This window comes from Ignavibacteriota bacterium, assembly GCA_016713565.1.
Classification (GTDB): Bacteria; Bacteroidota; Ignavibacteria; order Ignavibacteriales; family Melioribacteraceae.
This window is the reverse complement of the sequence record JADJOX010000005.1, coordinates 288,356-346,026: the sequence shown is the minus strand read 5'-3', so window position 1 is coordinate 346,026 and position 57,671 is coordinate 288,356. Positions and strand designations below refer to the sequence as shown.

52 protein-coding genes and 1 pseudogene (1 of these 53 cut by a window edge) are annotated in these 57,671 nt (G+C 30.3%); 42 read left to right on the top strand and 11 right to left on the bottom strand.

The features are described 5' to 3' along the window. The first annotated feature begins 78 nt into the window (after positions 1–78). The 9 genes from IPK06_06155 to IPK06_06115 all read left to right on the top strand — a co-directional run bounded on the left by IPK06_06155 (position 79) and on the right by IPK06_06115 (position 7,964). Positions 79–1,392 (top strand): hypothetical protein, encoded by a 1,314-nt coding sequence (locus IPK06_06155; GenBank protein ID MBK7979576.1) that lies wholly within the window; start codon positions 79–81, stop codon positions 1,390–1,392. Between the two features lie 292 nt (positions 1,393–1,684). Next, on the top strand, positions 1,685–2,224 hold the full coding sequence (locus IPK06_06150) for a hypothetical protein (protein ID MBK7979575.1): 540 nt from the start codon (positions 1,685–1,687) through the stop codon (positions 2,222–2,224). Positions 2,225–2,566: 342 nt separating this feature from the next. Beyond that, entirely contained in the window at positions 2,567–3,046 is a 480-nt protein-coding gene (locus IPK06_06145) for a GNAT family N-acetyltransferase (protein MBK7979574.1), read from the top strand. A gap of 320 nt (positions 3,047–3,366) precedes the next feature. Continuing rightward, the gene (locus tag IPK06_06140) at positions 3,367–3,846 is read left to right on the top strand and encodes a hydrogenase (GenBank protein ID MBK7979573.1); all 480 of its coding nucleotides are present in this window, start codon (positions 3,367–3,369) and stop codon (positions 3,844–3,846) included. Between the two features lie 297 nt (positions 3,847–4,143). Then, positions 4,144–4,668, top strand: coding sequence for a DinB family protein (locus IPK06_06135; protein MBK7979572.1), 525 nt, complete (start codon positions 4,144–4,146; stop codon positions 4,666–4,668). Positions 4,669–4,927: 259 nt separating this feature from the next. Continuing rightward, the gene (locus IPK06_06130) at positions 4,928–5,413 is read left to right on the top strand and encodes a hypothetical protein (GenBank protein ID MBK7979571.1); all 486 of its coding nucleotides are present in this window, start codon (positions 4,928–4,930) and stop codon (positions 5,411–5,413) included. Between the two features lie 215 nt (positions 5,414–5,628). Continuing rightward, complete coding sequence (locus IPK06_06125; GenBank protein MBK7979570.1) at positions 5,629–6,546, top strand: hypothetical protein; 918 nt, start codon at positions 5,629–5,631, stop codon at positions 6,544–6,546. 200 nt (positions 6,547–6,746) lie between these two features. Continuing rightward, the gene (locus IPK06_06120; GenBank protein MBK7979569.1) at positions 6,747–7,814 is read left to right on the top strand and encodes a T9SS type A sorting domain-containing protein; all 1,068 of its coding nucleotides are present in this window, start codon (positions 6,747–6,749) and stop codon (positions 7,812–7,814) included. A gap of 6 nt (positions 7,815–7,820) precedes the next feature. Then, a complete protein-coding gene (locus tag IPK06_06115; GenBank protein MBK7979568.1) occupies positions 7,821–7,964 on the top strand; it encodes a hypothetical protein in 144 nt (47 codons plus the stop codon). A gap of 268 nt (positions 7,965–8,232) precedes the next feature. On the opposite strand, the gene IPK06_06110 is transcribed toward IPK06_06115, so the two are convergent. Next, positions 8,233–8,712 (bottom strand): hypothetical protein, encoded by a 480-nt coding sequence (locus IPK06_06110; protein ID MBK7979567.1) that lies wholly within the window; start codon positions 8,710–8,712, stop codon positions 8,233–8,235. Positions 8,713–8,909: 197 nt separating this feature from the next. Between IPK06_06110 and IPK06_06105 the strand changes: the two genes are divergently transcribed. Together IPK06_06105 and IPK06_06100 are read left to right on the top strand one after the other, a co-directional pair. Continuing rightward, positions 8,910–9,281 (top strand): tetratricopeptide repeat protein, encoded by a 372-nt coding sequence (locus IPK06_06105; GenBank protein ID MBK7979566.1) that lies wholly within the window; start codon positions 8,910–8,912, stop codon positions 9,279–9,281. A 179-nt stretch (positions 9,282–9,460) separates the two neighbouring features. Continuing rightward, positions 9,461–11,104 (top strand): hypothetical protein, encoded by a 1,644-nt coding sequence (locus IPK06_06100; protein ID MBK7979565.1) that lies wholly within the window; start codon positions 9,461–9,463, stop codon positions 11,102–11,104. On the opposite strand, the gene IPK06_06095 is transcribed toward IPK06_06100, so the two are convergent. Continuing rightward, on the bottom strand, positions 11,105–11,587 hold the full coding sequence (locus tag IPK06_06095; protein ID MBK7979564.1) for a hypothetical protein: 483 nt from the start codon (positions 11,585–11,587) through the stop codon (positions 11,105–11,107). Between the two features lie 302 nt (positions 11,588–11,889). Here IPK06_06095 and IPK06_06090 point away from each other — a divergent pair, with 302 nt between their 5' ends. The 14 genes and pseudogenes from IPK06_06090 (at position 11,890) to purD (ending at position 23,833) form a co-directional block, all read left to right on the top strand. Further along, positions 11,890–12,207 carry a hypothetical protein gene (locus tag IPK06_06090; GenBank protein ID MBK7979563.1) on the top strand — a complete coding sequence of 106 codons (318 nt, stop codon included), beginning with the start codon at positions 11,890–11,892 and terminating at the stop codon, positions 12,205–12,207. 127 nt (positions 12,208–12,334) lie between these two features. After that, positions 12,335–12,736, top strand: coding sequence for a hypothetical protein (locus tag IPK06_06085; protein ID MBK7979562.1), 402 nt, complete (start codon positions 12,335–12,337; stop codon positions 12,734–12,736). A gap of 154 nt (positions 12,737–12,890) precedes the next feature. Further along, positions 12,891–13,778 (top strand): phosphoribosylaminoimidazolesuccinocarboxamide synthase, encoded by an 888-nt coding sequence (locus tag IPK06_06080; GenBank protein MBK7979561.1) that lies wholly within the window; start codon positions 12,891–12,893, stop codon positions 13,776–13,778. Further along, entirely contained in the window at positions 13,778–14,083 is a 306-nt protein-coding gene (locus tag IPK06_06075; protein MBK7979560.1) for a DUF971 domain-containing protein, read from the top strand. Before IPK06_06080 ends, IPK06_06075 begins: the two co-directional genes overlap by 1 nt. A 4-nt stretch (positions 14,084–14,087) precedes the next feature. Then, positions 14,088–14,681: a CDP-diacylglycerol--glycerol-3-phosphate 3-phosphatidyltransferase gene (pgsA, locus tag IPK06_06070; GenBank protein MBK7979559.1), complete on the top strand. Its 594-nt coding sequence runs from the start codon at positions 14,088–14,090 to the stop codon at positions 14,679–14,681. Further along, positions 14,678–15,127 (top strand): phosphatidylglycerophosphatase A, encoded by a 450-nt coding sequence (locus IPK06_06065; protein ID MBK7979558.1) that lies wholly within the window; start codon positions 14,678–14,680, stop codon positions 15,125–15,127. Before pgsA ends, IPK06_06065 begins: the two co-directional genes overlap by 4 nt. A gap of 11 nt (positions 15,128–15,138) precedes the next feature. After that, positions 15,139–16,391 (top strand): annotated as a pseudogene (locus tag IPK06_06060) (competence/damage-inducible protein A). Then, on the top strand, positions 16,381–16,926 hold the full coding sequence (thpR, locus tag IPK06_06055) for an RNA 2',3'-cyclic phosphodiesterase (GenBank protein MBK7979557.1): 546 nt from the start codon (positions 16,381–16,383) through the stop codon (positions 16,924–16,926). The pseudogene IPK06_06060 and the gene thpR overlap by 11 nt, the downstream one beginning before the upstream one ends. Positions 16,927–16,936: 10 nt before the next feature. Beyond that, positions 16,937–17,980, top strand: a complete 1,044-nt coding sequence (recA, locus tag IPK06_06050) for a recombinase RecA (GenBank protein MBK7979556.1) — start codon at positions 16,937–16,939, stop codon at positions 17,978–17,980. Beyond that, positions 17,980–18,609, top strand: coding sequence for a regulatory protein RecX (locus tag IPK06_06045; GenBank protein ID MBK7979555.1), 630 nt, complete (start codon positions 17,980–17,982; stop codon positions 18,607–18,609). Before recA ends, IPK06_06045 begins: the two co-directional genes overlap by 1 nt. Next, the gene (locus IPK06_06040; GenBank protein ID MBK7979554.1) at positions 18,602–19,771 is read left to right on the top strand and encodes an acyl-CoA dehydrogenase family protein; all 1,170 of its coding nucleotides are present in this window, start codon (positions 18,602–18,604) and stop codon (positions 19,769–19,771) included. The genes IPK06_06045 and IPK06_06040 overlap by 8 nt, the downstream gene beginning before the upstream one ends. A gap of 31 nt (positions 19,772–19,802) precedes the next feature. After that, positions 19,803–21,269: an IMP dehydrogenase gene (gene guaB, locus IPK06_06035; protein ID MBK7979553.1), complete on the top strand. Its 1,467-nt coding sequence runs from the start codon at positions 19,803–19,805 to the stop codon at positions 21,267–21,269. A gap of 6 nt (positions 21,270–21,275) precedes the next feature. Continuing rightward, positions 21,276–22,556, top strand: a complete 1,281-nt coding sequence (locus tag IPK06_06030) for a glycosyltransferase (GenBank protein ID MBK7979552.1) — start codon at positions 21,276–21,278, stop codon at positions 22,554–22,556. After that, the gene (purD, locus tag IPK06_06025) at positions 22,556–23,833 is read left to right on the top strand and encodes a phosphoribosylamine--glycine ligase (protein ID MBK7979551.1); all 1,278 of its coding nucleotides are present in this window, start codon (positions 22,556–22,558) and stop codon (positions 23,831–23,833) included. The genes IPK06_06030 and purD overlap by 1 nt, the downstream gene beginning before the upstream one ends. 11 nt (positions 23,834–23,844) lie before the next feature. Here the strand turns inward: purD and IPK06_06020 are convergent, their stop codons facing one another. Genes IPK06_06020 through IPK06_06010 form a run of 3 tightly spaced genes read right to left on the bottom strand, consistent with a single transcriptional unit; the run spans position 23,845 to position 26,253 of the window. Next, on the bottom strand, positions 23,845–24,189 hold the full coding sequence (locus IPK06_06020) for a histidine triad nucleotide-binding protein (protein MBK7979550.1): 345 nt from the start codon (positions 24,187–24,189) through the stop codon (positions 23,845–23,847). 16 nt (positions 24,190–24,205) lie between these two features. Next, positions 24,206–25,558: a sigma-54-dependent Fis family transcriptional regulator gene (locus tag IPK06_06015; protein ID MBK7979549.1), complete on the bottom strand. Its 1,353-nt coding sequence runs from the start codon at positions 25,556–25,558 to the stop codon at positions 24,206–24,208. 29 nt (positions 25,559–25,587) lie between these two features. Further along, positions 25,588–26,253 carry a hypothetical protein gene (locus IPK06_06010; protein MBK7979548.1) on the bottom strand — a complete coding sequence of 222 codons (666 nt, stop codon included), beginning with the start codon at positions 26,251–26,253 and terminating at the stop codon, positions 25,588–25,590. 57 nt (positions 26,254–26,310) lie between these two features. On the opposite strand from IPK06_06010, the gene IPK06_06005 reads away from it, so the two are divergent. The 3 genes from IPK06_06005 to IPK06_05995 all read left to right on the top strand — a co-directional run bounded on the left by IPK06_06005 (position 26,311) and on the right by IPK06_05995 (position 30,147). Beyond that, positions 26,311–27,033 carry a class I SAM-dependent methyltransferase gene (locus IPK06_06005; protein ID MBK7979547.1) on the top strand — a complete coding sequence of 241 codons (723 nt, stop codon included), beginning with the start codon at positions 26,311–26,313 and terminating at the stop codon, positions 27,031–27,033. Positions 27,034–27,109: 76 nt separating this feature from the next. Further along, entirely contained in the window at positions 27,110–28,255 is a 1,146-nt protein-coding gene (locus IPK06_06000; GenBank protein MBK7979546.1) for an acyl-CoA dehydrogenase family protein, read from the top strand. 59 nt (positions 28,256–28,314) lie between these two features. Further along, entirely contained in the window at positions 28,315–30,147 is a 1,833-nt protein-coding gene (locus IPK06_05995) for a sensor histidine kinase (GenBank protein MBK7979545.1), read from the top strand. A gap of 1 nt (position 30,148) precedes the next feature. Here the strand turns inward: IPK06_05995 and IPK06_05990 are convergent, their stop codons facing one another. The 4 genes from IPK06_05990 to smpB all read right to left on the bottom strand — a co-directional run bounded on the left by IPK06_05990 (position 30,149) and on the right by smpB (position 35,666). After that, positions 30,149–31,897 (bottom strand): DUF342 domain-containing protein, encoded by a 1,749-nt coding sequence (locus IPK06_05990; protein ID MBK7979544.1) that lies wholly within the window; start codon positions 31,895–31,897, stop codon positions 30,149–30,151. 185 nt (positions 31,898–32,082) lie between these two features. Continuing rightward, positions 32,083–33,738, bottom strand: a complete 1,656-nt coding sequence (locus IPK06_05985; protein MBK7979543.1) for an acyl-CoA carboxylase subunit beta — start codon at positions 33,736–33,738, stop codon at positions 32,083–32,085. A gap of 131 nt (positions 33,739–33,869) precedes the next feature. Further along, positions 33,870–35,078, bottom strand: a complete 1,209-nt coding sequence (locus IPK06_05980) for a tyrosine--tRNA ligase (protein ID MBK7979542.1) — start codon at positions 35,076–35,078, stop codon at positions 33,870–33,872. A 132-nt stretch (positions 35,079–35,210) separates the two neighbouring features. Beyond that, positions 35,211–35,666, bottom strand: coding sequence for an SsrA-binding protein SmpB (gene smpB / locus IPK06_05975; protein ID MBK7979541.1), 456 nt, complete (start codon positions 35,664–35,666; stop codon positions 35,211–35,213). A gap of 94 nt (positions 35,667–35,760) precedes the next feature. Between smpB and IPK06_05970 the strand changes: the two genes are divergently transcribed. The 8 genes from IPK06_05970 (at position 35,761) to IPK06_05935 (ending at position 47,058) form a co-directional block, all read left to right on the top strand. Continuing rightward, positions 35,761–37,602, top strand: a complete 1,842-nt coding sequence (locus tag IPK06_05970) for a cyclomaltodextrinase N-terminal domain-containing protein (GenBank protein ID MBK7979540.1) — start codon at positions 35,761–35,763, stop codon at positions 37,600–37,602. 36 nt (positions 37,603–37,638) lie between these two features. Further along, complete coding sequence (locus IPK06_05965; protein MBK7979539.1) at positions 37,639–39,144, top strand: MFS transporter; 1,506 nt, start codon at positions 37,639–37,641, stop codon at positions 39,142–39,144. 123 nt (positions 39,145–39,267) lie between these two features. Beyond that, positions 39,268–40,314, top strand: coding sequence for a hypothetical protein (locus IPK06_05960; protein MBK7979538.1), 1,047 nt, complete (start codon positions 39,268–39,270; stop codon positions 40,312–40,314). Between the two features lie 118 nt (positions 40,315–40,432). Continuing rightward, a complete protein-coding gene (locus IPK06_05955; protein ID MBK7979537.1) occupies positions 40,433–41,068 on the top strand; it encodes a TetR/AcrR family transcriptional regulator in 636 nt (211 codons plus the stop codon). Positions 41,069–41,126: 58 nt separating this feature from the next. Beyond that, positions 41,127–42,491, top strand: coding sequence for a TolC family protein (locus IPK06_05950; protein ID MBK7979536.1), 1,365 nt, complete (start codon positions 41,127–41,129; stop codon positions 42,489–42,491). Positions 42,492–42,546: 55 nt separating this feature from the next. Next, positions 42,547–43,581, top strand: a complete 1,035-nt coding sequence (locus tag IPK06_05945) for an efflux RND transporter periplasmic adaptor subunit (protein ID MBK7979535.1) — start codon at positions 42,547–42,549, stop codon at positions 43,579–43,581. 15 nt (positions 43,582–43,596) lie between these two features. After that, complete coding sequence (locus tag IPK06_05940; protein ID MBK7979534.1) at positions 43,597–46,623, top strand: efflux RND transporter permease subunit; 3,027 nt, start codon at positions 43,597–43,599, stop codon at positions 46,621–46,623. Between the two features lie 15 nt (positions 46,624–46,638). Beyond that, a complete protein-coding gene (locus tag IPK06_05935; GenBank protein MBK7979533.1) occupies positions 46,639–47,058 on the top strand; it encodes a DUF2141 domain-containing protein in 420 nt (139 codons plus the stop codon). A gap of 241 nt (positions 47,059–47,299) precedes the next feature. Here the strand turns inward: IPK06_05935 and IPK06_05930 are convergent, their stop codons facing one another. Then, positions 47,300–47,770: a PaaI family thioesterase gene (locus IPK06_05930; protein MBK7979532.1), complete on the bottom strand. Its 471-nt coding sequence runs from the start codon at positions 47,768–47,770 to the stop codon at positions 47,300–47,302. Between the two features lie 465 nt (positions 47,771–48,235). Here IPK06_05930 and IPK06_05925 point away from each other — a divergent pair, with 465 nt between their 5' ends. The 3 genes from IPK06_05925 to IPK06_05915 all read left to right on the top strand — a co-directional run bounded on the left by IPK06_05925 (position 48,236) and on the right by IPK06_05915 (position 52,435). Beyond that, complete coding sequence (locus IPK06_05925; GenBank protein MBK7979531.1) at positions 48,236–48,694, top strand: hypothetical protein; 459 nt, start codon at positions 48,236–48,238, stop codon at positions 48,692–48,694. A 1-nt stretch (position 48,695) separates the two neighbouring features. Beyond that, complete coding sequence (locus IPK06_05920; protein ID MBK7979530.1) at positions 48,696–50,906, top strand: TonB-dependent receptor; 2,211 nt, start codon at positions 48,696–48,698, stop codon at positions 50,904–50,906. A 68-nt stretch (positions 50,907–50,974) separates the two neighbouring features. Then, a complete protein-coding gene (locus IPK06_05915) occupies positions 50,975–52,435 on the top strand; it encodes a hypothetical protein (GenBank protein ID MBK7979529.1) in 1,461 nt (486 codons plus the stop codon). Position 52,436: 1 nt separating this feature from the next. Here IPK06_05915 and IPK06_05910 read toward each other — a convergent pair whose 3' ends face one another. Next, positions 52,437–54,785, bottom strand: a complete 2,349-nt coding sequence (locus IPK06_05910) for a TonB-dependent receptor (GenBank protein ID MBK7979528.1) — start codon at positions 54,783–54,785, stop codon at positions 52,437–52,439. A 154-nt stretch (positions 54,786–54,939) separates the two neighbouring features. On the opposite strand from IPK06_05910, the gene IPK06_05905 reads away from it, so the two are divergent. The 3 genes in view from IPK06_05905 to IPK06_05895 are tightly spaced (at most 9 nt apart) and all read left to right on the top strand, a layout consistent with a single transcriptional unit that may run on beyond the window. Continuing rightward, positions 54,940–55,575, top strand: coding sequence for a TetR/AcrR family transcriptional regulator (locus IPK06_05905; protein MBK7979527.1), 636 nt, complete (start codon positions 54,940–54,942; stop codon positions 55,573–55,575). 8 nt (positions 55,576–55,583) lie between these two features. After that, entirely contained in the window at positions 55,584–56,618 is a 1,035-nt protein-coding gene (locus tag IPK06_05900) for an efflux RND transporter periplasmic adaptor subunit (GenBank protein ID MBK7979526.1), read from the top strand. Positions 56,619–56,627: 9 nt separating this feature from the next. After that, positions 56,628–57,671 carry the 5' portion of an efflux RND transporter permease subunit gene (locus IPK06_05895; protein MBK7979525.1) on the top strand. 2,058 nt of this gene lie beyond the right edge of the window, so 1,044 of the gene's 3,102 nt are visible here — the first part of the coding sequence; it begins with the start codon at positions 56,628–56,630; the stop codon falls past the right edge of the window.

Genomic DNA, 57,671 nt, shown 5'->3' with positions numbered 1-57,671 from the left:
GTCATGTAATTTGCGGTGCCGTTATAAGCTTAATTTTTTAATTAAGATTCTAATTCAAAAGAAAGGTAAACTATTAATTTGAACTTATTCAAAACAAAAATTCTGAAAAAAATTGTATTGGTTTTAACTATACTAACTTTATTATCAAAATATACTGAAGCTGGTTCAAAAAACAGTCACTTAGATGTTCGGAGCTACTACTTAACAATTGAACCAAGTATTACTGAAGGAATTATAAATGGTTCTGTTAAAATCAATTTTCTGGTAAATTGCGATGCAGATTCTGTAATCTTTAATTCCGGTGATCTGGAAATTACTAATGTAAGCGGTGAACACGTGGTAGGCTTTAAGAAAATTAATAATGACTTAATTGTTTACCTTTCGAAAAGAGATAGTTTGAAAAATGAAATAGCTATTGATTACAATGGACATCCTAAGAAAGGGCTTATTTTCGATCATGAACATAATCAAGCCTATACAATATTTTTTACTAGTCATTGGATGATTTGTAATGATTCCCCTGAAGACAAAGCGTTATTCCATCTCAATATAACGGTTCCATTTGATAAAACTTGTATTGCAAGTGGAGTTATGGTAAATAAGAATCAGCAGAATGATAAGATTACATATATTTTCCAACAAAATACTGAGGCTCCAAGCTACACTTATGGATTTGTGATTGGTAAATATAACAAGGCTGAAAAAAAGCATGGTAAGGTCTTACTAAAATACTATTCTCAAAATTACTCTTCTGATGAGCTTATGACTGTTTTTCAAGAAACCCAAAACATGATTTCTTTTTTTGAAGAAAAATCAGGAGTAGAATATTTTCAATCTACATATTCTCAAATACTCACGGGCAACAACTTTCAGGAAATGTCTGGGTATTCAATATTGAAAGATAATTATGGAAAAATGGTTTTGCAGGATAGTACCGAGACAAATCTAATTTCGCATGAACTGGCTCATCAATGGTGGGGTAATCAAATAACATGTAAAAGTTTTAATCATTTTTGGCTTAACGAAGGAATGGCAACCTTTATGTCAGCGGCATATAATGAATATCGTTTTGGGAAGAAAGTGTATCTATCCAATATAGAGTCATATTACAAAGTATATGAAGGGATAAAAGAACAAGGTAATGATAGATCTCTAGTTTTCGAGGATTGGTTAAATCCATCAAAAGATGACAGGAACTTAGTTTACTTTAAAGGAGCATATTTTCTACATTTGTTAAAAGAAAAATTAGGCGATGAAGCATTCTGGAAAGCAATTCGTTTTTACAGTAAAAAGTATTGTGGAAAATCTGTTGAAACAGCTGATTTCCAAAAAGCTTTTGAGGAATCATCAAGTATAAATTTAGAAGAGTTTTTCAATAAATGGATTTATTAAAAAATTATATCTGACTATAAAGAAAGACACAAAAAGTCGCTTATAACTAACAAATCTCCAAGGGAGTCCTTCGGACAACTTGACCGCTGAGGACGTTCGGGTGAAATTGTAAAAATAAATTAGGAAGTATTGTTAGTCATTTGACTAAAGGGAACTGAGTTAAGAAAGGGAAATCGCAAAGTTTACTAAAGAAAAGTTAAACATTGTTCAACAATTCGTTATTAAATAAATTACTTGTTTTGGGCGGCGGGCTATTGGAAACATCGTTATATGCTTAAAGGAGTACAATAAAATGAAATACATTTTGATTTTTATTTTCGCAACGATATTTATTTCTTGCCAGGAATCGGAAATAGTATATGATTATCCTGATGGTATTCATAAGCCTGATAACATTATTGAAAGTAATGGTTGTGGAAACATTTTTGTTTATCAATTCCTGGATAGTTTAAAAGCATTAACAGTCTCAATAAATTCAAATGAATATAGTTTAACAAAGAAACGACAAGACATTGATTTAGATATTTCAAACCCTAATGTATCCGTTGTTTTAGAAATATCACCAAATAATCCGGATAGTATTTACTTCAATTTCTGTAATGATATTGCGTATCCAAATCACGGAACAACAATAAAATATAAAGCTACTTCCGGTAAACTATCATTTTCTGTATCTGAAGATAATCCTATTAAAGAACCAGCATGGGAAACATTTTATTACATAACAGTTAGGATTATAGATTTGCATTTATTAAATCAAGCAACTAATGAAGAAATTATCATAGATGATGCTATATTTTGGAATGTTGAAGTTGGTTGGTTGGCTGGATAAAAATATTTACAAAGACATTTAAAAAATTAAAGTCGCATATAACAAGCGGTTCAAGCAGACTGCTTTTTTCGCATTCAACTTTTTACAAGTTTATATGCTTGTCGTTCGGTATCGGCTAAGTTGTTCAAAGTGTTCTAATAAAAAAAAAATTTGATAATTATCGGTTTTTCAGTGCTGCATTCTTGTTCGGGCAGCAGCTTAACCGCAACGCCGTTATATGCTAAGCAAATATTATAAATTTTGAAAGAATATTTGTAGTTTAGAGTAAATAAAATGATTGTAAAATAATTATAAAAAGATAAAATTTAAAAATTTTGTTATCGAAAATAGAATGAGAAAATTATGAATGTTAATGAAATAAATATTCGAAAAACAGAAGTTAATGATTTAGAGATTTTATTTGAATTTCAACTTGATAAAGAAGCAAATCAATTAGCTGCTTTTACATCGAAAGATCTGACTGACAAATCAGTATATTTAATGAAATATGCAAAATTACTGAGTGATCCAACTATAAATAACCAAACAATTATAGTAGACAATAATATAGTAGGAAGTATTGCAAAGTTTGTAATGGAAGGTGATGCTGAAGTAACATATTGGATAGATAAAAAATATTGGGGAAAGGGAATTGCAACAAAAGCACTAAAATATTTTCTAACGATTGAAAATACCAGACCAATTTATGGAAGAGTTGCTTTTGACAATTTTGGTTCACAAAAAGTATTGGAGAGATGTGGCTTTGAAAGAGTTGGTGAAGATAAAGGTTTTGCAAATGCAAGACAAAAGGAAATTGTAGAATTTATTTACATGTTAGATTAGAAATATAAATTTGAAAAAAAGAATTAGTTAAAAAAGAGCATAACTGGAAAATCAAATAACCGCAGAAACATTTCGGGTGAATTTGTAAATATTTGGATTGTAAGTTTTGTTTGGTATTAAGCTGAAGCGAACAATATTCAAAAAGGTAAGTCGCAAAGTTTGTTGAAGAAAAGTTAAACTTTGTTCCGGTAAATTTACCAAGCACAATGGGACAGATCGTTATTATGTAAAATATTTATTTGAGGTGTTAAGTTATTTGCAACGCAGTTATACGTAAAAAATATTTTGTTGAAAAACCCATAAGTATTCAGTAATATTAAATTGAAATCCACAAAAAAGGAATACTGAAATTGAATATTAATGCCGAAACTGAATTTAGTAGAAAATTAATCCAATATGGAGTAATATTATTTTTTCTAGGATTAATTACTGGATTTATAATCCCGATATTAGAAAATCCCAGAATGGCTTTATCAAGTCATCTTGAAGCCACAATGAACGGAATGTTATTAATTATTTTTGGATTAATTTGGCCAAAATTAAACCTAACAAATAAATTATTAAAAATATGTTTTAGACTTGCAATATTTGGAACATTTACAAATTGGATTACAACACTGTTTGCAAGCATATGGGGAGCTGGGTCTGAAATGATGCCAATTGCTGGCGGAAACTTACAAGGAACAACTTTGCAAGAAATTATTATTAAGATTGGATTAATATCATTATCAATCTCAATGTTAGCAGTTTGTTTAATACTTTTATGGGGGCTTAGAGATAAATATCAAAAGGCAAATTAAATTATTCTATCAAAGAATTTCAATAATATATTTGCGTATAACTAATAAATCAAAGTGACAGTAGTACTTGCTCAGCGAAAATTTGTAAAAAGAAAGTCTGAAAGTTTTATTTAAGTTTTTTGTTCAAGTGAAATGCAATTCATAAAATGAAGCCGCAGTATTTACCAAAATAAAAACTGTTCTTTATAAAAATCATTCGTTATTTAATAAAATTGGTTTTTTATGGCGGCAGCTTAGGTAATAAAATTATAAGATTTAATTTAATAATATATAAAACTTAATAATATTTAGAATAAAATGAAGAAAAATAAAATAAATCCAATGCCAGAATATTTTGATAGATATATCAATTTAGTTGACGATATTGAGTTGGACCAAGCTTTTGAAAAAAGCATAGAGCAGTTAAGAAAATTAGATATTAATCAACTATCTCAACTAAAAGGGAAAAGATATTTACCAGACAAATGGACAGTAAATGATATTTTTCAACACATAATTGATGTTGAGAGAATATTATGTGTAGGTGTATTAAGATTTGCTAGAAATGAAAGTAAATATGTAATATCTTTCGATGAGGATGAACTTTCAAAAAATGCAAAAGCAGAAAAAAAAATAATTATAGATTTGATTGACGAATTAATTATTGTTAGAAAATCAACAATATCACTATATAAAAGTTTTGATTATTCTGATTATTTCAAGACTGGCATCAATTGGAAACATGAAATAAGTATTTTGGCTATGGGGTTCAATATAATTGGACATCAAATTCATCATATTAATTTTATTGAAAATAAATACTATCCGTTAATCCAGTATTAATAATGTAAATAGAATATTATTAATGGCATATATCAAGCAAATCTAAACTACTCCCGATGAATTGGTGCAAGCTGCTCCGCTAGTATGGGTTTTGTGTAAAATTAAATTTAGAAAGTAAATCGTGGTTGCAAATGGAAAATTAAAAACTGTTTAGGTAATTTTACCATTCCCAAAGTGACATGTCGTTATTTAATATAATTGTTATTTTAGGCTACGGGTTAGTTGCATCGCTATTATGCAATTAAAAAGGGTTGAAATCATGAAAATAAAACATTTGGGATTAACTATAATACTATTTATGGTTATCACTTTAAGTTGTAACCAAAGTAATGAACTGAATTTAGATAACAATTTTAATTTTATTAAAATAAATTATATTAGCGCAATTGGCTTCTCTGATTTAATGCCTGCTATACCACCAGATCCGATTAATTTATCTGCTGAATTTGAATTTTATAATCAAAGCGAAAGTAAAACAATAGAAGGATTTAATGTTTTAGAATCTTATGTACTAAATGCAAAAGACGATAGTATTATTGGTAAAATTGAAACATATCCATATCCTGAAATAATATTAACATCTGGTGAAAAGAAAATTATTACTTTTTATAAGAAAAGGAGCAATGCAAAATTATTTGAAGTTCCGTGTAACGAATCTGTTTATTTAAAAATAATAGTTATGGATAAATATGGAAATTCTAAAGAGCTTTTAACAGATGATTTTGTTTACACATGTACATATTAAATATTGCATAGCCAATAAATCAACCAACTATTGTTTTACTTAGCCGAAAGTTGAAAAATAAAGTTGAATAATTTAATAAAATATTTTTAATAAACATTCGTAATATGTTCACAAAGAAATTAGTTTAATTAATATCTTAGATAGTAATAATTTATATTGCTGTTTGGGGCAGCAAGTTATTTGCCAATTCGTCATAAAACTAAATAAGTAAATAAATGATAATAAAAAATGGAATTGTCGCTAGGCTAATAATATTTTTCTTTTTTATTCTATCAAATATTCTCAGCCAACAAAAGGAAGATCATAATTCTAACTATTATAAAATAAGCAAGGTCAGGATTTATTATGAAGGTAATAATAATTTGATTTCATTAAATAACACTGGAATGTTGATTGATAGTTATATAATCAGAGACAATTATTTGGAAACATATTTAAATAGTAAACAATTAAATATCCTTAATAAAAGTAATTATAAATATGAAATATTAATTAATGATATGACTAAATATTTCTTAGAACAGAATTCGAAATATTTTCAAAAAAATTTGCTTAATAAAAAAAATAACAATTCTTCTTTTAAATATGGTAGTATGGGAGGGTATTATACTTATACAGAAACGGTAAGTCAATTAGATACAATGTTCCATCTTTTTTCTAATATAATTACTAAAAAATATTCAATTGGAAAATCTATTGAAGGACATGATATTTGGGCAGTTAAAATTTCAGATAATCCAAATATTGAAGAAAATGAACCTCAAGTTTTATATAATTCTTTGATTCATGCGCGTGAGCCAATGGGGATGATGAGTTTAGTTTATTTTATGTATTACTTATTGGAAAATTATAATAGTAATAATGAAGTAACTTATTTGGTAAATAATAGAGAATTATACTTTGTCTTGGTATTAAATCCGGATGGTTATGTGTTCAACGAACAGATGAGTCCCAATGGAGGTGGGTTTTGGAGAAAAAATAGAAGAAACAATAGTGAATATGAATATGGCGTTGATTTAAATCGAAATTATGGATTCCAATGGGGATATGACAATATTGGATCAAGTCCTGACTCCAGTTCTGAAATATACAGAGGAAAAATCCTTTCTCTGAACCAGAGACTCAAGCAATGAGAGATTTTTGTATTGAACATAACTTTTTAATAACAATTAACAATCACGCATATGGAAATTATGTTATTCCACCTTGGGGTTATGAAGATATAGCCACACAGGATTCCAGTGTTTTTGAAAATCTTATAAAAATTGCAAATACTCAAAATAACTATGTAAAAGGTCGACCATATACCACAAATGGAGATGCATTAGATTGGATGTATGGTGAACAACAGATTAAAAATAAAATTTTTGCTCTAACTCCGGAAATTGGACACTCTTTTTGGCCTACATTAAATGAAATTATTCCTATAGCAAAAGAGAATCTATATTCCAATTTAGTATATGCTTGGGGACCCGGAATTATTGAAGATTTACCTTTTCCACCTACAGTTAAAATTGATAAAAAATATCTAAATCCAATTAATGATTCACTCAATATTTTTGTAAACAATCTAAATATGGATAATCCAGCGTTCAATGCATATGCACAGATTGTAAATGATAATGACTCAGTAATAAATGAAATTGAATTAACAAAAATAGATTCATTCACTTATAGCTGGTTACTAAATCTTGAAAATGAAGAATTTTATAATTTAAGAATTAAGCAGCAAGGAACTGATATTCCATATAATCTATATTCTAAAAATTCCAAAATTACAACGGCTGGACCGCTTGTTATTGAAAATATTTCAATAACTACGGACGGATTAGGATGGGCAACTATAAAACCGATTATTAAAAATATGGGAAAAGTAAAAGAAGTAAAAAATGTTTCAATTAGTATTGTAACTAAAGATTCAATTATCATTGAAAGCTATCCTAAAAATTTACTTTTATATGATATTAAAGCTGGTGCTATAAGTAATTTAGATAAAGTATTTACCATCAATTACGACATAAATAAATTCAAAGATATATTTAATTTGAAATTTGAAATAAGTTCTAATGATATTGTATATTGGATTGACTCTAGTGAAACAATAATTACAGGAAATGTTAATAATGAAATTAATCAAATATCATTTAATTTAGAGCAAAATTATCCAAATCCTTTTAATCCAACAACAATTATAAATTATTCAATACCATTTAGTAACATGGTGAAGTTAAGTGTGTATGATTTATTAGGAAGAGAAGTTAAAATTTTAGTGAATAAATATCAAAGCAAAGGAAATTATGATGTAATATTTGATGCATCAAATTTTTCAAGTGGAATATATATTTATAAATTAGTAATGGGCAGGTTTATAATGACTAAAAAGATGATATTTATTAAGTGAAAAAAGTTGGATAACAAACTAACTTATCCGACTTCCGATAAATCGGAGCAAGATATTTCTCTCGGTTTGGTAAAAGTTGTAAAAATAAAATTAAAGCTTTCGTTTTGGCTTTTTGATGTGGGAAAACGAGTTCAGAAAATTAAGTCGTAGTTTTCTCAAAGGAAACTCTTCGGGGTTGCTAAAGGGAAATTAAAACTGCTCTATAAATAAATCAATTGTCATGAAGTTAAATTATTGTTTTGCACCGCTGGTAATTTGAGCCGCCGTTATACGCTAAAAATATTTGGTGAAAAACTCGGCATTTTAATTAAAAATTAAAATAATTTTCGATTTTTAACTTTTCTTACATAATGAAATATTTTCAATATGTATAATTGGTAAGTGTGCTAATATTTTCAGAAAACTTACAAAGATGAAATTAAATTTCAGATTTCATTGGATAAAAATGAAATCCCAAATAAGCAATCTTCCATTTACCATTAACCTTTTCTAAAATTCTTGTTGATAGTGCTTTACCAAGTAACTTTCGAGTATCCTTTTCGTATGAATACTCCTCAAAAGTATACCAAGCCATTTCATTTGAAATTCTAAAATTCTCATTAACTCTTTCTTCAATAGATCCTTGCCATAAAGTTTCATTGGATTCAAACTGTTTCTTTTTTTCAACAGCTAATGAATCAAATCCGTTATAACATACAACTTTTTCTGGGTAGCCCTCCCAATAACCAAATTTACGAAATGCCGGTGATTGTAAGTAAGTGCTTTTCCATGCATCAAAATCTTGCTTATAATATGATTCAGTTTCCTTTGCAATTACTTCTTGGATAGCAGCTTTTTCCTTTTCAAAATCAACTTCAAGTTTTTCTTTAGATTGTTCAGTACATTTTATTGTTAACATATATATTATAAATACAAAAATTACCCTACTAAAATGTTATGAGCACAAAGTTAAATATATTATCAATTTTTACAAAGAAAATTTTTATTAATTTTTATTATTTTTAATATGGATATTTATTAAGCTTTTAGATAATTTTTTATGTATTTTATAAAAAAAAATAAAGAGATATTATTAAAGCGTATTAATATTAATTAATGGATAATAAAATTAAACAGAATTGCCGATTTCTCTTATTTTTTACATTTTTCGTTTTCGTATTTCCCTTCTCTATTAGTTATAGTTCTGAAAAAAATAATGATTCAACTTACGTAAATTCCATTTATAATGAAGCATGGGAATTAGCGCCAACTGATTTTGAAAAATGTATAACTTTATCTAATTCCGCAATAAATATTTCAAGAAAAATTGGCTGGATTAAAGGTGAAGTAAATTCCCTTAATTTACTTGGAGAAGCTTATAGGTTCAAAGGACTCATTCAAGAATCGATTGAATTTCACCTTAAAGCGCTTGAATTAAGTAAAAAAATAATTATAGTTATGGCATTGCAGAATCTCACAGTAAATTAGGCGTTTCATATTTTCATATTTCAGATTTTCCTAATGCATATAAAAATTTTGATATTTCGTACAAGCAATTTGAAAAACTTAATGATAAAAGAGGAATTCGTAATTGTTTAAATTTTTTAGGAATTCTAAAAACAACTATTGGTAATTATGATGATGGCATAGCTTACTTTAATAAAGCGTTGGAAATATCCGAAAGCTTAAATGATAAATTGGGAATTGGAACACAACTTGGGAATATTGGTCGAGTAAATTTTGAAATAAAAAATTATAAAAAAGCTATAGAGTATTATAATAATGCAATTGATGTATTTTCCGAAATCAATGATGATTTTAATAAATCAATTTTTACTGCGAATTCCGGACTTGCATATTTAAAATTGAAAGACTACAATCATGCATATTTTAATTTTAAATCAGCATTAAATTATTCTGAAAAGTTATCAAATGCATTCAGAATTGCACATCAAAACAAAAACATAGGTGATTTGAAGTATGCTATGGCATTAGATGAAGATTTACAAAACACTAATTTAACAAAAAAGAACCTTTTAAAAGAATCCATTGATTTTACAACTAAAGCTTTAAACATATTTGATAATTTAGAGATTAAAGAGGAAATTCAAAATTGTAAGCTCTCCCTGTCTAAATCTTATGAAGAAATTTGTGATTACACTAACGCATTAGTATACTTTAAACAGGCTCGTTCCTTGCAAGATTCTATTTATTCTATTGAAAATAAAAAGGCAATTGCAATGCTAGAAATAGCGCAGCAATTGAAAATTAAAGACAAAGAAATTGAGATACTTAGTCAAGCAAAGGAGTATCAAAATTTTGTAAAATGGACTGTTATCAGTATTACTATCTTATTCTTTTTTATAAGTGTTTTATTTATTTATATGTTCATAAGAAAGAAAAGACAGAATTTTGAATTAGAAAAGAACATTAGAATTAGAAAAGAAACGGAATCTTTATTATTGAAAAATGAAAAAGAATTAAATAAACATAAGAATAAACTTGAAGAGCTTATTGCTATAAGAACTGAAAATCTTGAAAATGAAATAAAAGAAAGAAAAAGAACGGAAGAAGATCTTTTGATTGCAGTTGAAAGATCGGAAACTTCAAGCAAGGCAAAAAGTACTTTCCTGGCAAATATGAGCCATGAACTACGCACCCCATTATTTGGAATTTTAGGTTATTCTGAGATATTATCTAAAGAAATAAACGATCTTGAAAAAAGAAGTATGGCTGAAGGAATATATAGAACCGGATCCAGATTGTTAAATACGTTAAGCATGATATTGGATTTTGCCAGAGTTGAATCAGACAGGTATGAAGTTATATGCAGAGAAGTTGATGTAATGCCGGAAATTAATGCTATTTTTAATTCGTTTAAAGGCACTGCCGCAATAAAAGGATTAGAATATGAGTTAAGAGCTCAAAAAGATTCTGAAATATTGAATACGGATATAACGCTGATTAGAGTAATTGTCGAAAATTTAATAAATAACGCTATTAAATTCACGGAAAAGGGAAGTGTAATTGTTGAGACCGAAAGTTTGGATAATAATGAATTTATATTGCGGGTAAGAGATACCGGTATCGGAATCAATAAAAAAAATATTCCACTAATATTTAAAGAATTTAGGCAGATTAGCGAAGGTACAAACAAAGCCTATCCGGGGACAGGCTTAGGTTTGTCAATTACAAAAAGATACGTTAAAATCTTAAATGGTGAAATAAATGTTAAAACAGCTTTAGGTTTTGGTTCAACTTTTGAAATAAAATTTACAAAAAATCAAATTATTGTAAAACAAAGTGCTTAATTATCTGCCCCAACCCCATTCAGAAAAATGATTTAATCTTGCCTTTTTCACTTCTAATGTTCCATTTTCAAGATCGACAATATTTTCATCATAAACTACGACTTCATTACCATCCAAATATTTAAAATCAAGATCTTTATCTAATACATTTATATTCTTGTATTTTAAATTTAATATTATTGGCTTATCAAAAGTTGTAGGTGAAGGGAATAAATCAACTGAAAATTTACTTAAGTTAAAGATCATACTGAATTCTTTAATTCCACTAAAAGCATTTTTAGGAATTTTTAATTCAGCAATAACTTTAGATTTTTCACCATGAGCATTTTTCCAATTATATTCAACATTAATTTTTCCGCCGATACTGCCGTCAATTAAGTAGCTGTCTGAAGTATATGTTGATACGGATTTATCCAAAACTTGCTGATCATTATTTGGCTCAACAATTGAATTATTTTCCTTACATCCAATAATTAGTAACACGAAAAAGATAATAGAATTAATTTTGTTTTCATAATTTCTCCGATTAGTTTAAAGTTATAATATGTGGCATTATATAATCGGAAAATATTTTTATATGTTAAGTGAGCTGCATCATTGAATTTGAATAACTTTTTCAAAACATTTCATCTTTATCAATAAGCTAAATAAAATAATTCTTTTTATAATTTATTGTAACATAGTTTAAATTAGTTTGATTCCCTTCATAATTTCTTCTTATTAGCGCTTAAAAATCGGTAAAATATTTGCGATTATAATTTACACCAAAAAATTTTGGAGAAAACATGGAAGCTTTTTACGATGCCTCTTTAACTGCAAGTATACTTTTACGCGAAGTTATGAAAGAACTCCGAATCAAACTTACTCCGGGAAAATGCTGCAAAAATGGTTTGGATAAAAAAATTTTTAGCAGATGCAAAAGAATAATTGAAAAAGAATATTCTGACAAAAATTTTCAAGATTTGTTAAAACTTTATATTTCCAGCTATTTCATAGACGATTCAATTTTAGAAGACGGCGAAGAATTTGAAGATTTTGATGATTTTGATTATGAAAGAAATTATGACGGATTTGAAGAAACTACGCAATTATCAAACTATTGAAATTCTATAATTAGTTGCTTATTATCCTCGTTATTTTGACTTCTTAAGTCTCCACATTTTTGCGTCTTTTTACGTTTCAACTCAAAAAAAAATATCATATTTTTACATTAAATATTTTGGTGAATCTATGAAAAACGATTTTTTATGCCCATACTGTAAAGGTAAATTGAATGTAAAATCCAACTTAATTTTGGCTGTAAGAACAGAAAGCCAAAAAAGAGGATTGATTTTACTAAGTCCGAAATTAGGCAATTACCAAATTGCAACACATCCTACATTTCAGTTGAAAGAAGGAGAACATTTAGAGATATTTTGTCCAATGTGCCATGCAAATCTTAAAGCAATTGAAATTGATGAAAATTTAGCAAAAATTATTATGACTGATGAATCGCAAAAAGTTTATGAAATTGTTTTTTCGGAAATTGCTGGCGAACATTGCACTTATAAACTTGTTGATTCTATGCTGGAAAGCTATGGCGAACATCAAAGTAATTATGTTAATCATTTTGGCGCAAAAGCAAGGTTGTAATTATATATATCATTATTACCTTAATTCTTTAATCCGGCTACACTGAAATCGTCTGCTGAATTGTATCTAATATAAGAGTTTAAATTAAAATTGATTTTTTTGTGGAAATGTCTAACTATATTTTACATGTAAATAAATTAAGAAAGGTTTCAACATGATTGTTAATCAAACAAATTTTGAAGATGTTAAATTATTCAAAAGAGGGAAAGTTCGCGACGTTTATGATCTGGGAGATAAATATTTAATAGTTTCTACAGATAGATTATCTGCATTTGATGTTATAATGCAGGAAGGAATTCCTTCTAAAGGAAGAATTCTTACTCAAATTTCCGAATTCTGGTTTGATTACACAAAACAAATAGTGCCAAATCATTTAATTTCTACGGATCTATCTGATTTTCCTCCGATTCTAACTAAATATCGTGAAATTTTAAATGGAAGATCGATGCTTGTTAAAAAAGCCGAGTTGATTCCTTTGGAATGTATTGTAAGAGGTTATATTTCTGGTTCAGGGTGGAATGAATATAAAAAAAACGGAACAATTTGCGGAATTAAACTGCCTGAAAATTTAGTTGAATCTGAAAAATTACCCGAACCGATTTTTACTCCTTCGACAAAAGCCGATATTGGTGATCATGATGAAAATATTTCCGAAGAAAAAGCTAAGGAAATTGTTGGCGAAAATGTTTTTAATACTTTGAAAAATATAACATTGGAAATTTATAAAGCCGCGGCAGATTATGCATTTAAGAGAGGAATAATTTTGGCAGATACGAAAATGGAATTTGGGTTTTATAATAATGAAATTATCTTGATTGATGAATTATTAACTCCGGATTCGTCTAGATTTTGGCCTAAGGAATTATATCAAAAAGGCAAAGGTCAAGCTAGTTTTGATAAGCAATATGTACGAGATTATTTAATATCCGTAAATTTTAACAAAAAGCCGCCGGCGCCAAATTTACCTGAAAATGTAATTTTAAATACTTCAAAAAAATATCAAGAAGCATTTGAATTGCTAACCGGAGAAAGAAATTCATAATGAAACCGGTTAAAATAAAAGTAAGGGAAAGTCATTACTTGGATATTTTATGGGATACTGATGAAAATAAAAGTATTAAATTAAGTAATCTACGTAATGGGTGTCCATGTGCAATTTGCGGAGCTGAAAAGAATGAATGGAGCAAAACATACATTCCGCTTTATACTTTGGAACAATTAAAAATTACAAAAATAAACGTAGTTGGAACTTATGCAATTGGAATTGAGTGGGCTGATGGTCACAATACCGGATTATATGATTTTGAATACTTATACAATTTATACGCTCAATTTAGTTTAACTTAAAAGTATGGTACTGCCTAATCAATTAACGACATTACGAATAATTTTAACTCCGGTATTTCTTATATTGTTTTTGTCAAATGAACCGGTTTTAAAACAAGTTTCTTTGGCAGTTTATGTTGCTGCCGCAATAACCGATTGGTATGATGGTTGGCTTGCGAGAAAGTTCAATTATATTACCACTTGGGGAAAATTCATGGATCCGCTTGCGGATAAAATTTTAACTTCCGCCGCTTTTTTTGCCTTTGTGGCAATTGGAGTTTTACCTTTGTGGATGGTTTTGGTGGTTGTCATTAGAGATTTATTTGTAACAAGTCTGCGTTTGTTCGCAGAGTGGAAAAAGAAAACTTTTACCACAAATAATTTGGCCAAAATTAAAACTTTTATTCAAATGATATTTATTTTCTATTTACTAATTGTGTTTACATTAAAAGAAAATTACTATTTGAAGGTAAATTTTCCCCAAATAATTGAGTATCTTACAAATCCTACATTGATTTATTACGTAATGCTATCAATTACTGTTTATACTTTTCTTACCGGAGTTATTTACATTTATCAAAATAGAATTTTGATTAGCAGAATAATTTTAAGGAAATGATCGATATAAGAAAATTTGTTGGTTCCGGTTTTTTTACCGGATATTTTCCTAAAGCACCGGGAACTTTTGCAAGTTTAATTGCTCTTTTTATTTATTTAATTCCGGGTTTTGAAAATCTTTATTTTCAGCTGTTATTTATCGTAATTTCAATAATTGCCGGAATTCCGATTGGAAATTATTTTGAAAAAATATATGGTAAGGACCCTGGCTGTTTTACTTTAGATGAATTTATAGGAACTTGGATTTCTTTATTATTTATTCCGAAAAATTATTTAATGTTGATCCTTTCGTTCATTTTATGGCGAATTTTAGATATAACAAAGCCATTCCCCGCCAATAAAGCCGAAAATCTAAAAGGCGGCTTAGGCATAATTATGGACGATGTAATTTCTGGAATGTATTCCTTGATAATTATGCATATATTTATGAATATATTTTTTGAATAAATGAGCATTTTATGAAAATCCATATTTTAACTATAGGCGATGAAATTTTAATAGGCCAAACATTAAATACAAATGCTGCGTTTATTGGCGAGTTATTGAATAATAATAATTATTCAATTTCAAGTACTTCTGTTGTCGGAGATAATGTTAAACAAATTGCAGATGAAATTGATAAATCATTAAAACATAATGACATTGTTTTATGTACCGGTGGTTTAGGCCCTACAAACGATGACGTGACACTTCATGCAATTACCGAAGTTTTTAAAACAGAATTAGTTGAAAATGAAGAAATTCTTAATGATATTAAATTGTTTTTGAAAAAAGAAATAGAAAGTTAACGGAAATAAATAAACAGCAGGCATTAGTTCCTAAAATTGCCATTCCAATTAAAAATTTCCACGGCACGGCTCCCGGAGTATGGATTCAGAAAGATAAAAAAATATTCGCGGCAATGCCAGGTGTTCCGTTAGAAATGAAAGCAATGATGGAAGATTTTATTCTTCCTAAAATTATTGAAAATATGCCGAGCAAGTTTATCAAAAAACATACTACACTTTTAACAACCGGAATACCGGAATCATTTCTTTATGAAGAAATCAAAACAATAGATGGAATTGTAGAAAAAGGAAATCTTGCATTTTTACCGAGTCAGTTCGGCGTTAAAATTAGAATTACCGCAATTGATAAGGTTGAATCAATAGTTAATGAAAGAATATTTGAAGTTGAACAGCAAATTAGATCAAAAGTTGGCAGATATATTTACGGAAAAGATAATCAAACACTTGAAGAAGTAGTAGGCAAACTATTAAAAGAAAGAGGATTGACGCTTGCTGTTGCAGAATCATGTACAGGCGGTTTAATAAGCAGCAGAATTACAAATGTAAGTGGAAGCAGTAAATATTTTGAAAGATCAATAATAACCTATAGTAACGGTGCAAAAGTTGAACTTCTAGGCATTGATGAAGATTTGATAAATAAATACGGCTCTGTAAGTTTGGAAGTTGCCAGATTAATGGCTGAAGGCATTAAAGCTGTCAGCGGAACTGATATTGGACTTGCTGTTACGGGAATTATGGGACCCACAGGTGCGACTGAAAATAAGCCGGTCGGACTTGTTTATATTGGAATATGTGATGATAAGGTTTGTACCGCAAAGGAATTTAGATTTGGGGATAACAGGTTATTAAATAAAGATAGAACGTCACAAGCTGCGCTGGAGATGCTTAGAAGAAATTTGCTTGGAATATCTTATGACCAATAGGCTCTTTTTTGCGTATGATTTGCCTTTATCTGCAATAGATTTTATTGTAAACTTAAGAGATGAAATTTACGGAATACCCAATAATGTTAATTGGGAAAGTAGTGACAAACTTCATATTACTTCAAAATTTTTAGGCGATGTAGGGGATTATTTAACCGAGTTGATAATTGACAGATTTGAAAATTTCAACGCAGAATCAATCAATTGTGAATTTGGTGAATTTAATATTTTTAAAAAATATAATGAACCGAAAATTCTTTTTGCAGGAATCAGAAGTAGCGAATTGTTAACTAATATTCAAATTAAAATAGAAAACGAATTTGGTTTGTTGGGCTTTGACAGAGAGATAAGGAATTTCAAACCGCACATTACAATTTTAAGAATAAAAGGAATGGAAGATTTTAATATTTTAGACAAGTTTGTAAATAAAAAAATTGATCATTCTTTTAAGATCAATACAGTCTCATTGATAAAAAGTGAATTAAAACCGTCTGGTTCAGAATATACAATTCTAAAAAGTTTTAAATTGAATTAACGGAGGACAAATGGCAGCAGAAAAAGAGAAAGATCCAAGATTAAAAATACTGGAAGATACAATGTTCAGTATTGAAAAAACATACGGCAAAGGCGCCATTATGAAATTAGGTGATGGTGTTGTAAATAAAATAGAAGCAATTTCAACCGGCTCGGTAAGTTTAGATTATGCGTTGGGAATTGGCGGTGTTCCAAGGGGAAGAATTGTAGAAATTTATGGACCCGAATCATCTGGTAAAACTACCGTTTGTTTGCATACAATTGCGGAAGCGCAAAAAAATGGCGGAATTGCAGCTTTTATAGATGCGGAGCACGCATTGGACATTACTTATGCACAAAAATTGGGTGTTGATATAAAGAATCTGCTCCTATCGCAACCTGATTATGGGGAGCAAGCATTGGAAATAGTTGATACTCTTGTTAGGAGCAACGCTTTGGATATCATTGTAATTGATTCCGTAGCTGCGCTGGTTCCTCGTTCGGAAATTGAAGGAGAAATGGGTGATGCTCAAATGGGAGTTCAAGCAAGATTAATGTCCCAGGCGCTTCGTAAAATTACCGGTGCGGTAAGCAGATCTAAAACTTGCGTTATTTTTACTAACCAGCTAAGAAGCAAAATTGGAGTTATGTTCGGAAGTCCTGAAACTACTACGGGCGGTAATGCTCTAAAATTTTATGCTTCAGTTAGATTGGATATACGTAGAATTGCCGGACTAAAAAACGGTGAAGAAGTAACCGGAAGCAGAACAAAAGTGAAGGTAGTTAAAAGTAAAATTGCCCCTCCATTTAAGCAAGTTGAGTTTGATATAATGTACGATGAAGGTATAAGCAAAACCGGAGAATTAATTGATTTGGGTGTTGATCATGGAATTATTAAAAAAGGTGGAGCATGGTTTACATTTGGCGAAGAAAGATTCCAGGGAAGAGAGCAATTTAGATTACAGCTTAAAGAAAATTCCTCATTATTGGCAAGCTTGGAAAAAGAAGTTAAAATTAAATTAGGTATGATTCCTCAAGAACAAAAGGAAGTCGTTGAGGAAAAATCTAAAAAATAATGATTGTTAGTGAAATAGTTAGAACGAGAAATAAAGTAAACATTTTTTTTGATAATAATGAATGTTTGCAAGTTCCTTTTGATATTTATATTAAAAATGTTCTTTGCAAAGATGAGGAAATAACCGAGAAAGAAATTGATGAATTAAAATATCAGTCTGATATTTACTTAATCAAACAAAGCGCATTTAGATATTTAGCTTTGCGAAATCACAGTATTTATGAATTAAAGTTAAAACTTAATAAAAAAGGGTACAATAAAGAGAGAATAGATTTTGTGTTAAATGATCTCTCTAAGTATAACTATTTAAACGATTTAGTATTTGCAGAAAATTACTTCCAGTATCAGTTGACGAAAAAAAAGGGCAAACTCAAAATTATATCTGATTTATTTAAAAAGGGAATTAGCAGAGAAATTATTAATGAAATTACGAAAAAATTTGATAATGAGTTAGATAATCAAAACGCGGCCTTTGAAATTGGAATAAAAAAATTCAATAAATTGAAGGATAGAAATTTTCATAACATTCAGATTAAACAAAAACTTTATTTATTTCTAGCAAACAAAGGTTTTACAAAAGACACAATTTTTAGCGTTGTTTCTAAAATAATGAAAGATGATGATGAATAAATTTAATGGTGTTGATTACTATAATATTTCTGATCTGTTTTCTGAAGAAGAAAAATTGGTGCAGAATTCTGTTAGAGAATTTGTTGATGAAAATGTAATCCCTATAATTGAGGAACATTATCAAAATTCAACATTTCCTTTTGAACTTATTTTGAAACTTGGTGAGCTGGGTGTATTTGGCATAACGTTGCCTGAAGAATATGGTTGTGCGAATTTGAATAATGTCGCTTATGGATTGGTAATGCAGGAACTTGAAAGAGGCGACAGCGGATTAAGAAGTTTTGCATCAGTGCAGAGCAGTTTGGTTATGTATCCCATTTTTACATTTGGCTCTGAGCAGCAAAAGAAAAAACTTCTGCCGAAATTAGCTTCAGGTGAAATGATAGGTTGTTTTGGTTTAACTGAACCGGATTTTGGTTCGAATCCTGGCGGAATGATTACAAACGCAAAAAAAGTAGATGGCGGATATTTGTTAAACGGTGCAAAAATGTGGATTACAAATGGAACTATTGCGGATATTGCTGTTGTTTGGGCAAAGTTAGACGGAGTTGTAAAAGGATTTTTAGTTGAAAAAAATTCAAAAGGATTTTCTGCTCCCGAAATGAAAGGCAAACATTCGCTTCGCGCTTCAATTACATCCGAGTTAATTTTTCAAGATGTATTTGTTCCTGAAGAAAACATGCTCCCGAATTCGGGCGGATTAAAATCACCATTAATGTGCCTTAATCAAGCAAGATACGGTATTGCTTGGGGTGTTGTAGGCTCTATGATGGCGGTTTATGAATCAGCGCTGAATTATTCCAAATCGCGAATTCAATTTTCCAAACCAATTGCTGGCTATCAACTTACACAAAAAAAATTAACTGAGATTTTAACCGAAATTACAAAAGCTCAACTCTTAAATTACAGACTTGCAAAATTAAAAGATGAAGGCAAAGTAAAACATACACAAATTTCATTGGCAAAAAGAAATAATTGTGAAGTTGCATTAAACGCAGCCAGGACTGCAAGAGAAATTCTTGGAGCAAATGGAATTCTAAACGAGTATCCGGTTATGAGGCACTCGGCGAATTTAGAAAGTGTTAAAACTTATGAAGGAACTCATGAAATGCACACATTAATAATTGGGGAAGATATTACAGGGATTTCCGCTTTCGATTAATTATTTTTACGATATAAAATTTAGGATCTTTATGCAAAATGATAAAATCGCATTTGAAGGATTAACTTTTGATGATCTTCTTCTAATACCGGCAAAATCTCAAGTACTCCCGAGAGAAACAATTATTGAATCAAAGCTGACAAAAAAGATTAAATTAAATATTCCGTTTATTTCTGCGGCAATGGATACTGTTACTGAATCCAGAATGGCAATTGCAATGGCAGCGCAGGGAGGCATCGGAATTATACATAAAAACATGAGTATTGAACGACAAGCTGAAGAAGTTGACAAAGTAAAGAGATCGGAAAGCGGTATGATTACAAATCCAATAACTTTACATGCAGATAAAACAGTCGGTGATGCGACACAGCTGATGGAAAAATATCATATAAGCGGAATTCCAATTGTGGATGATCAAAATAAGCTTATCGGTATTTTAACAAATAGAGATCTTAGATTTGAGCCAAATTTAAATCTTAAAATTTCAGATATAATGACAAAGCATAATTTAAGAACTGCTCCTCTAGGCACAACTTTAGATCAAGCAGAAAAACTTCTGCAAAAATATAAAGTTGAAAAATTACCTGTTGTTAATGAAAACGGAGTTTTAAAAGGACTCATAACTTTTAAAGATATATCCAAAAAGAAAAAACACCCAAACGCATGCAAAGATGAACTTGGGCGATTAAGAGTTGGAGCGGCAGTAAGCGTCTCCAGTGATACTTTGAAAAGAGTTGAAGCGTTGGTTAATGCAAATGCCGACGTGATAGTCGTTGATACTGCCCATGGTCATTCAGAAGGTGTTCTTAAGACAATTAAAGAAGTTAAACTAAACTTTCCGGAAATTCAGCTGATTGCTGGAAATATTGTGACAAGAGAAGCCGCTTTGGATCTTGTAGAACTTGGCGTGGATGCTGTAAAAGTTGGTATTGGAGCCGGTTCTATTTGCACGACAAGAATAATTGCGGGAGTCGGTGTTCCTCAAGTTACTGCTGTACTTGAAGTCACCAAAGCACTAGAAGGTTCTGGTGTTCCAATTATTGCTGACGGCGGAATAAAACAAACCGGCGATGTTGCAAAAATAATTGCAGCCGGAGCAGATACAGTTATGATGGGAGGTATGTTTGCCGGAGTTGACGAAACGCCGGGTGAGAAAATTTTATACGAAGGAAGAAGCTTTAAAATGTATAGGGGAATGGGTTCAATCGGTGCGATGAAACACGGAAGCAAAGATAGATATTTCCAAGATATGGAAGACGATATTAAAAAATTAGTTCCTGAAGGAGTAGAAGGTAGAGTTCCGTTCAAAGGCTCTTTGGCAGATACAATTTATCAGTTTATCGGGGGATTACGCGCATCAATGGGATATTGCGGTGCAAAGAACATTGACGAATTTAAGAAAAATTCCAAATTTGTTAAAATTACGGCATCCGGACTAAGAGAAAGTCACCCGCATGATGTAATTATTACAAAAGAATCACCTAATTATCATTCGTAAAAATATATGTTCAAAGTTCTTGTTATTGCATTTTACTATCCGCCGTTGGGTTTAAGTGGAGTTCAACGGACATTAAAATTTACCAAATATTTTTCTAACTTCAATTGGCAGCCTACCGTAATAACTTCAGGAAGTGTTAACTATTTTGCATATGACGAATCATTACTTAAAGAAGTTGAAGATGCAAATGTTAGAATTATTAGAACCGAAGCATTAACTCCGGGAGCATTTTTATTAAAAAAAGGTAAAACTAAACCTAAATCGACTTTTATTCAAAGTATCTTATCAAAAATTAGCAAAACGATATTTATACCTGATAATAAAATTTTTTGGGCAAAAAAAGCTTCAAAGATTGCGTTAAATTTGGTGAAAAAAGAAAAGTTTGACGCGATTTTTGTAACAGTTCCGCCTTTTTCTTCATTAGTTGCAATTACAAAATTAAAAGCTAAATTGGAAATTCCAATATTTGCGGATTATAGAGATGCATGGGTTACAAATCAATATAGATTTTATCCAACTCCATATCACAGATACCTTCACAAAAAGCTGGAAGATAGATGTTTAAGAAAAATTGATCGCGTTATTGTTGTTAATAGAATTATAAAAGAAGATATTATTAAAAATTTTCCGTTTTTAAAGTTTAATGATATCCAAATAATACCGCATGGATACGACCCTGAAGATTTTAGTAATTTAATTAAATATCCCAAAGAAAATGATAAAATGGTAATTCTGTTTGCCGGCGCATTTTATGAAGGAATAACTCCCAATTTTTTACTAAAAGCATTTAAAAGATTAACAATCGAACAGCCTGATATAGCTGCTAATATTGAATTGCATTTTGTCGGCAATTTAAAAAGGGAAAATAGTAAGTTAATTCATAATCTAAAGTTAGAAAAATTTGTTAAAGAAATTGGATATCTTAATCATTTAGAAACAGTTAGGAGAATTATATCAAGTGATGTCTTATGGCTAATGCTTCCTGACAATGGGAAAATGTACAATGTTACTCCAGGAAAAATATATGAATATTTTGCGGCTAAAAAACCAATAATAGCGAATTTACCGGAAGGAATTGCAAAAAATTTATTGCTGGAATATAAAGCTTCATTTATTACTTCGACTGAAAATATAGAAGAAATAAAAACTGCTTTAATTACAACTCATAATTTGTTCGCGGAAAATAAGTTACCTAAACCGAGCGATGAATTTATTACAAAATTTGATAGAGTAAGTCAAACCGAACAATTGGTAAAACTTTTTCAATTTCATTTAAAGGCTGAATGATGAATATATTGATTTTAGGATCAGGTGGAAGAGAACATGCAATAGGATTAAAAATTAAAGAAGACGATCCTAAAACAGAAATTTTTTTTGCTCCCGGTAATGGCGGAACAATTGGTATTGGAAAAAATATTGAATTGGATATTAATGACGAGAAAAATATTATTGAATTTTGTATTCAAAGAAATATTGAATTGGTAATTGTTGGCCCTGAACAGCCTTTGGTTAACGGACTTTCGGATAAATTAAGAAAATCTAAAATTGTCGTTTTTGGTCCAAATAAGAATGCCGCAAGAATTGAAGGCGATAAAAGCTTTGCCAAAGATCTTATGCTGCAATATTCTGTTCCAACAGCAGAATATAAGACTTTCGGTAAAAATGATTTAAATAATGCTTTAGAATTTGTTAAGAATGGAAATTTCCCGGTTGTAATAAAAGCAGCAGGATTGGCTGCTGGAAAAGGTGTAATTATAGCAAAAGACTTTTCTGAGGCTGAAGAAGCTTTAACCGATATAATGATGAATTCCATATTTGGAAACGCAGGTGATAAAGTTGTAATTGAAGAATTTTTAGATGGCGAAGAATTATCTGTTTTTGTAATTACAGACGGATCAGATTATGTAATTTTACCTCCTGCACAAGACCATAAAAGAATAGGTGACGGTGATACGGGAAAAAATACCGGAGGCATGGGAGCATATACACCGGTACCTTTTGTTTCTGATGAGTTGATTTTCGAGATTGAAAAAAACGTAATTATTCCTACTTTAAAAGGATTACAAGATACAGACTCAAAATTTAACGGCTGTCTGTACTGTGGCCTTATAAAAACTATAAATGGAATTAAAGTTATAGAATTTAACTGCAGATTTGGCGATCCTGAAACACAAGCGGTTTTAGAGCTTATCGAGGGAAATTTTTTAGAACTTTTACATTCAACTGCAAAAGGAAAAGTAAATAAAAATAGTGTTAAAAATAATAATGGAAGTGCTGTTTGTATTGTTGCTGTTTCAGGCGGATATCCCGATAAATATGAAAAAGGTTTTGAAATTTCCGGACTAGATCAAAAATTTGAAAACAATGTTAAAATAATTCATGCCGGTACTAAATTTGAAAATGGTAAAATTTTAACCGCAGGCGGAAGAGTACTTAATATTGTGGCATCAATTAATAAAAATGATTTAAAGCAATGTAAAACAATAGCTTACGATGCATTACGTAAAGTGGATTTTGAAAAAATATTTTATAGAAAAGATATTGGCTTTAAAGCTATAAATTAAGTTAAAGCTTGTTAACCTGGAGGCCAATTCATTTTCCTTCCGCCGAGCAAATGCATGTGAATATGATAAACTTCCTGTCCACCGTTATTACCGCAATTAAAAACTAATCTAAATCCATCTTCAGAAATGCCTTCATTTTTTGCGATAGCATTTGCGGCATCATACATTTCACCTAATAAATTAGAATGCTCCATTCCTTTAATATCGGTGATTTTTGGAATTTCTATTTTTGGTATTATCAAAATATGAACAGGAGCTTGCGGGTTTATATCTCTAAAAGCCAGAATATTTTCTGTTTCATAAACAATATTAGCGGGAATTTCTCGGTTAATGATTTTTGTAAATATTGTGCCCATTTAAAACCCCAAAAATTTAATCTTTATTTATGCCGTACTTTTTCATTTTATTATAAAGATGGCTTCGCTGAATATCCAAGATCTCAGCGGTTTTACTTATATTCCAATTATTTAATTCCAACTGCTTTAAGATAAATATTTTTTCTGCCTTTTCTTTAAATTCTTGGAATGAATTACTAATGTCAATAAAATCCTCAGATTTTTTTTCAACATTCGGAAGCAGAGAAAGTACCTCATCTTTGGAAATTGTTGTCGATGATATCATAATAATTATTCGTTCAATTATGTTTCTTAGTTCTCTAACATTTCCGGACCAATCATAATTCTTAAGAGTTTCAATTGCGTTTTCGGAAAAATTCTTCAAAGGGAATTTATTTTGTTTGCAGATTTTTTCGGTAAAATATTTTACCAAAAGTGGAATATCTTCTTTTCTTTCACGAAGCGAAGGAACAATTATAGGAATTACGTTTAGACGATGAAACAGATCTTCTCTAAAATTTCCTTCTTTAATTTCGTTCTTTAAATCCTTATTTGTAGCTGAAATTATCCTTACATTAACATTTATTTTTGAATTTCCACCGACTCTCTCAATAACTCCATCTTCAATTGCCCGTAAAACTTTTGCTTGAGCCTGTAAACTCATATCGCCTATTTCATCTAAAAATAACGTGCCTCCGTCCGCTAATTCAAATTTACCTATTCTTTTTTGAACTGCTCCGGTAAATGAGCCTTTTTCATGTCCGAATAGTTCTGATTCAATTAATTCATTTGGAATCGCAGCACAATTTACTTCAACTAATTCATTTAACGATCTTTCACTTTTATTATGGATCGCTTTCGCAACTAATTCTTTTCCGGTTCCGTTTTCACCTGTAATTAAAACTCGTGATTCGGTTTTTGCTACTCTTTCAATTATTGAAATTACAGATTTAATTTGCTGACTTTCACCGATTATGATTTCTTCTTGAGATAAATTTTCTTTTAATTTTTTATTTTCCTTAATCAGATTTGTTTTACTTGCGGCATTTCGAATACTAATCAAGAGTTTTTCTCTTTCAATGGGTTTTTCTATAAAATCAAATGCTCCAAGTTTTGTTGCTTTAACCGCGTTTTCTAAATTTCCATGTGCGGAAATTATTATTGTACTGATATTAATTTCGTTTTCCTTTATCCAATTCAGGACTTCAAATCCAGTCATTTCAGGCATTTGAATATCAAGAAGCAATGCATCATAATTATTGTACTCTAATTTTTTTAATCCGGATTTTACGTCTGTGGTAAAATCAACTGAATAATTTTCATATTCAAGAATCATGCTAATGCTTTCGCAAATTTGCTTTTCATCGTCAATAATTAGTATGGATTTCATTTGATGTAAGTATTATTATTTAATATATGTTAATTATAAGAAAAGTAAAATAAAGAATACAGCTTAAAAAAATCAGATGGATACAAATCTTTTTGATTCCTTAAAGATTTGCCAAAAAATTCACCGCAATAATTTGTCTGCAAATCTCTAAAATCAATTTTTCCACTAACCTTAAATGTTTCTTCAAACATTTCAACAAAGATTCCTAAAAATTTGGACAAATTTAAGAATGTTACGTTATATGATAAAAAAGCATTTCCAAAAAAATGCGCTACTTTGTCTTTGTCTTGATTTCCGCTTTCATTTGAATCGAAGTAAACCAATCCCGGGAGATTTTTATTTTTCTGCTGAAATAATTTTTCATCAACCGACGGCAGTCGTAAATTTATTTTAAGTTTTACTAATGGGATTGTGACAGGCATTCTATTGAAAGGAAGTGTTGAAAAGGTTAAAGCTAACAGAGCTTCTGAAATGTTTCCGTCATAAAAATTAAGTGCTTTCAAATAAAGTGTGTCAACAAGATTAATATCTTCATCGGTTTTATTTTTAAATTCTTCAGACGCAATATATTCTGAAAGGAATATCACGCCTTCTTCAAATGACCTTGTTTGGCATTGTGCATTTTTAAAAATAAAAATGGTTGTTAAAAATATAACGGCAAAAATATATTTTGAATTATCTATCTTTGTTTTCAAGATTTTGAAAAAATTATTAATTAAAATATTTTATTAAATAAGATATCTAAAAAATATATGAGTCAAAAATTTGATTATATAACTCACTATAAAATTGACGCTAAAGAATTTGATTATTTTGAAGAGAGGACAGGAGCAACCGAGCATGATGAAAGAAGAGTGCATGAATTTATTACTAGCAAAATACCAAATAAAATTGAAAACATTTTGGATGTAGGATGCGGTTCTGCTTGGGTTGCCGCAAAGTTCTCAGATAAAATAAATGTAACTTCGCTTGATTTAAGTCTGGAAAATGTGACAAAAGCAAAGTTGAGTTATCCGAACCTAAAACATACGCAAATTATAGCCGATTCATTATTACTTCCATTTTCAGATAACAGTTTTGACGTTGTTGTTGCTTCGGAAATAATTGAACATATTTATTACCCCGAAGAATTTGTAAATGAACTTTTTAGAGTTGTAAAACAAAACGGAAAACTAATTATAACAACACCTTATAAAGAAAAATTGAGATATTATTTATGTATTCATTGTAATAAAAAAACTCCGGTTCACGCACATATTCACTCATTTGACGAAAAAATTTTACTAAATTTTTGTACATCTGCAAATCTAAAAGAAATAAAATGGACCACTTTTGGAAACAAATTTTTGATTTTTCTGCGGACTTATATCATTCTTAAATATTTACCGTTTCCGATGTGGAAATTTGTTGACGCACTTTTTAATAAATTAAAAAACTTGCCTGTTCACATTATTGTAGAATATAAAAAAAATTAATTGTAATCATTCCCATCTTGATATATCACTATTAAAGTATTATTTTATAACAAAATATTAGAATATAAAATAATATATGGATTTCAACCTAAGTGAAGAACAGAATCTAATAAGAAAGACCGTTCGGGAATTTGCCGAACAGGAAATAAAACCGCTTGCGCAAGAATTAGATGAAAATGAAAAGTTTTCTCTTAAGCTTACCGAAAGAATGGGTGAAATAGGATTATTCGGAATGTACCTTCCAGAAAAATACGGCGGAAGCGGAATGGATACAACTTCATATATAATTGCCGTTGAAGAATTAGCTCGCATCGACGGATCTCAAGCTGCAACTTTAGCAGCTCATAATTCATTAGGAATTGGACCTATTTATTATTATGGAACAGAAAATCAAAAGACAAAATATTTACCTAAATTGTGTGATGGAAAGGCTCTTTGGTCTTTTGGTTTAACAGAACCTGAAGCCGGATCAGATTCAAGAGGAACTAAAACAACAGCTAAATTGACTGATGGATTTTGGATAGTAAACGGCTCAAAAATTTTTATTACAAACGGCTCAACAGAAATTACTGCCGGTTCAACCGTTCAAACTGTAACCGGTGAAATAAATGGTAAAAAAATATTTTCAACAATTATAATTGAAAATGGAACGAAAGGTTTTACATCAAATGAAATGAAACGAAAAATGATGTGGAGAGCTTCTAACACTTCAGAATTATTTTTTGATGATTGCAGAGTTCCCGAAGAAAATCTTTTGGGCGAAATTGGAGAAGGTTCCCACATTATGCTCAGCACTTTAGATAACGGCAGATTATCTATTGCAGCAATGGGTTTAGGGCTTGCGCAAGGCGCGTATGAAATGGCTTTAAAATATTCTAATGAACGGAAACAGTTTGGACGATCAATTTCAAAGTTTCAAATTATTGCTTTTAAACTTGCGGATATGGCATTGAAAATTGAATTGGGAAGAAATTTGCTTTACAAAGCGTGTTGGTTAAAAGATTCAAAAAAATCTTTTGCAAAAGAAGCTGCCATGGCCAAACTTTATTGTTCTGAAATTGCAAAGGAAGTTGCGGATGAAGCCGTTCAGATTCATGGAGGTTACGGATTAATGAAAGAATATAACATAGAAAGATTTTATAGAGATCAGCGTTTGCTCCAAATTGGCGAAGGAACTTCAGAAATTCAAAGATTGATAATTTCTCGTTATATTGGCTGCTGATAAAAATAAAATATAATTTTATTATTCCTTAACTTAAATGTTTCTATTTGGGCGCGGATATGAAAAACTTATTTGTAATCTTATTAGTAATTACATCTATTGTTATTAGTTTATTTTTATCCTATTTACTTTATCAAGAGTTTGAAGAAAGAACTCTTTTGATTTATGATGAGCAACAGAAAATTTTTCTTACTCAATTATCCGTTTCAATAGAAAATAACTTCGGTGAAATTACCAAATCATTAGAATATTTTTCCAAAAAAGAAAATATCGTTGATTTAAACGATGGAATGAAAAGAGAATTTCAAAATTATTATGAATCTCATTATAATGAAATCTATGGAATTACTCGTGTTTCGGAATTTGGAAAAATAATATATACATTTCCTTTTATTGATTCAGTAATCAATGCGGATGTATCTGCGCAAGAGCATAACAAAAAAATTATGTCAAACTTCAAACCGGTAATCAGCGAACCTTTCACATCATTACAGGGTAACAAAACAATTGCAATTGCCTATCCTATTTTTAAAAACGGAAAATATAAAGGCTCAATTTCTCTGCTTATCAAATTTGATAATTTAATTGACAATTTTGTAAATCCAATAATTGGTTTGAAGGATTTTACAGGAGTTATTTTAAGTAAAAATGGTGAAGAAATTTATTTTACAAAAAGTAACAACTCAAAAAATATTGATGACAACTTAATTGAAATAGCAGATATAAAAAGAAAAATTAATGACTTGGTCAACGGCGATATTCAAAAATTTAATTTTTCAATCTTTACTTCAAAACTTAGTGGTATTGAAAAACAATATGCTTTTAATAAAATAAATTTAGGTAATACATTTTGGATTGTTGGATCATCATTCGATCTAATAAATGTTCTTCAAATTAACCGATCATTTGCTTTAAAATTAACATTGATTTTTTTTACAGTTGTTTTGTTTTTTTCAGTATTGGCTTACTTGTTTTTTAAATCCGAACGTAAAAATGCAAAACTACTTAAAAATAAAGATGAAAAATATAAGATTGAATTGGAAAATATTGTTGAAAAGAGAACAAACGATTTAAACAATTTAAATAAATCACTTGAAGAGGACTTGCAATTACGAAAGCAAATTGAAAAACAGCTGATCTCCGCAATTGATAAAGCTGAAAAATCCGAAAAAATTAAAACAGATTTTCTTGCTCAAATGTCACATGAAATAAGAACGCCTATTAACACAATTTTAAGTTTTTCTAATTTGATTAAAGACGAAATGATTGATAAAGTAAGTGATGAATTAAAATACGGTTTTGGCGGAATTAACAGAGCAAGTAAGAGATTAATACGAACAATAGATTTAATTTTGAATATGGCAGATGTTCAAGCGGGAACTCATGAATACATTCCGAACAAATTTGACATTGCAGTTTTACTTAGAAAAATTTTAGATGAATACAAAGATCAGATTTTGGAAAAAGAACTTATTATAAAATTCCACAATAATGTTAAAAGTTCTGAGTTAATATCGGATGTTTATTCTGTTGAACAAATATTTTCAAATATAATAGATAATGCCGTAAAATTTACGGCTAAAGGATCAATTGAAATTGTTATAGACAAAAGTGAAAATAATTTTTTATTTGTATCCATTACTGACACGGGGATAGGAATAACTGAAGAATATCTTCCAAAAATTTTCAATGAATTTTCGCAGGAAGATATGGGTTATACCAGAAAATATGAAGGAAACGGTTTGGGTTTGGCTTTAGTAAAAAAATATTGTGAATTAAACAATGCGGTTATAACAGTAATCAGCAAAAAAGATTTCGGCTCAGCTTTTACCGTTACTTTTTTAAAATCTGAATTGCAGAAAGATATGGGTAAAGAAAAAATATCGGTTTAATCTATACAGCTATTACCTCATTATCTGCCGAAAGTACAAATGTTTTTGATCTCATAGGTTCTTTTACTTCAAAGAATCTACCATTAATTCCAATTTTAACACCAGGATAAATCATTCCATTTACAGAAACTTTTGAAGAAGTAGGAACATAAATTTCATTAGTCAATTTTAAATTCTGCTGTTTTATATTTTCAATTTCAGCAAGATAAGTTTTGTGTTCAGCTACTAATATTTTAACCTTTTCTTTGCATTGGTCATTCAGTCTTTTCATTTGAGCAAATTCAAATAATACTTTGTCAACTTCTTCAAGCTTTTTTCTAAGCTCGGTTTGTTTATGTTTATTATCCATTATTGAATTTCTTTTTAAATAATCAAAACCAACTTCCACAATAGTTTCTGATTCACTAGAATTGCCAAGAGAATACACATCCAAAAAATCACCGGCAATTGAATGTCCTCCAACAATTACGGTTTTATTTCCTTTGCAAGTAATTTTTGATTTAACAAACAGCTGTGCATTTAATGCTTCTTTCAATATTGTTAAAGAACCTCTTGAGAAAATTTTTTGATTTTCTACAAATTTTACCTCGACATCGCCTACGGCATTTATAATTCCATTTCCTTTACCCAAAAATCCGCCGTGTACAATTACATTTTCTCCGGCTACAATATTTGCGTCTCCAACGTATCCGTCTATTTCAATATCTTTTGTTAGATTAAGTGTAAACTCGTTATTTACGTTTCCTTTTACTTTTAATGATCCTTTGCTTATAATGTTACCTGACTTAAAATCAATATCTCCATTTATGGTGAAAGTATCAGTTATGGAAATAGATGATTCTTTCAAGTCAAGAAATCCATCCAGTGAAGCCGTAATTTTTCTTTCATCATCTTCTGAAAATTTTATATTTGCACCTAATTTAATTTTTAATTCCTTACCTGCAATTGGCGGAACTTTTTTCCCAAAAATATTTATTCCATCCTCTCCATTTGTAGGTGGATGAATTATTGCTATTGTTTCACCATCTTTTACAGAAATCACGGGATTTATTTTATGAAATTCATCACAATTCAAGTTTTCCATTTTTTCTTTATTCTTAGTACAATTTTCTAACCAACCGTCCATTCCATTAACTGGATATTTGCCTTCTGCGACAAAAATATTGGAAATCTTTTTTTTGTTTACTTTAACACTTTCTAATTTTTCTAGGATTAAAGAATTGTTGATTTCTTCCGTTACTCCTAAACTTAGAATTTTATTAACAATATCACCAAGCGAGGGAATAGGATTATCGCCGACTGAAGGATAAATATCAACAAAGACTTTCATCGCATCATCGGATATTTTAACTTCAGCTGAACCATGAAGACTAATTGGGATAATTTTCGGTCTATGGTTTTCAATTACAAATAATCCATCTTCTAAAGCGATGTAATCTTTTCCTCTTTGCTCAATGTTGGAATTATCGTCATGAAAATCGGGGTTAATTTCAAATATAATTTTTGATCCGTTTGATTGTGCATTTTCATTTTCCGGTTTTTCCGGTTCTTCGACAAAGTATCTGAAAATGGGATCAGTTTTTTTTATAACTTTTAATTTTTCAATCGGGGCTTCAATTCTGGTTAAATATATTTTTGAACCTGGAATAAACGCTGGAATTTTTTGAGCTATTTCATCATCAATAGGTTTTACAAAAAGTTCAGCTTTTTGAAGATTTTGTTTTGTTGTTTTTTGATTAAATATAGACATATATTAATTTTAACGAATTAGAAAAAGATAATTTTATTAATAATCGAATTATTTTTATAATAATATAGAATGTACTTTAATAGTTTTTTGCGGTTTTAAGAATATTAGCGAGTTAAATCGAGTTATTATTTTAAAATACGGATTAACTTAAGTTGTTTGCAAAATTATTCAGCTGATTTTATAACTTATGTTTGTATTACACCGACGTTGAATTTATCTAAATTAGGATTATTATTTGCAATTTCAATTGATTTTGAAATGTACTCTCTCGTCTCTGCCGGATCAATTATTTCATCAACCCAAAGCCTGGCTGCCGCATAAAGCGCAGTACTTTTCTCATCATAAGACTTTTGAATTTCACTTAACAAATTTATTTTATCAGCTTCACTGAATTTTTTACCGTTTTTTTCCATTTGTTTTACTTTTATATCCAATAAAACATTGCTTGCTTGTGTTCCGCCCATAACAGAAATTTTTGCGTTTGGATACGCAAATATAAATCTTGGATCATAAGCTTTTCCGCACATGGCATAATTTCCGGCGCCGTAACTATTTCCAACAATAATTGTGATTTTAGGAACAACGGAATTTGCGACAGCGTTTACCATTTTTGCACCGTCTTTTATTATGCCTCCATGTTCGGCTTTACTACCGACCATAAATCCGGTTACATCTTGCAGAAAAATTAACGGAATCTTTCTTTGATTACAGTTCATGATAAACCGAGTTGCTTTGTCTGCAGAATCTGAATAAATTACTCCGCCAATCTGCATTTCACCTTTTTCGGTCTTTACAATTTTTCTTTGATTTGCTACTATTCCAACAGACCATCCGTCAATTCTTGCATAAGCTGTAATTATTGTTTTTCCAAAACCGGCCTTATATTCATCAATTTCGGAATTATCTACAATTCTTGAAATCAAATCATAAGTATCATACTGATCGAGTTGTGCTTCGGGCAATATTCCATATATTTCATTTTTATCAAAGTGTGGATTAAGCGGTTTTATTCTGTTAAAATTGGCCTTTGGAGTTTCGGCAAATTTATTCGTTATGGATCTAATTTGACTTAAACATTCTTCATCATTTTTTGAAATATAATCAGTCACTCCAGAAATATTTGTTTGAACCAAAGCACCGCCAAGGCTTTCATTATCAATAACTTCACCAATTGCGGCTTTAACCAAATGAGATCCGGCGAGGAATACTGATCCAGTTCCTTCAACTATAAAACTTTCATCGCTCATTATCGGCAAATAAGCTCCGCCTGCAACACACGGTCCCATTATTGCTGAAATTTGAGGTATTCCCATCGAAGATATTTTCGCATTATTTCTAAAAATTCTGCCAAAATGTTCTTTATCCGGAAAAATTTCATCCTGAAGAGGAAGGAAAACGCCGGCGCTATCTACTAAATAAATAATAGGTAAATGATTTTCAACCGCAATTTCTTGAGCTCTTAGGTTTTTCTTTGTTGTGATTGGAAACCATGCTCCTGCTTTAACGGTAGCGTCGTTTGCTACAATTAAAAAGTTTTTTTCATTTATTTTCCCAATTCCAAAAATTGTTCCGCTGCTTGGTGCTCCGCCAAATTCCTCGTATATTTCATGTGCGCAAAATGTATTCAGCTCAAAGAAATTTGAATTATCATCAATCAATAATTTTATTCTTTCGCGCGCCGTTAATTTACCTTTTTTGTGATGATTATCTATTGAAGATTTTCCGCCGCCTAATTCAGTTTTTTCTCGAATTAAGTTTAATTTATGTAGTATATTCTTGTTGTATTGTTCTCGTTTAAAAAAATCTTTAAGGTTTTCTTTTTGTTCACCAATCTTTATCATTCGAATTCCTTTATCTTATTGTAAATAAAGGTGTTGCATTTGTTAATTAAAGTTATTTCCCAATAATTATAATTTGAGATAAAAATAAATTTTTATATTTAAAGCCACATAATATTGGAAATGTAATTCTATTAAAATGATAATTTTACAAATTTACGTTTCCCGACTTTAAGAACACTTCCATCGGAAATATTAACCAATAATTTTGGATCATCAATTTTATTTCCGTCAATTGAAACCCCTCCCTGCATTACTAGTCTTCTCGCTTCGCCGCGTGAAGGAGCAAGTTCAGCTTTCATAATTAGATCAATAATATCAACATCTTTTTCAGAAATTTTCAATTCCGGAATATCATCCGGAACGCCTTTATTTATAAATATTTTATCAAACTCCGCTTCTGCGTTTTGAGCGGCTTCCAACGAATGATACATCTCAACAAATTTTCTTGCCAAAGCTCTTTTTGTATTTCTTGGATTATTATTAGAATCAGCAAGTGTGCTTTTTATTTCATTTAATTCTTGAGGAGAAATATCTGTTCCAAGTTCAAAATAAGTATAAATTAATTCATCCGGAATTGATAGAGTTTTCCCGTAAATATCTTGCGGCGTATCATCTATACCAATATAATTTCCGTATGATTTGCTCATTTTTTCTGTACCGTCTGTGCCAACTAAAAGCGGCATTGTTAAAATTGCTTGAGCCTCAACTCCGTATTCACGTTGTATATCACGACCCACTAACAAATTAAATTTCTGATCGGTTCCTCCAAGTTCTAGGTCGCTTTCAATCGCAACAGAATCCATTGCTTGAGCCAATGGATAAAGTAATTCATGCATGCTTATAGGTATTCCCCCGTGAAATCTTTTTGTAAAATCATCTCTTTCCAACATTCGTGCTACCGTATATTTTGAAGCTAATTTTATAACATCCTGAAAATTCATTTTTCCTAACCAGTCGGAATTATTTACAATTTTTGTTTTTTCAGGATCAAGAATTTTTTTTGCCTGATGCCAATAACTTTTGGCATTTTCCTGAGCTTCTTCAAATGTTAAGGGCGGTCTTGTTGCGTTTCTGCCAGATGGATCACCAATCATTGCGGTAAAATCACCAATTATCAAAATTGCGGTATGGCCAAGTTTTTGAAATTGAGCTAATTTTCTCAATACAACTGAATGTCCAATATGTAAATCGGGTCTGGTCGGATCACAGCCTAATTTAATTTTTAACGGTTTATTTTCTGCTCTTGATTTTTCTAATTTCTGAATTAATTCTTCTTCGGGGATAATTTCAGAAGCGCCTCTTTTAACAATTTCTAACTGTTCTTTAACGGGTAAAAACATATTCTCTGATCTCTCAATAATTTAAAATATATTAAAAACAATTTTAACAGGTCATTATTAATTTTATTTCTAAATATGCGAATGAAAATAATAAAATAATTCTCACATTCTTAAAATGACCATTACATTTATTTACAATTTAATTTTTCTTTCCGCTTCACGCTGCATGTCTTTTTTTGCAATTGCTTCTCGTTTATCGTAAGATTTCTTTCCCTTTGCAACCGCAAGTTCAACTTTAACTTTGCCCTTTGAAAAATACAGACTCAATGCAATTAAGGTGTTGCCTTTTTCTTTTACTTGTCTGTCCAATTTTCGTATTTCACTTTTTGAAAGAAGTAACTTTCTATCCCGTATTGGATCATGGTTAAATCTGTTTCCGTGCGTGTAAACATTAATATTTGAACCAATCAACCAAACTTCACCGTTGGAGTCAATTTTGGCATAACAATCGACCAAACTTGCCTTGTGCTCCCGGCAAGATTTAACTTCAGTACCAACTAATACAATTCCGGCTTCCAAAGTTTGGAGAATTGCATAATCATGCCGTGCTTTTCTGTTAACTGTAATATTCTTTGTTTCTTCTTTCATATCTTTTTTTTAAGAAAAATAAAGTTATTTTTAATGGCTATTAAATGCAAGATTTGAATTTTATAAATTTTTCTTATCAAATAAATTGACGATTATGAAATTTAAAAATGTTCTCACATATTTAATAATTTTCACAAATATTTTTTATGGACAATCACCTAAGATAAACAAAGTAGAACCTCCAAATTGGTGGAGCGGACATTTGTTTAATAAAATACAATTAATGATCTACGGTGAAAATTTAGCACACGCTAATTTAACCTCACTTAGCAATAAAATAAATGTAACTTCAATTCCAAATAAAAACGATAATTATTTATTTGCGGAAATTGAAATAACAAATTCAGCCGAACCCAATTATTATAATTTTCTGCTAACTAATAAATTTGGCGTCGATACAATAAAATATCAATTGTTAGAGCGTAATGAAACTGAAAATATTCATCAGGGATTTTCAACAAATGACGTTATATATTTAATCTTTCCGGATCGTTTTGTTAATGGCGATACTTCAAATGATTTTATTTTTAATAATAGTGAAGAGTTTAAGTTTAATGATCTAAATGGAAGACATGGCGGAGATATTCAAGGGATAATTAATAAGTTGGATTATTTGAAGGATTTAGGCATTTCCGCCATTTGGATTACTCCGCTCACTGAAAATAATATGTCAATGAGCTATCATGGCTATTCATGTACCGATCTGTATAAAATTGATCCTCGTTTTGGCACGAATGAGCTTTATAAAAAACTTGTATATGAAGCACATAAACGGGGAATTAAAATCATTCTTGACCACGTTGCAAATCATATTGGAAGCAACCATGAATGGATTAAAAATCCGCCAACTCCGACATGGATAAACGGAACAGTTGAAAATCATCTGCCAGCTGAACATGATAAAGTAATATATGTTGATATTCATGCCGATAAAAGTAAAATAGCAAATGCAAATAAGGGATGGTTCATTGATACAATGCCGGACTTAAACCAAACCGATTCCTTGCTTGCGGAATACATTATTCAAAATACAATTTGGTGGATTGAATACTCCGGATTAGATGGAATTCGCGAAGATACTTATCCTTACTCTGATCAGAATTTTATGTCAATTTGGGCAGAAACAATTTTACAAAATTATCCAAAGTTAAATATTGTCGGTGAAGTATGGAAAGGCGATCCGGCGGTTCTGGCAAAGTTTCAAACAAAAAATTATTTTCCCAAAGAATTTGATTCAAACCTTCCGGTTGTAACGGACTTTGCTATAAGAGATGTTCTTTATAATTATATGGAAGGAAAGACAGGACTTTTGAAAATTTATGAAACCTTTGGGCAGGATTTTGTTTATTCCAATCCGGATAACTTGTTGACTTTTTTTGATAATCATGATACTGACCGTGGAATGTATGCCGCAAAATGGAATATGGAAAAATTTAAAAAAGCTTTAACAATTGTTCTAACAACTCGAGGAGTTCCACAAATATTTTATGGAACAGAAATCGGATTGGACGGTGGGGGGCATCATGGAAAAATTAGAGAGGAATTTCCGGGCGGTTTTCCGAACGATTCGTTAAACGCGTTTTTCGAAGATGGTCGAAATTCAAATCAGAATGAAATTTATAATTTTACAAAGAAACTGTTAAATCTTAGAAAACAAAACAAGGCTTTAAGGGAGGGTAAGTTTGTACAATACTGCCCTAAAGATGACATTTATGTTTATAAAAAAGTTTTAGAAAATGTGGAAATTGTTATATTTTTGAATGATAAAACTAAGGATAATTTTATTGATCTTGGAAATTATACTAATGATGATGATCTGAATAATATGGATATTAAAAATCTACTTGATGAAAATTTGCAAAAATTAGTTGTCAAAAATAATATTATACTAACGGGCAATTCCATTTCAATTTGGGAAATTAAACACATTAAATAAATTTTTTTAATCTCTCAAAATAATATTGAGGATAAAATGTTAGACATCCAGAAAAAATTGACAAACACATTTTATGCAATGCTTGCACTTCCCGCAACCGCAGTTGGATTTGCTCTTTCCACACAAATTGCCGCGTTAAGTTGGATACTGAATAAAAAGTACGGTTTGAACATTCATGAAGTTGCGTTTGTTTGGTTGGCCGGACCATTGGCTGGAATATTCGGGCAGGTTATTGTAGGAATGATAAGTGATAATGTTTGGTTTTTAAATGGAAGAAGACGACCTTTTATTATGATTGGCGGAATAATCGGCTCGCTTATGTTTTTGGCACTGCCGCAAATTGGAGTAATTTCAAAAGCGAGTGGGATTACTAGTATAATTTTAATTGCATCGATAATTGCGCTTTTACTGGATCTTTCTATAAATGTAACTTTTAATCCCGCAAGGTCAATTATAGCGGATCTTACTCCTGAAGGAAAAAAACGAACATCCGGTTATGTTTGGATGCAGGTTATTTCTGGCACTTTTGGAGTTTTGGCTTATTTTCTTTCTATGGTTTACGGCAATGAAACTTTACTGCTTATAGCGGCAATATTTGTTTTGGCTTGTTCAGTCTTCCCAATTCTGTTAATTGAGGAACCAAAAGAATTACCGGGTTTTATTGAATCTAAAAAAGATTCTCATTCAATATTAGGTATCATTAAATCAATATTTCCATTATATGGGTTTTTGGTTTTCGGTATTTTCAGTTTAATATTTCACTTTTATCAAAATGAACTTCGTTCTGTTCACAACACATTGTTAGTTTTAAGTTTGGTATATACCGTTGTTGTTGGAATTTATATTATTTTAAAAAGTAGAAAAAATGAATCGGATAACATTGAATTTCAAAAAATAATGCTGGCTCATACATTTACATGGATAGCCTTTCAAAGCATGTTTGTAATGACTGGTTTTTTTATTGATAAGCAAATAATACCTAACATTGATCTTACAGATGTATTTGCAAATAAATTTGCGGAATTTTTAACTGGTGTTGCTCAAACAAAAGATACTACAACCGGAAATATTGTTTCTTTAGGATTTCTGATTTTAAATGCCGTCGGCGCGGTATTTCCAATGGTATTATCTTCGCTTGCAAAAAAAATCGGAAGAGTAAAAACTTATACTTTTGCTTTAGCATTTAGCGCAATAGGATATTTTTATATCGCGTTTCTCGGAAAGTTCGAAGGAAATTTTTATTTCGGAATGTTTTTAACGGGAATTGGCTGGTCCGCTGTTATATCAATTGTGTTCTCAATTGTTACCGAAAGAGTTAACCAAAATAAAATGGGATTGTTTATGGGAATTTTCAACCTTGCGGTTGTTCTTCCACAAATGATGAGTCAAGGCGTGGCAAACATTATTTCCGAAACTCAGAATTACCAATTATTATATATTCTTTGCGGTATTTTCATTTGTCTATCCGTTGTTTTTTGGCTATTTATAAAGGAACCACGATCAACAGTGAATATTCGTTCAAATGTTAAAGGAGGACATTAATAATTAAATATCAACGATTTATTTAATTATTAACAAAAATTTCACTTCTTATTTAAGGTAAGTTGACACTTCTAAATTTTACTATTTATTCGATAGTAGATCATAATTTATTTTATTTATTAGATGCTCAAATACATTTTTCTTCTTTTATTATCATCAATTTCGTTTTCGCAAAATTCAAATTATGATTTTAGCGGTATGCATAAATTTTGGGAAATAGTCGATATTTTAAAAACTAATAAAGAACCTGCAAATTCCGAATGGAACGAATTGTTTAACACACCGGGTTATAAAGTTTTAACAAGCGGCGAATTTACGAGACAGTTTTTTATTGAAAATTTTAAACTCGTTTTTATGCCTTCAAAGCAAAATGAATTAAATGAAGCGTTAAAAAACGGTAAAAATTTAAATCACCTTACTCATTTTATTAAAGTAAGAGATAACAGAAAAATAATTTCCGATCAACAGAGTAAGTTGATGGCAAATAATTTTTCTCAAACTGCGGTAAAACGAACTTTGGAATTCTTGCCTCAATCAAATGTCGATCAGCTTCCACCTGTATCGTTTGTAATTTTTGAAAACAACGGAAGAGGTTCATCACCAATTGTTGTTGATTTGTGCGCTTCTTTAGAATGGGATTTCATGAGTTTCTTATCGCATGAATTTCATCATTGGTATAGAAACAGACAAGTGCAAATCAATTATAATAAAGTTTCTGAGGATGATGAGATATTAATTAACGCGTTAGCAAAGATTGAAGCAGAAGGAATTGCAGATATGGTGGATAAAAGAGATTGGTTTACCAAATCAAGTAAATCAATTTCAATATATGCAAAACAATTTATAAATGATGTTGGAAATTCACCGTATGTAATAAATAAAATTGACGAATATTTATCTGGACTTAATTCCAACCTAAAAAATATTAAAGTTATCGGTCGAAATATACTGGAAGTTTTACCGCAGCAAGGACATACCACAGGTTATTTTATGGCAAGTTTAATTTTGGAAAAGGAAGGTAAAAATGAAATTGTAAAATGTGTTGGAAATCCATTTAAATTTATTCACCTCTATAATTCCGCGGCGAAAAAAAGCAATAATCGGTATCCTCAGTTTTCTAATAAATCGATTGAAAATCTGGAAATTCTTGAAAAGAAATTTTCAAAGTAATTTCTCTTCAATTTCTAATTTTCACATCAAATAAAAAAATAATTTGACATTTCTTAAGTACGTAATTATCTTTACGTTATAAAATAACCAATGGTCAGTAATTAAATAAAAGTCAATTATGGGAATTTCGGAAAGAAAAGAACGGGAAAGAATTCAAAGGCGGCAAGAAATAATTTACGCAGCTGAGAAAGTTTTTTTTACTAAAGGATTTAACTCAACGACCATGGACGATATAGCTTCCGAAGTCGAGCTTAGCAAAGGAACTTTATATCTTTATTTTAAGAATAAAGAAGAATTATTCAAAGTTTTTGTGAATAGGGGAATATCAAAACTTCACGAACTTTTTGTAGAATTTTCTTCAAAGCAGTCAAACGGTCTTATGAAAGTTAAAGCAATCGGCGAAGCATATATCAAATTTTATTTTGAATTTCCAAATTATTATAAAGCGCTTATGTTTGAAGAAGTGCAGAAGGTTGAGGGGATTGAACCAGAGTCGGAAGATGAGAAAATTCTCAAAAAGAAAATGGAGACCAATAAAATTCTAATTGAAACAATAATTGAAGGAATGAATGACGGCTCAATTAGAAAAGATTTGGATCCCGCAAAAACTGCACTAATTCTTTGGGGTGAATCTCTTGGGGTTTTACAGTTGGTTACGCTTAAAGGAGACATACTTTGTACGGAAATGAACTGTACACCGGAAGAATTAATTTCATACTTTTTTGAATTTACTTTTAAAGCATTAAAATCATAAAAAAATTTATATTAAAATGACTGTCGGTCATTTAATGATTCACATTTAGCGAGGATTTATGAAATCAAAAATGATAGTTATTTTACTTACTCTTTCAATGCAAATATTTGCTCAGAGTGAAACATTGGAGAATTATGTTAGATACGGTTTGGAGAACAATCTTGCACTAAAACAAAAACAATTCAATTTGGAAAAAAATTTAAGTTCGCTCCAAGAGGCGCAAGGCATGTTTTTTCCGTCGCTCGGAGTTAATGCTCGATATTCAAGAGCCGGAGGCGGGCGCGAAATAATTTTTCCGGTCGGAAATTTGGTTAACCCGATTCATTCAGCCTTAAATTATTTGATGCAGCAAAATTTATTTCCAACGAACATTCAAAATGAAATAATTCCTTTTTTGCGAAAAGAAGAACAAGAAACAAAAATTAGTTTGGTGCAGCCATTATTTCAGCCCGCAATTTTTTACAATTATAATATTCAAGATAAAATTTTAGAAATAAGTCAACTTGATAAAAAGGTATTTGCAAGATCGCTGGTAGACCAAATCAAAAATAGCTATTTCAACTATTTGAAATGCAAAGGTGTAGAAAAAATTTATGAAAGCTCTTTAGAGCTTGTAAATGAAAACCTGCGCGTTTGTGAAAGTCTGCAAAAAAACGATAAAATCACCATCGATATAGTTTACAGAGCAAAAGCTGAAGTTTCAGAAATGGAACAAAAACTAATGGAAGCCAAAAACAACAGTGAATTGGCAGCTTCATATTTTAATTTTCTATTGAACAATCCGCTGGAGAGAGAAATAATAATTGATACGACAATAGTTTGGCAAACGGTAATTTCTGATTTGAATCAAACGTGCTTAAACGCAACTGAAAAAAGGGAAGAGATTCTTCAGCTTGAATATATGGCAGAAATTTATAAAGATAAAAAATCCATGGCAAATTCAAATTATTTCCCTACGCTGGTTTTTGCCGCCGATTATGGATTCCAAGGCGAGCAATACAGATTTACGGATAAAGATGATTATTGGATGGCATCGTTGGTTCTGCATTGGAATTTATTTAATGGATTTCAGGACGTGTCAAAAAGTGAACAAGCTGAATTGGAAAGGAAAAAAGTTGAAGTGCAGATGGAGGAATTAAAAAAACAAATTTCACTTCAAGTGATAAACAGTTACAAAAACTATGAACTATCTCAAAAATCATTAATATCAGCCCAAGAAATGCTGGCTAGTATGAAAATTTCATTTAGAATTATAGAAAAAAAATATATCGAGGGAATTGCGAGTTACATTGAATATCTTGATTCAAGAAATAAACTGCTCCAATCGGAAATAAATGAAGTGGTTTCAAAATATGATTATCAACAAAAAATTTCCGAGCTGGAAAAGATGGCAGCATTTATAGATTTGAAAAATTACGAATAAAATTTTAGATCGACTTAAAAGTACAACGTCAATTAATAAAAATTTAGGATTAAAAATGAAAAGTATAATAATTGTTTCAATCAAAGCTTTTTTGGGGATAATTCTAATACTGGGTTGCGGTGAGAAAAAGAACGAAATAAATTCTGAAGAAGTTATTCCCGTAAAAGTTGCGAAAATTACCGAAACGCAAATTTCTATGCCGGTGCATTCAAGCGGGAAGCTGACTGCTGAAAAAGAAGCCGTACTATCTTTTAAAACTGGTGGAATCGTTTCTAAAATTTTTGTAATGGAAGGAGACGCGATAAAATCTGGTCAGATTTTGGCAAAATTAAAATTGGATGAAATTGAAGCGCTATACAATCAGGCAAAAGTTAATTATGAGAAAAATTTAAGAGATTATAACAGAATTGAAAATTTATACAAGGACAGCGTTGTTACTTTAGAACAGTATCAAAATGTAAAATCCGGTTTGGAAGCAGCTTCTTCAAATTTGAACATTGCTAAATTCAATTTGAATTATTCTACAATTACATCGCCATTTGAAGGAAAAATCTATAAGAAAATTGTTGATGAAAATGAAATTGTTGCTCCAGGAAATCCAGTATTTATAGTAGGTTCAAACACTTCTGCATGGAAAATTGTTTGCGGCATTACCGACAACGATTTGTATAAAATCAATATCGGTGATTCGGCAATTGTAAAATTTGATAATTACAATCAAGCATTTTCGGCTGTGGTTTCGCAGAAAGCGGGAGCATCAAATCCGATGAATGGAATTTTTGAAATTGAATTGTCATTAAGGAATCCCGACAAAAATTTTATTTCAGGTATGATAGCCAGTGTAGATATATTCCCTTCGGAAAAAGTTAAAGCAAAATTAATACCTGTTCAAGCCCTAACAGATGCTGAAGGTTCTAAAGGTTATGTTTTTTACATTAATAATAACATTGCGGTAAAACAAGAGGTCGAAATAATGGAAATTATGGCGGACAATGTTTTTATAAAACTTGCGAATGAAAAGATTGGTGAGGTAATCACCGAAGGTGCTGAATATCTGAATGACGGTATAAAAGTTAATGCTGTAAATTAATTTTGAGAGATTAAAATGAATTTATCGAAACTTACATTAGAAAATCACCAATTTTCCATAATAATAATTTTTATTTTGCTGTTACTAGGAATCGTATCTTTTTTCACAATGCCTAGATCAGAAGATCCGCAAGTATCACCTCCGGCCGCTTCAATTATTGTTGTTTATCCAGGCGCAACTCCTTCGGATGTTGAAGAATTGGTAATAAATCCAATTGAGGAAGCACTGAATGAACTTGAAGACATTAAATCAATTAAAAGTTATGCACGGGATAGTTACGGTGTTATTGATATTGAATTTATTGCAGGTAGTGATGCCGATGATAAATATTCAGATGTAACTCAAAAGGTAAACAGTATTAAAAACAAATTACCGGATGAGATTTCCGATGTTGATATGATGAAATGGTCTATATCCGATGTTAAGATTTTACAACTAGCTTTAATTTCAGAAACCGCTGAATATTCAAGTATGGAAAAAGAAGCTGAACATTTGCAAGACATTCTTAAAAAGATAAGCGGCGTTAAAAGCGTACAAATTTTGGCATTTCCTGAACAAGAAATTAAAGTGGAAATTAATTTTGAAAGACTTTCTAATTTTAAGATTCCGCTTTCTCAAGTCATTCAGGTAATTCAATCTCAAAATGTAAATATTCCAGGAGGGGAAATAGACTTAGGAGGAAAAAATTTTAGCGTGCAGACGAGCGGCAGTTTTAAAAATATTAAAGATATCAAAAATATTATTATAAGCTCAAGAGCCGGAGGTAACATTTATTTGAAAGATTTAGCCAACATTTATAAATCATTCGAAGACGAGAAACATATTGCAAAGTTCAATCAAAGACGGGCAATTTTCATTACCGCTGATCAAAAAACGGGCACAAATATTTTTGATGTTTCAGGCGAATTAAAAAATAAACTTGAAGAGTTTAAAACTACATTGCCAAATTCCATGAAAATCGAAACTGTATTCGATCAATCGATAAGCGTTAAAACGAGATTGAACGGATTTTTTATTAATCTTTTGCAGGGTTTATTTTTAGTCGGTTTGATGATGTTCTTGTTTGTGGATTTGAGAACGGCAATAATCGTAATGTCTGTTATTCCCATATCTATTGTTATCGGTATAGGATTTCTAGATTTATCCAATTACGGACTAGAGCAAATGTCAATTGCCGGTCTTGTTATCGCACTTGGAATGTTAGTTGATAATTCTATTGTTGTAACAGAAAATATTGCAAGATATATTTCATCAGGTCTGTCAAACTTTGATGCCGCGGTAAAAGGAACAGCACAAATCACTTGGCCAATAATTAGTTCTACGTTAACAACAGTTTTTGCTTTTATTCCAATGATGTTAATGCAGGATGTAACCGGAGATTTTATAAGAAGTATGCCGATAACGGTGACTTATACTCTTTTTGCATCTTTAATGCTTGCGTTAACCTTAACACCGCTATTATCAAGAAAATTTATGAAGGCTTCAACAATTTCCGACAAAAAAGCGGCTAGAAAATTTGTTAACAAGTTTATTGAAAATGTATATAAAAAAAGATTAGCCTTTGCTTTGAAAAATCCAAAGTTAATAATATCTATTGCTGTAATTGCGTTTTTGGTCAGTCTTACTCTAATTCCGTATGTCGGAATAAGCTTTTTCCCAAAAGCCGAAAAACCTCAATTTATGATAAATATCAATTTGCCAGAAGGCAGCAGTCTGAAAAAAACAAAAGAATTTGCTCTTAGAATCGAAGAGATTTTAAAAGTAAAAAATGAAGTGTTAAATTTTACCACGAATATTGGAAATGGAAATCCTAGAATTTATTATAATGTTATCGGGAAAAGAAATGCTAAAAACCATTCTCAAATATTTGTTGAGTTGAAATCATACAATTATTCAGAATTCAACAAGTTTCTTAGCGGATTGAGAAATGAATTTTCAAAAATTGCCGGAGCCGAAATTGAAGTTAAAGAATTCGAACAGGGACCCCCGATAGAAGCCCCAGTTGCAATAAAAATAATTGGAGAAAATATAAACGAATTGAGAAAAGTTTCCCTGGATGTCGAAAAAATATTTAAATCAACTGAAGGAACAATAAATATTAATAATCCGATGGGTACTTCAAAAATGGATTTGTCAGTAAAAATAAATAGAGAAAAAGCCGCAATACTTGGAGTTCCTATTGTCGAAATTGACCGTACAATTAGGGCATCAATTAATGGTTTGAGCATAACAAAATTCAGAGACGAAAATGCTAAAGAGTTTGACGTAATTATTCGATCGCCGGTTTTAGGCAATTCCGAATTTGAAAAATTCGACAGAATTTTTGTTTCATCAATGTCCGGCGAGCTAATTCCCCTTAAACAATTGGCAAAAATTGAATTGACAAAAACACCGCTAGCTATCAGTCATTTTGATCTTTCAAGAACAGTTACAATTACATCGGACGTTGTTTCCGGTTATTCAGTTAATACAGTAACTAGCACAATAATGCATAAGTTAGAAAAAGTTCCATTGAAAAAAGGCTATTCGTTTCATATTGGCGGCGAAAGAGAAAGTCAACAGGAATCCTTTGGCGGAATGGCAAAAGCTATGATTATAGCAATAGTTGGAATTTTCGGAATCCTTGTGCTGCAGTTCAAATCTTACAAACAGCCGTTTATTGTTTTCTCTGCCATTCCTTTGGCAGTAATTGGTTCAATCGTTGCTTTATTATTGACCGGAAATACATTTTCATTTACTGCATTTGTGGGATTGACGAGTCTTGTTGGCATTGTAGTAAATAATTCAATTATTCTTGTTGATTATACAAATCAGTTAAAAGAAGAAGGAATGGAAGTTTATGACGCGCTTATTTATGCATCTGAAGTACGATTTATGCCGATATTATTAACTACAGGTACAACAATTGTGGGTTTGTTTCCCTTAACAATTGGCGGTGGTACAATGTGGGCGCCGATGGGCTGGACTATTATTGGCGGACTTTTAGTCTCTACAGTTTTAACATTAATAATTGTTCCGGTTTTATATAAATTGTATTCTTAAATGTGATATTTAGTTATGAATAAAATTCTAATTATAATTTTTATTGTTGCCATTAATTCAATAGTGCTTTCACAATCAGCAAAAATAAAGGTGAAAGTGGTAAACCTTAATGATAGGAAGGGAAATGTTTCAATAGGACTTTTCAATAACGGTGAAGGATTTCCAAAGAAAGATTCGGGTAAAATTGGAGTTGAAATACCAATTGTAAAATCCGAAGTTGAATTTACATTTGAGAATTTAACAAATGGCACCTATGCTGTTGCGGTTTATCATGATGAAAATAAAAATGGTAAATTGGACAGAAGTTTTTTAGGTTGGCCTATTGAGGATTATGTTTTCTCAAATTATGCAGAAGGTAATTTTGGACCGCCGAGTTTTGAAGATGCTTGTTTTGAATTAAAAGATTTTTTAGAAATAATTTTAGAATTCAAATGATATTCTAAAAATCTTTTCATCTTTTCACTAGTTAATTCAAAAATAAAATTATAAGGATATCTTTCAATATTTCGACTGACTGCTTGTTTTAAGTTTCAATTTTAAACTCAACATAATTTTGCAGAACTTTATCTAAAATTACTTTTTCAATTCATATCATAAAGTTATATTGATGATCTTTTCAAATGGTATAACTTAGTCTTTCATTTTGTTCTCTATTAATATTGAAAGTAATTGAATTTTATTCAGCTTTCCAATTATCCGGTACTTGAACAACAACGGCCTCACCCTTTGCGCAGATTACAGATTTAGCAAAAAGATCTGTTTCAATAATTACCTTTCTTCCTTTTACTTCTTTTATTTTTCCTCTTAATTCTAATGTACAATCAATTGGAGTTGGTTTAAGGTAATCGACTTTTAAAGATGCAGTAACGCATCTCGGGTAATATTTTGAATCTCCATTTTGATTTTTGAATAATGCAGCCGAACCGCTTCCGGTTGAATGACAGTCAATTAATGAAGCAATTAGCCCGCCATAAACAAAACCAGGAAGGGCAGTGTGCTCAGGTTTTGGAGTAAAACTGCTAACTGTTTCTTCGCCATCCCAATAAGTTTTTAATTGATATCCAAACTTATTTTGAGTACCGCAGCCGTAGCAATGGCTGAATTCATCACTATAAAATTCTTGAAACGCTTTTTGGTTTTCCTTCATCTAATCCTCAAATAATTCAATTTATTTTAAAAAAAATAAAAATAACTACATTGTTTAATTATTTCAAAAAAGTTATGTTTTAAAATGACAATTACTCATTTAAATAAAAAATCATCAATTCTTTTTCTGGGAATCTTTCTTACTTTTTTAAATCTATCATTTTTCCATTCTCACAAAATTAATATTGAATTAAACTCTCCTTTAGCATATGGAACTGAACAACAATATATAATAGATCCATTTTTAGATTCTTCATTTAATTGTACAATTCAAACATTTAGTAATTCAATTATTGTTTTTTATTCATTTGAATTTTCAAATACAAATTTAATTATTACGGATGAAACACCATCTTATTATAATTTTTTCAATTCCAATCACTTACTTCATTGTTCACACCTTAGAGCGCCTCCATTTTCATAGTTTAATTTAATTTTAATAATATTAAACTATTAAGGAGAATTTATGAAAACTAATATTCTTTATAGAGCATTTCTATTTATTTTATTATTAATATCGGTTTATTCGTGTACAGACGATCCAATTTCAAATCAAGAAGATCACTTTGAAGCGATTGGAACAATAATTTACGATGCAACAGGCGCAGAAGTCGTTTCAATTTTACGCGGTATAACAAACGATACATTAAAAGTAATTAGTGGCAAATTATCCGACCATTATACCGTTAAATTTTATATCGACAACGAAAATATAGTGGATCCACCCCAAAATGAGCATACTCGTTTAAATTATGAAATCGGAGATTCAAATTTAGTTACTTGGTGGCAGCATCCTGGAGAAGAAGGCGGATTTGAATTCCATTTAAATGGAAAAAAAAAGGGGATTACAACTGTACAATTATTTATTGTTCATGAGGATCATAATGATTACCGCTCAGGCGAAATTCCACTATTGGTAGAATAAAATGAAGATTATAATTGAACTGTTCGCATTTTTTTTAATATTCATTTTTCGATCTTATAGTTGTGCAGAAACTAAGAGCATTCAGGTTATCGTAATTGATTCAGAAACAAATTTTAGGGTTCATCACGCAACTGTTAAGATAGTTGAGTTAGAAAAAACCTATACTTGCAATGATTCAGGTGAAGTTGAAATCCCCATATTAAATTATGGTAATTATACTTTTGCTGTTAATCATATAAGTTATGAGGAAAATGTTTCCCAAATTTTAATTAATGAAAAAGTAAATAATAGAATTGCATTCTATCTTATTCCTAAAACAATTCAACTCGATCCCGTAGTTATTTCGGATTATAAATCTTATTCAACATTTGATGATTTAAATGAGATTATGAATGTTTTAAAAGGTAAAAATCTCCAGAGGCAAATGGGGTTAACATTAGCATCAACTTTAAAAAATGAAGCTGGTCTCTCAATGCGATCAATGGGACCAGCTCCATCAAGACCTGTAATTAGAGGGTTAGGATCAAATCGTGTTGTTATTAGCGAAGATGGAATTAAAACTGTTGACCTTTCAGCTACATCACCGGATCATGCTGTTACAATTGATCCTTTTTCTGTAGATAGAATTGAAGTCTTGCGTGGACCAAAAGTTTTAACACAGACATCAACAACAATCGGCGGCGTAGTAAACACAATTAGAAATGAAATTCCAACAACATTGCATGATGATTTAATTGGCTCAATTGGAGGATATTCTGAGACTGTAAATAATGGCTATTTAGGTTCCGCGATGTTGGAATATCCAATTTCAGATTTCGCTTTAAGAGGTGAAGTTAGTAAAAGGAAAACTGAAGATCTTAATACTCCTGTAGGAAAATTAATTAATTCTGATTCGGAAAATTTAGTTTACAGCTTTGCCGGAAGTTACTTCACCAATTTTGGCATTATGGGCCTATCTTTCAGAGATTTTGAATTGGACTATGGAGTTCCCGGCGGTTTCATAGGTGCACATCCTAAAGGTGTTAATATTGACATCTCAAAGAATCAAATAAATTTTTTAAGTAAAATTAATTTTAGCAATGATTTTATTAATGATTTGGAAATTAGCATTAGCAAAATTTATTATCGTCATAAAGAATTTGAAGCAAGCGGCACTATTGGTTCGGAATTTGAATTAAACAATTATTTAGGTAAAGCAGAAATTAAACATAAAAATTACGGCGTAATTTCTAATGGAATTTTAGGAACTGAATTTGAATATGAAGATTTCAATATTGGAGGATTTGTATTTACACCTCCTTCAACTTCAACAAATTTGTCGACTTATTATTTTGAGTATATTGACTTGAACAGAATAAAATTAGAATTAGGCGGAAGATATGAATTCAATAAAATTACTCCTCAAAAGGAAAATTCAAATTCAAAAATAGGAAATATTAGAGAAAGAATTTTTAACACTTATTCTTTGTCATTTTCATTTTTATACGAAATTTCCAATATTGTTTACGTTGGAACAAATTTAAGCAAATCGTCAAGAACTCCAACTATAGAAGAACTGTTTTCTCAAGGTCCGCATTTGGCTGCTTACTCTTACGAAGTTGGAAATCCGGATTTAATGGATGAAAGCGGATTTGGCTCAGAAATTTTCATTTATCACAATTTTGAGAATTTATATTTTAATCTTACTTTTTTCAGAAATAGTTTGAATAATTACATAATTCCAAGAAATTCCGGCGAAATTAATTATGCAACTTTCCTTCCAATTTATCAAACTACTGGAGTAGAAGCAGAACTATGGGGATTTGAAAATAGAATTGATTGGAATATTTGTGATTGCTTAAAATTATCTAATACAATTAGTTATACTAACGGAAAAATTAAAAATGAGGGATATTTGCCTCAAATTCCGCCAATGAAAGGACTGCTTGAAATAACATATAAAATGCATGATTGGAGTTTGGGTTTGCTCAATGAATGGGCATTAAAACAAGATAAAGTTGATGAATTTGAAGAACCTACAATGGGATATTTTATTCAAAATTTCTTTTTTCAATATTCATTTACTACTGAAAAGTTTGTTCATAATTTATCATTAAACGCGGATAATATCTTTAATCAAGAATACAGAAATCACCTCTCAAGAGTTAAATCAATTCTACCCGAAGCAGGAAGAAATTTTAGATTTCTTTACAAATTATATTTTCATTTGTGATAAACCTCAATGTATTTGAATTGATAATTAGATATTTTGTCTAAATATTATCAAATATAAATTAACTCATGAAATCAATTAAATTGTGGCGGTACTTATTTTTCATAATTTGGTTTAATTGCATTATTTCTCATGCGCAATCAAAACAAAAATACATTAATATAACCTCACCAAAAGGAACAGAGGAATTTGGAAGTGGACAAGAAATAAATATTCAATGGGAGTTTAATAATCTTGAGAAAGTAAACATTTTTTTTCAAGATATTGATTTAAATAAAACAATTATTGTTAAGAATTTCAGTGCTGACAAAAATGAATTTATTTGGAAACCGACAGATAAATTGCCGGAATTAATTAAAATTATAATTATTGATTCCAATGATAGTTTAATAAATTCTACAATACCATTTTATATTTCAATAAAATCAAATCAATTGCCCAATATGACAAAAAATGTTGCGAAGATTGATAAAGTAGGCTCTACCAATTATAAGTCAATTATGCCGTTAGGTGATTCTATTACAAGAGGATATATTTCCGGTAGTACAAATAACGATGGATATAGAAAAGAACTCAAATCAATGCTGGAAACTAATGGATTAAATTTTGATTTTATTGGTAGTTTAACACATGGTACATTTGATGATTCTCAGCACGAGGGACATGGAAGTTTTTCCGCTAAACATTTTTCCGGTAATATAAAATATGATTTATATAGTCATTTGATAGAGTATTTAGAAGCTAATTCTCCAGATATAATATTATTCCATATTGGTACAAACGATATAAATGATTTTAAATATAGCAACGATACAAACGTTTCAAATACTACTGTTTCTGATGTGAGCAGTAACTTGGATTTAATTTATGATTTTAATCCCAACATAATTGTTATTGTTGCAAAAATTATAAATCGGACAGATGATCCTAACACAACTTTATTGAATGAAACAAATGCTACTCATGACTTTAATATAGCTTTGGAAATTATGTTGAAGAATAGAGATGAGTATAATAAAAATTTATTTGTTGTTAATATGGAATCGGCATTGGAATATCCTCAAGATCTATCAGATGGGATACATCCAAACGCAATAGGATACCAAAAGATGTCGCCTATTTGGTTTAATGGAATAAAAAATATTCTGCCGAAATTAAAAATTAAAATATTTTTACAAGATACATTTGGTGGAAATAATTTAATGAACTCATATTTAGCTTCTAGCAATGAAATACCTCACGCACAGCCTTTTAACATGGTGCCGTGGAATTTTGTCGGAACTGAATTTGTAAATAGCTTACCTTCAAATATAGTTGATTGGGTTCTGGTCTCTTTAAGATCAAATACTTCTGAAGCTTCGACAATTGCTCAAAGAGCAGGATTTTTAAAAACTGACGGAACAGTAGTTGATTTAGACGGAATTAGCCCTTTAGCATTTGTTGTTGACGAAGGCTTATATTATGTAGTAGTTGAACACAGAAATCATTTACCCGTAATGAGTTCAACTAAAGTTAATATTGTGCCGTAAACTAAAATTCTACTCTAATTCCTATGGATGGAATAATCGGCCAAAGAAGTATTTCTTCCGCAACTGGTTTTGTTAAACCGGGATTTCCGAATTCATAACGCTGTACGTTTTTAAAGTTTAGTGTGTTACTGATATCTAAAAACACATTCATTTTGAAACTGGTGAAATTAAAAATTTTACTCATCCTGAAATCAACTCTTTTGTAAGCAGGTAAATTGGCAGAATGAGTTTTTCCCGAATGCCAGTCCCAAATTCCTGTAGCTTCATCTTTAACAGCGGTTTTAGGCGTATACGGAAATCCGCTTCCGTAATATCCTTTTAGACTTATGCTCCAACTATTACCAAGATCAAAATTTGAAACTACTGAAATTGTATGAGTCTGATTTGTATATCTTGGATATTCACCAATATTATCATCAAACTTATCTTCTTTCGCGTCAAGATAACCATAACTTAACCAGCCGTAAAACCAATTAGAATTTAAGATTGCGTATACATCAAAACCTTTTGCGTTTCCTTTTGCATCATTTTCTCTTGAATAAGTCAATCTTTCAAATACACCAAATTGCGATGAAATTAAATTATTATAATCTTTGTAGTATGTTTCCAATTTGAATTTCATGTAAGAATTAGGACTTATATTTAACTGTTTCTCAAAGCCTAAAATATAGTGTATTGATTTTTGTGATTGAGTATTTGTGTCAGATGAAGCCGAAGATGAGAGCTGCGCGTAAATTGGTGATTGATAAAAATATCCCCATGCTGCTTTTAATACTGAGCCATCATTTAATTTAAAAGCTGTATTTATTCTGGGACTAAAAGTCAAATCTTTATTAATATCAAAATAGTCAACTCTTCCACCAATATTCAATGTAATTGAATTTGTTAATGATAAAATATTCTCTATGTATCCCGAAAGTTTAAATGAATTTGCGTCTATCGGTTCTTTTAATCCAAAATCACCATTTCTTTGTAAAGTATCATATTTTGAATTACTAACATTTTTGAATTTTGCAATATATGTCCAAAGGTCTGCTGAATTTTGTTTATAATAAATATTCTGAAAATTTATACCGCTTTGAATTTCATAAATAGAATTAACTTGGTTTGATAAATCAGTTTTAATTTCAAATGTATTGATTTTGAGCTTATCAAATGTATTTCTTATTGTCTGTATACTATCATACCTATTATTGTTTATATCTTCAAATCTATTAAATAATCTATTTTCATCGTCGAGCTGACTGTAATAAGATATTTCAAAATTCAGAAGCATTTTTGAAGAAAGTATATTCTTACTTTTTACATCAAGCAATGAACTTAAATAATCCGCGTTGTTTTTCTCTGACTCAATTTTTGATGAGTATATTCTTTCGGGATTGTAAGTAAAATCATCTCCCGCATGAATAAATTCAAATAGCAATTTACTTTTTGGTGAAATCTGATAAGAAAGTACACCCTGAATATCATAAAATGAAGGTTTAACGGTTTTTATTTCCTCATAATCAATCATTGAAAGAATATATTCAAGGTAACTTTTTCTAAAACCAAATATGAATGAACTTTTTTCGGAAATTGGTCCTTCAAAATATCCGTCAACATATGCTAAACTTAAAGAGGCGGCGCCGGAATATTTTTCTTTACTGCCTTCTCTGTACTCAATGTTAAGTACGGAACTCATTTTGTCACCGTATTTTGCGGGAAATCCGCCGGTTATTATGTCAACTTTTTTCATAAGGTCAACGTTAAAAACTCCAACACTCGCATTTTCGGCTTCTTTTATATGATAAGGTTCATAGACTTGTGTCCCATTTACTAATACCAAATTTTCATCCTGGTTTCCGCCTCTTACATTAAAATCGGCTTTAAATTCGTTGTTAACAACAACACCGGGTAGCGATTGAACTGAACGAAGTATATCGGGCATTCCGGAAGAAATTTCTCTAATTATTTCCGACTGCATTGATATATTGCTTAGTTGAGTTAGTTCTTCTGTACTTAAATTATTCGCAAAAATTGTAACTTCCTGCAGATTAATATTTTTGGGAGTTAACGTAAAAATATTTAAAGTGGTTTTATTAAAATTTTCAGAAAATACTGTAAGCGAATTATAACCCACATAACTAATAATAAAAGTCGAGTTTTCATCTTTCAATGCAAGTGAAAAAAATCCTTTTTCATTTGTGGTTGTTCCTATTGTAGAATTTAACACAGCAATATTTGCAAAGGGAAGGGGCTCATTTGTTTGTGAATCAATTACAATGCCGTTTAGCGCATTTAGACTAACATTACCCTGCGCAAAAAAAGAATAATTTATGATGAAGAATAATGCTGTTAATATTAGTTTCAATATGAACCTTTTTTTTTAAGTAAATAGAAGAAATTTATTATCAAAAGTAAAATATTTTCGAAAAAAAACTGATTTAATCAAATGAACAAAAAAAATAATATTGACAAACATACATGTATGTATGTAAATTTACATATCAAAAAAAATTAAAATCATGAAAAAAACTAAAGAAGAAGCGGAGTTAACGAAAAATCAAATTCTAAAAGTTGCGATAAAAGTATTTATCAAAAACGGCTTCAGCGCAACAAGGTTAGAAGATATTGCAAAGGAAGCAAATGTAACGCGCGGTGCAATTTATCATTACTTTGCTAACAAACGAGATATTCTGCTGGCAATTCATCAAAACAATGGTGAAAGAATTCAAAAAATAATTAATAATATCATAGAAGAAGAAAAAGATCCGATTAAAATTTTGAAGAATGGATTTTTAAGAGTGTATGATCATTTTGAAAATGACGAAGATTTTAAAGAAGTTGAAGAGTTATTTTTTAAAATTGAATTTGCGTCAATTATTCAGCATGATGAAATTTTGAGAAACTGTTTTCATAATGATTTGAAATCACATAAAAATAAAATTTTGGAAATAATTAAAAGAGGACAGAAAGAAAAAAAAATAAGAAAGGATATTGATGCAGAAAATCTTTCAATTATTATAATGACTTTCCATTTGGGCTTATCAATGGTATGGTTCAAAGGAATAATGGAGCTTTCAATTAGGCAAATGGCCGAATTTCAAATTGAAGTTCTTTTAAACGGAATTCAAGTTAAAAATAAAACTATAAAAAATTAGAGGTATAAATGAAAAAATTTATTTTCGTGTTTATGGGATTTATTCTTGCGCTAAATATTTTTTCCGGTTGCGCTTCGGATAAAAAAGAAGCAAAAAATATGCAGCAGATTTATAAGGATGAAGGAACTCCGGTTAAAGTAAAAGTAGCCGTAAAATCGAATTTTAAAAAAGAATTGACTTATAACGCAGTACTTTCGGGAATAGAAGAATCTTCGGCAAGCGCAATGATTGGAGGGCGAGTTGAAAAAGTTTTGGTTAAAGTTGGTGATTTTGTTAAAAAAGACCAAGTTCTCGTTACTTTTCCCGAAGATGCGCCAAGTACTCAATATTATCAGTCAAAAGCCGCTTACGAAAATTCACTTAGCACATATGAAAGATACAAAACTCTTTTTGAAGCCGGCGGAGTTTCCGCACAAAATTTGGATAATGTAAAAACTCAGTATGAAGTTAATAAAGCAAATTGGGAAACCATAAGCAAAATGGTAAATGTTCTTTCGCCAATAAGCGGATTTGTTACAAAAGTTTCTGTTACCAATACTGAAGATGTAAGAAAAGAAGCCGTACTTGTTACAGTTGCCGATCTGAGAAAAATTAAAGCAAGTATCCAGGTTTCGGAAGAAGAAATTAATGATGTTCAAAAAGGCGGAAAAGCAATAGCAGAATGGCAGAATCATAAAATAGACGGAATTATTACCCAAGTAGATATGGCAATGGATCCAATTACACAATCATTTAACGCTGATATTGTATTTGAAAATCCCAACGCGGTGGTTAAAGCAGGCGTCACAGCTGATATAACAATTATTAGCAATAGTCTTGGCTATGAATCAATTACACTTCAAAGAAAAGATTTGGTAAAGAAAGGTAATGATTTTTATGTTTTTGTTTATCAAAATGAAAAAGCGGTAATGAAGAAAGTTGAATTGGGTAAATCAAGCGATGTAAATGTTGAAATACTTTCGGGAATTAATGAAGGCGATAAAATCATTACCGAAGGCCAATCATTTATAGATAATAATTCAAAAGTAAAGATTATAGATTAGGAGTAAATAATGAAAATTTCTGATTTATCTATAAATAGACCAATAATGATGACAATGTTTTTATTGGTCACAATTCTATTCGGTATTATTGCATACTTCAATCTTAAACTTGATTTAATGCCAGATGTTGATATCCCTTATGTAACAGTTCAAACGGTTTACCCTGGTGCTGGTCCGCAGGAAATTGAAACTCAAGTAACAAAGAAAATAGAGGATGCAGTTTCATCAGTAAGTCAAATTAAATCAATTACTTCTTATTCTTTGGAAGGCGCTTCTATTGTAGTTATTGAATTTGAGTTGAATAAAAATATCGATATAGCAAACCAAGAAGTTAAAGACAATATAGACGGTATTTTAAGCAATTTACCGACCGATATTAAAAAACCTATAATTAAAAAAATTGATTTCGGCGCACAGCCCGTTATTGATATTGTGCTCTCGGGAAATAAAAGTCCGATTGAATTATATGAAATTGCAGAAAAAAAATTGAAAGACAGATTCTCTCAAATTAAAGGAGTAGGCAACGTAAATATAGTCGGCGGTCAGCAGCGTGAAATTAGAGTAGAACTTGATAATAGGGTAGTTTATCAAAATGTAATTTCACTTCCCCAATTAAATCAAATGCTAACTGCTGAAAATATTGATATACCAGGCGGACAAATTCAAAAAGAATCTCAAGAATATTCTTCCAGAGTTAAAGGCAAATTTAATTCTATTGATGAAATGAAAAAGCTCCAAATTCAAACCTTGTTTGGTCCAAAAGAATTAGGAAAAATTGCTAACGTAAAAGACGATGGAAAAGAAGTCAGAATTAGAAGTACTTACATAAATAACATAACTAAACAAAAAGACGAAAATGTTGTTTTTCTATCTTTGATAAAAGCATCTGATGGAAATACAGTTGATCTTGCCAAATCAGTTTATGAATTGCTTCCGCAGCTAAAGCAGGAGCTGCCGAAAGGAATAAATTTAGAAGTAATTACTGATAAATCTAAATTTATTCAAGCTTCTGTTGACGATACACTTGGAAATATTGCAATGGGCATTGTGCTT

Excerpts from the sequence above, each read along its gene's own strand:
- IPK06_06040 (MBK7979554.1), top strand. The coding sequence starts at position 18,602 with ATGAATAAATTTAATGGTGTTGATTACTATAATATTTCTGATCTGTTT.
- IPK06_06110 (MBK7979567.1), bottom strand. The coding sequence starts at position 8,712 with ATGTTAACAATAAAATGTACTGAACAATCTAAAGAAAAACTTGAAGTT.
- IPK06_05990 (MBK7979544.1), bottom strand. The coding sequence starts at position 31,897 with ATGTCTATATTTAATCAAAAAACAACAAAACAAAATCTTCAAAAAGCT.
- IPK06_06125 (MBK7979570.1), top strand. The coding sequence starts at position 5,629 with ATGATAATAAAAAATGGAATTGTCGCTAGGCTAATAATATTTTTCTTT.
- IPK06_05915 (MBK7979529.1), top strand. The coding sequence starts at position 50,975 with ATGAAATCAATTAAATTGTGGCGGTACTTATTTTTCATAATTTGGTTT.
- IPK06_05930 (MBK7979532.1), bottom strand. The coding sequence starts at position 47,770 with ATGAAGGAAAACCAAAAAGCGTTTCAAGAATTTTATAGTGATGAATTC.
- IPK06_06015 (MBK7979549.1), bottom strand. The coding sequence starts at position 25,558 with ATGAAATCCATACTAATTATTGACGATGAAAAGCAAATTTGCGAAAGC.
- IPK06_05905 (MBK7979527.1), top strand. The coding sequence starts at position 54,940 with ATGAAAAAAACTAAAGAAGAAGCGGAGTTAACGAAAAATCAAATTCTA.
- IPK06_06145 (MBK7979574.1), top strand. The coding sequence starts at position 2,567 with ATGAATGTTAATGAAATAAATATTCGAAAAACAGAAGTTAATGATTTA.
- recA (MBK7979556.1), top strand. The coding sequence starts at position 16,937 with ATGGCAGCAGAAAAAGAGAAAGATCCAAGATTAAAAATACTGGAAGAT.
- guaB (MBK7979553.1), top strand. The coding sequence starts at position 19,803 with ATGCAAAATGATAAAATCGCATTTGAAGGATTAACTTTTGATGATCTT.
- IPK06_05935 (MBK7979533.1), top strand. The coding sequence starts at position 46,639 with ATGAATAAAATTCTAATTATAATTTTTATTGTTGCCATTAATTCAATA.
- IPK06_05940 (MBK7979534.1), top strand. The coding sequence starts at position 43,597 with ATGAATTTATCGAAACTTACATTAGAAAATCACCAATTTTCCATAATA.
- IPK06_06150 (MBK7979575.1), top strand. The coding sequence starts at position 1,685 with ATGAAATACATTTTGATTTTTATTTTCGCAACGATATTTATTTCTTGC.
- thpR (MBK7979557.1), top strand. The coding sequence starts at position 16,381 with ATGACCAATAGGCTCTTTTTTGCGTATGATTTGCCTTTATCTGCAATA.
- IPK06_06080 (MBK7979561.1), top strand. The coding sequence starts at position 12,891 with ATGATTGTTAATCAAACAAATTTTGAAGATGTTAAATTATTCAAAAGA.
- IPK06_06005 (MBK7979547.1), top strand. The coding sequence starts at position 26,311 with ATGAGTCAAAAATTTGATTATATAACTCACTATAAAATTGACGCTAAA.
- IPK06_06130 (MBK7979571.1), top strand. The coding sequence starts at position 4,928 with ATGAAAATAAAACATTTGGGATTAACTATAATACTATTTATGGTTATC.
- IPK06_05955 (MBK7979537.1), top strand. The coding sequence starts at position 40,433 with ATGGGAATTTCGGAAAGAAAAGAACGGGAAAGAATTCAAAGGCGGCAA.
- IPK06_05950 (MBK7979536.1), top strand. The coding sequence starts at position 41,127 with ATGAAATCAAAAATGATAGTTATTTTACTTACTCTTTCAATGCAAATA.
- IPK06_05900 (MBK7979526.1), top strand. The coding sequence starts at position 55,584 with ATGAAAAAATTTATTTTCGTGTTTATGGGATTTATTCTTGCGCTAAAT.
- IPK06_05985 (MBK7979543.1), bottom strand. The coding sequence starts at position 33,738 with ATGATAAAGATTGGTGAACAAAAAGAAAACCTTAAAGATTTTTTTAAA.
- IPK06_06075 (MBK7979560.1), top strand. The coding sequence starts at position 13,778 with ATGAAACCGGTTAAAATAAAAGTAAGGGAAAGTCATTACTTGGATATT.
- IPK06_05945 (MBK7979535.1), top strand. The coding sequence starts at position 42,547 with ATGAAAAGTATAATAATTGTTTCAATCAAAGCTTTTTTGGGGATAATT.
- IPK06_06135 (MBK7979572.1), top strand. The coding sequence starts at position 4,144 with ATGAAGAAAAATAAAATAAATCCAATGCCAGAATATTTTGATAGATAT.
- IPK06_06120 (MBK7979569.1), top strand. The coding sequence starts at position 6,747 with ATGTATGGTGAACAACAGATTAAAAATAAAATTTTTGCTCTAACTCCG.
- purD (MBK7979551.1), top strand. The coding sequence starts at position 22,556 with ATGAATATATTGATTTTAGGATCAGGTGGAAGAGAACATGCAATAGGA.
- IPK06_06045 (MBK7979555.1), top strand. The coding sequence starts at position 17,980 with ATGATTGTTAGTGAAATAGTTAGAACGAGAAATAAAGTAAACATTTTT.
- IPK06_05980 (MBK7979542.1), bottom strand. The coding sequence starts at position 35,078 with ATGTTTTTACCCGTTAAAGAACAGTTAGAAATTGTTAAAAGAGGCGCT.
- IPK06_05965 (MBK7979539.1), top strand. The coding sequence starts at position 37,639 with ATGTTAGACATCCAGAAAAAATTGACAAACACATTTTATGCAATGCTT.
- IPK06_06000 (MBK7979546.1), top strand. The coding sequence starts at position 27,110 with ATGGATTTCAACCTAAGTGAAGAACAGAATCTAATAAGAAAGACCGTT.
- IPK06_05920 (MBK7979530.1), top strand. The coding sequence starts at position 48,696 with ATGAAGATTATAATTGAACTGTTCGCATTTTTTTTAATATTCATTTTT.
- IPK06_05960 (MBK7979538.1), top strand. The coding sequence starts at position 39,268 with ATGCTCAAATACATTTTTCTTCTTTTATTATCATCAATTTCGTTTTCG.
- IPK06_06085 (MBK7979562.1), top strand. The coding sequence starts at position 12,335 with ATGAAAAACGATTTTTTATGCCCATACTGTAAAGGTAAATTGAATGTA.
- IPK06_06105 (MBK7979566.1), top strand. The coding sequence starts at position 8,910 with ATGGATAATAAAATTAAACAGAATTGCCGATTTCTCTTATTTTTTACA.
- IPK06_06030 (MBK7979552.1), top strand. The coding sequence starts at position 21,276 with ATGTTCAAAGTTCTTGTTATTGCATTTTACTATCCGCCGTTGGGTTTA.
- IPK06_06065 (MBK7979558.1), top strand. The coding sequence starts at position 14,678 with ATGATCGATATAAGAAAATTTGTTGGTTCCGGTTTTTTTACCGGATAT.
- IPK06_06020 (MBK7979550.1), bottom strand. The coding sequence starts at position 24,189 with ATGGGCACAATATTTACAAAAATCATTAACCGAGAAATTCCCGCTAAT.
- pgsA (MBK7979559.1), top strand. The coding sequence starts at position 14,088 with ATGGTACTGCCTAATCAATTAACGACATTACGAATAATTTTAACTCCG.
- IPK06_05970 (MBK7979540.1), top strand. The coding sequence starts at position 35,761 with ATGAAATTTAAAAATGTTCTCACATATTTAATAATTTTCACAAATATT.
- IPK06_05925 (MBK7979531.1), top strand. The coding sequence starts at position 48,236 with ATGAAAACTAATATTCTTTATAGAGCATTTCTATTTATTTTATTATTA.
- IPK06_05995 (MBK7979545.1), top strand. The coding sequence starts at position 28,315 with ATGAAAAACTTATTTGTAATCTTATTAGTAATTACATCTATTGTTATT.
- IPK06_06090 (MBK7979563.1), top strand. The coding sequence starts at position 11,890 with ATGGAAGCTTTTTACGATGCCTCTTTAACTGCAAGTATACTTTTACGC.
- smpB (MBK7979541.1), bottom strand. The coding sequence starts at position 35,666 with ATGAAAGAAGAAACAAAGAATATTACAGTTAACAGAAAAGCACGGCAT.